Source organism: Escherichia sp. E1130, assembly GCF_005781065.1.
Classification (GTDB): domain Bacteria; phylum Pseudomonadota; class Gammaproteobacteria; order Enterobacterales; family Enterobacteriaceae; genus Escherichia.
This window is the reverse complement of the sequence record NZ_VATL01000015.1, coordinates 115,344-173,014: the sequence shown is the minus strand read 5'-3', so window position 1 is coordinate 173,014 and position 57,671 is coordinate 115,344. Positions and strand designations below refer to the sequence as shown.

Below are 57,671 nucleotides of genomic sequence, written 5' to 3'. Positions count from 1 at the left end.
GAAGACAGCATCAAACTGACATTCCGCAGTATAAAGGATTTTTCCCCGGAACAAGTCTCCCGACAAATACCGCAGCTGAAGGCCATGCTTTCCATGCGTAATTTACTTCGTGATTTAAAAGCAAATCTTCTGGATAACCAGGCTTTCCGCAAAGAACTGGAAAATATTCTGCTGGACCCGGCATTAAGCGCAGAACTCAGAGCCGAACTCTCAGCCCTGGCCCCAAAACAGCCATAACGATCATGACGATTTAACGGATTAATAAGGAATATGTTGATGTCTGTAAATAATGAGAATGCCACTGCTGGCGAGAGTGTGGTCCTTGAACGTCCTGTGGCAAGTGGAGTTTATGCGTCCCTGTTTGAAAAAATTAATCTGAGCCCAGTCTCAGAGTTGAGTGCACTGGATATTTGGCAGGATGCACAGGCGATGTCGGATGCGACCGCGGATGAACGTTTAACGGCCGGGATGCAAGTGTTCCTGGAATGTCTGACTAAATCCGGCTCTAAAGTTGAAAAGCTCGACAAAAATTTGATTGACCACCATATCGCTGAACTGGATTACCAGATAAGTCGCCAACTTGATGCAGTTATGCATCATGAGGCCTTTCAGGCGGTAGAAAGCCTGTGGCGGGGCGTGAAATCGTTGGTTGATAAAACCGATTTCCGCCAGAACGTGAAAGTTGAACTGCTGGATATCTCTAAAGAAGACCTGCGCCAGGATTTTGAAGATAGCCCGGAAATTATCCAGAGTGGTTTGTACAAACACACATACATCGATGAGTATGACACTCCGGGCGGCGAGCCGATTGCCGCGCTGATTTCCTCTTACGAGTTTGATGCTTCTGCGCAGGACGTGGCGCTGATGCGTAATTTGTCAAAAGTGTCTGCTGCGGCACATATGCCCTTTATCGGTTCTGCGGGGCCGAAATTTTTCCTGAAAGAGTCAATGGAAGAGGTCGCGGCCATCAAAGATATTGGTAACTACTTTGACCGCGCCGAGTACATTAAATGGAAAAGTTTCAGGGATACGGATGACTCCCGATACATGGGGCTGGTCATGCCTCGCGTGCTGGGCCGTTTGCCGTATGGCCCGGACACAGTACCGGTACGTAGTTTTAACTATGTTGAAGAAGTAAAAGGCCCGGATCACGATAAATACCTGTGGACCAATGCCTCCTTCGCTTTTGCGGCCAACATGGTGAAAAGCTTCATCAACAACGGCTGGTGCGTGCAAATCCGTGGCCCACAGGCCGGGGGGGCAGTGCAGGACTTGCCCATTCATCTGTATGATCTCGGTACGGGTAATCAGGTCAAAATTCCGTCAGAGGTGATGATCCCGGAAACCCGCGAATTTGAATTCGCAAATCTTGGATTTATTCCCCTGTCGTACTACAAAAACCGCGATTATGCCTGTTTCTTCTCGGCGAACTCCACGCAAAAACCTGCGCTCTACGACACTGCTGATGCCACTGCAAATAGCCGCATCAATGCGCGTTTGCCGTACATCTTCCTGCTGTCGCGAATCGCTCATTACCTGAAGCTGATTCAACGGGAAAACATTGGTACAACCAAGGATCGTCGTCTGCTGGAACTGGAGCTTAATACCTGGGTTCGTGGTCTTGTGACAGAAATGACCGATCCGGGCGATGACTTGCAGGCTTCTCACCCGCTGCGTGACGCGAAAGTGCTGGTGGAAGATATCGGGGATAACCCAGGCTTCTTCCGCGTGAAACTCTTTGCTATCCCCCACTTCCAGGTGGAAGGGATGGACATCAACCTATCACTGGTTTCCCAGATGCCAAAAGCCAAGTCGTAAGGCGAGGGGAAATCAAGGATGAAAATTTTTCGCCCACTTTGGGAGGACGGGGCTGCGCTGGCCCCGCAACAGTTCCAGCAGCAGGCCCGCTGGAATGCGCACGTTGCCGATACCGTTGCAAGGATGGGGATTTCCCATCCCTGGGGCGTGGTGAATGCTGAATTTGACACCGCCGCCCTGGCGCTGTCACGGCTAAATGCTACCCGTCTGGTGGTACGTTTCCAGGATGGCACGATCGTTGATACCGACCTGGCGGATAATCTTCCTCCGGTTTGTGATTTATCCGTCGCAATGTCGGCGACCACCTTGCCTTATACCACCATCTTACTGACACACCGGCAGAACCTAAACTCCGGGCCCAACAGCGTCTGCGCGCTGATGGTGCACTGCTGGATGACTGGCATCGTCGCGGTGAGCCTGTGCGTTATCGCCTTGGACTGTATCAGGGACTGCGTCTTGTACCTGTTATTGAAGCCGTCATGGATGACCTGGCACCACCGTCGTTCTCTTCACCTGTTATCCAAAAAATCGTCCCGGGGCAGAAGATTATCCGCCTCGACAGTATGTCGCTATTTGATTCCGGCAAATCGGTGCTGAAGGCCGGGTCCACCAAAATGTTGGTTAATTCACTGGTGGGAGTCAGAGCAAAACCGGGCTGGTTGATTGTGGTCGCTGGCCACACGGATAACACCGGGAACGCACAACTAAACCAGACGCTTTCTCAGAAACGTGCCGAAGCGGTGCGCGTCTGGATGCATGAAACCGGTGACGTACCGGAAAGCTGTTTTGCGGTACAGGGCTATGGCGAAAGCCGTCCGGTCGCAACCAATGACACCCCAGAGGGCCGTGCGCTCAACCGGCGTGTCGAAATCAGTCTGGTACCGCAGGCTAATGCCTGTCAGATACCTGGACACACCCTGGCGTCATCGCAGGATGATGGCGCATCACAACATAATGGAGAGTAATTCCATGGCAATACCTGTTTATCTTTGGCTGAAGGACGATGGCGGCGCGGACATCAAAGGGTCTGTTGACGTTCAGGATCGTGAAGGCAGCATCGAAGTCGTGGCTCAGGAACACAACCTGTACATCCCGACTGATAACAACACAGGCAAACTGACCGGCACCCGTATCCATACCCCGTTCCTGTTCACCAAGGAAATCGACTCCTCCAGCCCGTACTTGTACAAGGCAGTGACCACCGGTCAGACCCTCAAGTCTGCCGAATTCAAGTGGTACAAAATCAACGACGCAGGCCAGGAAGTGGAGTACTTCAACACCAAACTTGAGAACGTGAAAGTGGTGAAGGTGAATCCTGAAATGTATGACATCAAGGATCCTTCTAAAGAGAAGCACAACCACCTTGAGCGCATTGAACTGCGTTACGAAAAAATCACCTGGACCTACAAAGACGGCAACATTATTCATTCCGATTCCTGGAACGAACGCGCCACCGCCTAAGCCACGAGCGGACAGAGTTTCTCTGTCCGTTTTTTGTTTTTGCTGAACGTCTGAAGCCAACGGGCTTTCAGCAAAAACTCCACAATCTGTCAGCACGACCGTATGCGCTTTGGTCTTCCTCACGGAAAACAGCGAGGGGCGGTAGCGTGTTCAGAAACCGACAAAGAGAGATATTCATGGAAAATCCAGCCATTTTGCTGCGACGTCTGAACCCTTATTGCGCCCGTGCGATGGAAGGCGCGGCTTCACTCTGTCAGATTCGCGCGCATGCGGAAATTTTGCCAGAGCACTGGCTGCTGAAACTTCTTGAGCAGGGCGAGGGGGATCTCACCGTGCTGGCACGCCGCTACGAGTGGGACATGGACACTCTCTGGCAAGATTTGCTTGCCTGGCTCGACAAACAACCGCACTCGGTGCGCCATCGCCCGCAGCTTTCAGAAAATATCCAGGTATTGATGCAACAAGCCTGGCTGATTGCCTCACTGGCGGGAGAAGAACAGATTCGAAGTCACCACCTGCTGATGGCGCTGGTGGCTAAACAGAAGCTGGTGCGCTGCGATGGTCTGTGGCCATTGCTGACTCTGGGCCAGAGCCAGTTAGAGTGCCTGCGCCCGCTACTGGATGCTCAGTCAGACGAGCGTGCGCAGGTACAGCAGGAAGCCGAAATTACGGGGAGCCATGGTGGGGACGTGGAGTTTATCGGGCGTCCAGTAGGGAGTGAGATGAAAGATGGGGAACTGAGTCCGGCGCTGCAGAATGCGCTGGATAAATTCACCCATGACGTCACCGCCCAGGCGCGTGAAGGTAAAATTGATCCGGTATTTGGCCGCGATAGTGAAATCCGCCAGATGGTGGACATTCTTTCTCGTCGCCGAAAAAATAACCCAATCCTGGTCGGTGAGCCAGGTGTCGGGAAAACCGCACTGGTTGAAGGTCTGGCGCTCAGAATCTCTGACGGTAATGTCCCTGAATCCCTCAAACCGGTGGTGCTACGCACTCTTGACCTCGGGCTGCTGCAGGCGGGGGCGGGAGTGAAGGGGGAATTTGAGCAGCGCCTGAAAAACGTGATTAATGCTGTACAGCAGTCTCCGGTACCTATCTTGCTGTTTATCGATGAGGCCCATACCATCATCGGCGCAGGTAACCAGGCAGGTGGTGCTGATGCTGCCAATCTGCTGAAACCAGCCCTTGCGCGCGGTGAGTTACGTACCATCGCCGCGACGACCTGGTCTGAGTATAAACAATACTTTGAGCGCGATGCCGCACTCGAACGCCGCTTCCAGATGGTGAAAGTTGACGAGCCGGACGACGACACGGCTTGTCTGATGTTGCGTGGCCTGAAATCCCGTTATGCCGAACATCATAATGTGCACATCACTGATGATGCGGTGTGCGCTGCCGTTACGTTATCCCGACGTTATCTGACAGGCCGTCAACTCCCGGACAAAGCCGTTGACCTGCTCGACACTGCAAGCGCTCGCGTGCGTATGAGTCTCGACACCGTACCCGAACAGTTGACCCGTATCCGTTCCCGGATTACCTCTCTTAAAATGGAGAGACAAGCTCTACAGGAAGACATTACCGTCGGTAATCAAAACCACGGTGAACGCTTGACGGCAATTGAACAGGAAGAGAAAAACGTCATCGTTGAACTCCACGAACTTGAAACCCAGTACGGCCAGGAACTGAAACTTACTGAACAACTACGGGAATGCCGCCAGGACATTTCCCGTCAGTGCGAAACGCATGCCCTGCAACAGGAGCTGAACGGTTTACAGCAGGGCAATCCGTTGTTGTCGGTGGATGTGGATGTTCGCACTGTTGCAACAGTGATTGCCGACTGGACCGGCGTGCCGCTTTCTTCGCTGATGAAAGACGAACAGACTGAACTGCTTACCCTGGAAAATGAAATCGGCAAGTGTGTAGTCGGTCAGAATATTGCGCTTGAAGCCATCGCCCGGCGCCTGCGCGCCGCTAAAACTGGCCTCACCTCTGAGAACGGTCCACAGGGTGTATTCCTGCTGGTTGGTCCAAGCGGTGTAGGAAAAACTGAAACCGCGCTGGCGCTGGCGGATGTGCTGTACGGTGGCGAAAAATCGCTGATTACCATTAACCTGTCGGAATACCAGGAGCCACACACAGTTTCCCAGCTGAAAGGTTCTCCACCTGGTTACGTCGGCTACGGCCAGGGCGGCATCCTTACCGAAGCCGTACGTAAGCGTCCGTACAGTGTGGTGCTGCTCGATGAAGTCGAAAAAGCGCACCGTGACGTGATGAATCTGTTCTATCAGGTATTCGATCGTGGTTTTATGCGCGACGGCGAAGGGCGAGAAATTGACTTCCGCAATACCGTTATTTTGATGACCTCCAACCTTGGTAGCGACCACCTGATGCAGTTGCTGGACGAACAACCGGAAGCCACCGAGGCAGACCTGCACGAACTGCTGCGCCCGATACTGCGCGACCACTTCCAGCCTGCGCTGCTCGCCCGTTTCCAGACCGTGATTTACCGTCCGCTGGCAGAAGCAGCCATGCACACGATTGTGGAGATGAAACTCTCCCAGGTCAGCCAGCGCTTACAGCGCCACTACGGCCTGACCACGCTGATTGACGAAAGTCTGTACGACGCGCTGACCGCTGCCTGCCTGCTGCCGGATACCGGGGCGCGCAATGTCGACAGCTTACTCAACCAACAAATTCTGCCGGTGCTGAGCCAGCAATTGCTGATTCATATGGCGGCGAAACAAAAGCCAGCGTCGTTGACGCTGGGGTGGAATGATGAAGAAGGGGTTGTGCTGGAGTTTAAATATGACTGAAGGAACCTTATGAGTCTGACAGATACCATCTTCAGCACGGCGAAAGTGGCAGTGACAGACCCGGTCGCCAGCACGAACCGTGATGCGGTGGAGGTCAATTGATGAGCACGTTAAATGCCCTGGTTAGCGCCTGTCAGACAGAGCCGACGACACTCCTTGACGCTACCCGTGAGCGAGTGGTGCAGTGGAGCAATTGGCTGCAGCCGTTACCCGGAGAGTCATCAGTGGGGGATGACCCAGGTTATGACGATGGCTTCCAGCAAATGCGCGAGGAGGTCAACAAACTCTCCGGGGCGGATACTGAGCTTATCTGCCAGTTGGCGGAGAAAGTGCTCACCACCACTGCTAAAGACATTCGTGTGGCGACGTATTACTGCTGGGCCAGGTTGCATCGTGAAGGCGAGCAGGGGCTGGCAGAGGGACTCGAACTGCTGGCGGGTCTGATAGACCGTTTCGGTGTGCAACTGCATCCACAGCGCAACCGCAGCCGTAAGGCAGCACTGGAGTGGCTGGCAGGTTCACGCATGACGGATTCTCTTTCACTGTATCCGGAAGTGGTCAGGGAAGATGCGCTGCGCACCATCGGTGCGCTGCTGCTGATAGCGCAGCTCACCGAAAATGAGCCGGATGAAACCCGCCCAGAACTTAACGCGCTGTATGGTGCGCTGGAAAACCGCCTGCAGAAAGCGGGCGGTGTGGATGCAGTTGTACCGCAAAACGCCAGTACTACTGAGACACTTTCCACTGCGAGTCACAGCGATGCCCCAGCTATTGGGAGAATCACTTCCGGTCAGGATTTGCTGGCGCAGGCGCGCACACTCAGCGAATACCTGCGCGAACAGCCCGACGGTTGGTTGTCGGCGCACCATCTGATGAAAAGTCTGCGTCACGATACCCTGCAGGCTATTCCGGCTCCAGATGCACAGGGGCGAACTCGCATCGAACCCCCAAGAGCAGACCAGCGAGCGCTGCTCAAACGTCTGTACCTGCAGCAAAACTGGGCTGAAATTCTGGAAACGGCAGACAGTACCTTTTCCCGCGGTGCTAACCACCTGTGGCTGGATCTGCAATGGTATATCCACCAGGCGCTGACGAAGTCCGGTAAGGAGATAGTGGCTGACATTATTGCCGCTGATCTGAAGGGGCTACTGACTCGACTATCCGGGCTGGAGACGCTGGCATTCAGTGACGGTACGCCGTTTGCTGATGAAGTGACGCTTAACTGGATCCAGCAGAGCGTACTGGATACTACTGCTGGGTGGGGCAATGAAACGCCTTCCGCCCGTATGGCCGAAGTGAACGACGACATTCTGGCTCTGGAGTCGGAAGCCGTGGCGCTGGCGGACAGCGAAAGCCCGGATGCGGCACTGAGCTGGTTACAGCATCGACCAGGCATCGCCACTGCGCGGCAGCAGTGGCTGCTTCGCCTGCTAATGGGGCGTATTGCAGAACAGTACGGAAAAAATGAGCTCGCGGTGCACCTGTTTGCAGAGCTGGGTGAGCGTGCCACAGAAGTGGCCCTTAGCGACTGGGAACCCGAGCTGCTGTTTGAGGTACAGGCCCGTCATCTGAAACTCCTCAGACTGAAAGCCAGTCGCAGTGAGGCTGACAAGATTCGCCTCGGGCCTGCTATGGAAAAATTGCTAGGCGGGCTGATTCAGCTCGATCCGGCGCGGGCCGCGGTGTTATGTGGTTAGAGAAAGTTATTGGCTGGATAAAAGGAGGATGAATAAGTGTGGCTCATAATTTATAGCAAGGTACTTTCTCACATTTTTTCATCTGGTCAGTCATTCAGAAAAATAACTACTGAATTTGAGATTTTAAATGAGGAGATAAAACCTATGTCTCTGACTACTCGCGAAGTGGTGAGATAACTTCCACTTTTGGGGAAGAAAACATTGTTTCCTATATTTTGAGTAACTATTTTATGGAAAATTTAACCCCGCGTTATTACGACGCAGAAATGCGCTACCTGCGTGAAGCCGCGAAAGAGTTTGCACACAATCATCCGGACCGGGCAGCGATGTTAGACCTGGATAAGGTCGGCACTCCGGATCAGGTGAATAACACCTGGCGGATCGTGTTGAGTCGTGACGACCTTGACCCGGATTCAGCCAGAATCATTGAAGCAGGGAGTGAACGGTTGACTCTGAAGGCGTTGAAAGATGAATGACACTCCGCGTCCGTCGCTATATGAAACCCTGTTTGGGAATTTTACCGGAGGTCTGGATCTGAATCAGGTTAGCGAGCAGAACCAGATAATCCTCTCAGTACTGGACAATATGCAGCGCATTCTTAACAGTCGTGCCGGCACGCTGGCACATCTGCCGGACTATGGTCTACCGGATATGACAAAAATTCTCCAGGGAATGCCGGGGACGGCGCATGAAATGATGGGGACGTTATCTACCGTACTGCTCAAATATGAGCCGCGTCTGAAAAAAATAACCGTTGTTCTGCTGGAACAGGCAGTCCCTGGCGAGCTGTGCTATGCCATTGACGCTGAACTCAAAGATGTTGGTCTGGTGCGTTATGGCACTGAATTTATGCCTGAAGGGCGAGTCCTGTTGAGACACCTGAAACAGCAGTATCTCGACACGGCAGCTCGTATTTAAGGTCTGGTTTTAGCGTTTCTCCCTAACCCCGTCAGTATCTGCTACGCCCTGAATATGCAGAACACCAAGCTGCATAAACAATCATCTTCTATAACCGCAAGTACGTCAGATGGATAACTGGTCATGAATGACATTACCCCACGTAGAATTAAAACCGGCGGTGACCCGCGAAGGCTACCGGATTATGCCGCTTTGTGTGATGAACTCAATAAGCTAACGCATCCGGCACGTCCTGATGTGAACTGGCGTTATGCTGAAAAACTGTGTCTCTCACTGTTTGAGCAAAATGGTGTTGAGCTGCAGACTGCGGCCTGGTATACGCTGGCCCGTACGCAGCTGGCCGGATTGTTTGGTCTGAATGAAGGGTTGGCAATACTGGAGGCTCTGATAAGCCATCAGTGGGGTGTGCTTTGGCCACAGCCTGTCCATGTTCGGATTGAGATCCTCAGTAATCTGAGCCAGCGTTTGCAACAACGGATGCGCTCACTTCCGCTGAAATACAGCGACCTTAGCCAACTGTATCGGGCAGAGCAACTGCTTACCCGTTTGGGGGCAGTTTTACAGCGCCTGGAACTCAGACATCTCAGTCAGCTGGATACATTGCGTACCCTGATACATAACAACGCTGTCAGGCTGGAGAACAGCGATGACACAATCTGTACAGGGGCGACAATTCAGTCGGGTATCGTTTCGCATGCTCCGGTCATGAATGACGTGGGTATAACAACAGGTTCCCATACTGGTCGTTCGTTTGAAGATATCCGGGCGCCAGACAGTGCAGTGCAATGGGTGTACGTTACACAGCCGAACGTGGAGGTACTGCCGGCAATACCTGAGCCAGTAAAAAAATGGAAATCTTTTGTCGGGGGGATGTGTACCATGCTGGTGATAGGTGCAGCAACGCTATGGACGTGGCAGTTTTTGCATCGTCCGGACCCGTTACAAACCCAGTTTACTGCCTCTCTGGCACCGTTACCCGCAGTACTCACGCCTGAACAATTGGATTTATTGCGTCAGCAATCTCCGTTGCCACAAGCTTTAATTACGCTAACACAACAGCAGCTTACGCTTCTGGACAAGCTACCGCCGGACTGGCTCATAACTAGGGAAAGGCAGCTTGTCGAACAGGCCCAGGTGATATGGCCGGAGCGCGCAAAGCCCCTGATACAGCAGTGGCAGCAACAATTTAATGTCGCTGCGTTGCCGACAGAAAATTTGAATGGCTGGCATCAGGGAATGGTTACGCTACAGAAACTGAGTGAACGACTGAACGGACTGGATGAGCATAAGGGGAAATACATGACGGTCAGTGAGCTGAAGTCAGTGGTGTTTTCAACGATACAGTCTTTTAATCAATCCATACCGGCTGAAGAGCAACTGCGGATACTGGAACAGTCGTCGGCAGGACAACCACTTCCTCCTGCCGCAGGGGCTGAGGCAGAGATGCATCTGAAACAGCTCATCGCCAGATATGCCGACATTAGACAGAATGCTTTGAAATTAAAAGGCGTTAACGATTACGAATGACCTGTAGCAACGATCTGAAATTTACCGTAGCCAGAAAAAGAAAAAGCCCCGCTTTGCAGCGAGGCCTTATAAATTTGGTGCCCGGACTCGGAATCGAACCAAGGACACGGGGATTTTCAATCCCCTGCTCTACCGACTGAGCTATCCGGGCAACGGGGCGCATTAAACCTGATTCGCCTCGTCTCGTCAATCAAATTTCTTCAATTTACGGCAGACTGCACAATCTATCATCAGTTTGCCGTTATCGCTCGTAATGTCAGGCAAACCAGGTGGTCCAGGCGGCGGAAAGCGGCATTGCCAGAAGGAGGGCAGGAAGCATGTTGACCACCGGGAACATTTTTATGCCGCAGATGCGTAAGCCGGTTGCCAGCAGCAATAAACCACCTACGGCGCTGAAGTCCGCCATCATCGACGGTGTGGTCAGCGGTAATATCAGCGCAGCAGCCCACGCCAGCGTTAACTGGATGATGAGCAATGGAATACTAATCACCGATACCGCAATGCCAAGTGAACAGGCGAAGATCATCGCTGTAAAGAAATCAAGAAATGACTTGGCGATTAAAATACTCGGATCGCCTGTCATCCCTTCATTCATCGCGCCGAAGATCCCGGTGCCGCTGGCACAAAACAGGACAATAATCGCGACAAAATTCTGAATAAAAGATTCATGCGCAGATTTCTTGCTCGAGTGACGAAACAGATTCTGCGCTTTAGCGACCGCAGTGTTGACGCCTTTTTCCAGCAGACAAATTTCGCCGATTAATGCCCCGAGTAGCGTAGCTAAAACCATCGCCGGAAGGTTGGCACATTTCACGACCAGTAAAATACCAATTCCCAGCGACGCCAGGCCAAAAATGGACGTCATAGAGACGCGGATGTGTTCCGGTAAGCGTTGGCTAAGCAGTGCGCCGAGGGCGCCACCCAGTAATACTGCACTTGCGTTGATAAAAGGGCCGATGACCACAAGAGTTCCTGTTAATTGTGTTGTTTGATGTTTTTATTATGAACTTTTTGCCCCGTCGATTGCTTGTCTGGTCGCAAAGTCCTGGCTTGCACGCGTTAGCGAAAAGTGCCATGATTGCGCGAATTTTCTCCTTCCTGTACGGAGCTTGCTTGATGCACGCCGCCTCCTTACATTCTTTCGCTTATCGCCGTTTCGCGCGAAATGTCTCCTGTTCTGTGACGCTGCTTTTTATGCGGTGACGTTAACGTATGCTCACTGCAGGGCAACAGTAAAATTAGAGCGTTTCTGCTTTTACTGATGTCTGGCGGTCGGAGCTGGTGACCAGTTTGACCCACATCTCATGGGGCAGGGGGTTCCACCTTGCCCGGTATTTTTACTTCCCCGAAACGGGTTTTGCGCTTATGAAATCAATGAGTATTGCCGCCAGTGGTGAACTGGTTTCCCGACTTTCTACCCATCGCCGCGTGGTGGCGCTGGAAGATACTGATTTTACGGACGTCGCGGCAGTCGTCATTACCGCTGCGGATAGTCGTAGCGGCATCCTTGCGTTACTTAAGCGCACCGGTTTTCATCTGCCGGTGTTTTTGTATTCTGAAGATGCGGTTGAATTGCCCGCGGGCGTTACGGCTATCATCAACGGCAATGAGCAGCAGTGGCTGGAGCTGGAATCCGCAGCCTGTCAGTATGAAGAGAATTTGCTGCCGCCATTTTATGACACGCTGACCCAGTACGTTGAGATGGGCAATAGCACCTTTGCTTGTCCTGGGCATCAACATGGTGCGTTCTTTAAAAAGCATCCTGCCGGACGCCATTTTTACGATTTCTTTGGCGAGAACGTCTTTCGTGCCGATATGTGTAACGCTGATGTAAAACTGGGCGATTTGCTTATTCATGAAGGTTCCGCAAAGGATGCGCAGAAATTCGCTGCCAAAGTCTTTCATGCCGATAAAACCTATTTTGTGCTGAACGGCACATCGGCGGCGAATAAGGTTGTGACGAATGCACTGTTAACGCGTGGTGATCTGGTGCTCTTCGACCGTAACAACCATAAGTCGAATCATCACGGTGCGCTGATTCAGGCGGGGGCGACGCCGGTGTATCTGGAAGCCTCACGCAACCCATTCGGGTTTATCGGCGGGATTGATGCGCACTGTTTTAATGAAGAGTATCTGCGCCAGCAAATTCGCGACGTTGCGCCAGAAAAAGCCGAACTGCCGCGCCCGTTCCGCCTGGCGATTATTCAGCTGGGAACCTATGACGGCACTATCTACAACGCCCGTCAGGTGATCGATACCATTGGGCGTCTGTGTGATTACATTCTGTTTGATTCCGCGTGGGTCGGGTACGAACAGTTTATCCCGATGATGGCAGATAGCTCGCCGTTGCTGTTAGAGCTTAACGAAAGCGATCCTGGGATCTTTGTTACCCAGTCGGTGCACAAACAGCAGGCGGGATTCTCACAGACATCGCAGATTCATAAAAAAGATAACCATATTCGCGGGCAGGCGCGGTTTTGCCCGCATAAACGGCTGAATAATGCTTTTATGCTCCATGCTTCAACCAGCCCGTTTTACCCGCTGTTTGCTGCGCTGGACGTTAACGCCAAAATTCATGAAGGGGAGAGTGGGCGTCGGCTGTGGGCTGAGTGTGTTGAGATAGGGATTGAAGCCCGGAAAGCGATTCTTGCGCGCTGTAAGCTGTTCCGCCCGTTTATTCCACCTGTTATTGATGGCAAATTGTGGCAGGATTATCCGACGTCAGTGTTAGCCAGCGACCGCCGTTTTTTCAGTTTTGAGCCGGGGGCGAAGTGGCACGGCTTTGAAGGATATGCCGCGGATCAGTATTTTGTTGATCCCTGCAAGCTGTTACTCACTACGCCGGGTATCGATGCTGAAACCGGCGAATATAGCGATTTTGGCGTTCCAGCGACGATTCTGGCGCACTATCTGCGTGAGAACGGCATTGTGCCGGAGAAGTGCGATCTCAACTCCATTCTGTTCTTATTAACTCCGGCGGAAAGCCACGAGAAGCTGGCACAGCTGGTGGCGATGCTGGTGCAGTTTGAACAGCATATTGAAGATGACTCGCCGCTGTCTGAAGTCTTGCCGAGCGTTTATAACAAATACCCGGTGCGCTATCGCGACTATACCCTGCGCCAGTTGTGTCAGGAGATGCACGATCTGTATGTCAGTTTCGACGTCAAAGACCTGCAAAAAGCGATGTTCCGCCAGCAGAGCTTCCCGCCAGTGGTGATGAATCCCCAGGACGCGCATAGCGCTTATATTCGTGGTGAAGTGGAGTTGGTGCGCATTCGTGATGCCGAAGGGCGAATTGCGGCGGAAGGCGCGCTGCCGTATCCACCTGGCGTGCTTTGCGTGGTGCCAGGAGAAATGTGGGGCGGAGCGGTCCAGCGTTATTTCCTTGCACTGGAAGAAGGCGTGAATTTGCTGCCGGGATTTTCGCCGGAGCTACAAGGTGTCTATAGCGAAACCGATGCGGATGGAATGAAACGGTTATACGGTTATGTGTTGAAGTAAGAATAAAAAACGGGGCACCTTCTGGCGCCCCGTTTTTCTTTGCGTAATTAGTGGTTAACAGTTTGTGTACCGGCAGGGACACGAACGTGTTTGTATTTAAACATCGCCATGAATGCGAAGGCCAGAATCACGGAGTAACCTGCGAAAATCAGCCATACGGTCTGCCAGTCGGTAATGCCGTTTTGGGTGTACATCTCAACCACTTTACCGCTCACGATGCCACCGAGGATACAGCCGAAGCCGTTGGTCATCATCAGGAACATCCCTTGCGCACTGGCGCGAATCGCCGGGCTAACTTCTTTTTCGACAAACACCGAACCAGAGATGTTGAAGAAGTCGAACGCACAGCCGTAAACAATCATCGACAGAACCAGCAGTACAGTACCGAACGGAGTCGGGTCGCCGTAAGCAAACAGCGCAAAACGCAGGATCCACGCCACGATACTGATCATCATTACGTTCTTAATGCCGTAGCGGCTTAAGAAGAACGGGATGGTCAGAATGAACAGGGTTTCAGAGATTTGCGAAATCGACATGATGATTGACGCATGCTGCACGATGAAGCTGCTGGCAAACATCGGATCTTTGTCGAAGCTGTGCAGGAAGGTATTACCGAACATGTTGGTAATCTGCAGTTCCGCGCCCAGCAGCATCGAGAAGATGAAGAAAATCGCCATACGCTTGTTTTTAAACAGCGCGAATGCATCGAGGCCGAGCAGCGTCGTCCAGCTCTGATTAGCTTGCTGTTTAGCAACCGGAATATACGGCAGCGTAAAGGTGAACAGCACCAGAACGGCGGAGAGTGCTGCGCCAATATATAGCTGCATGTGGCTCAATTCAAAGCCAGACAGGCTCACAACCCACATCGCCATGATAAAGCCGATAGTACCCCAGATACGGATTGGCGGGAAATCAGTCACGATATCCATTCCTGCATTTTGCAGGCGATAGTAGGAGATGGTGTTGATTAACCCAAGCGTTGGCATATAAGCAAACGAGTTAATCAATATCACGAGGAACATCGCCTCCGGAGTGGTAACTTGTGCCGCCATGAAGAGGGTGATTGCGCCGATGGTGTGACAAATAGCATACACCCATTTCGCACTTAACCATTTGTCGGCCACAATCCCCAGCAAAGCAGGCATAAAGACCGCAGCGATACCCAGCGAGCTATAAACAGCGCCAATGGAAGCACCGTCGAACTTCAGGGTAACGAACATATATGAGCCGAGGGTCGTCAGCCAACTTCCCCACAGACAGAACTGCAGAAAAGAGAGGATTTTCAGCTGCAGCTTAAGATTCATGTTAATTTCCTCACATCGTGATGCGGATGAGTGTTTTAAAAAGCACATTTGACCGTGCAAGATGATGCGATTCTATCAACTTCACTGACTGTTTTTTTGTTATCCGTGGCAAATAATTGCAAATAAACTCAATTTGCAAGGCAAAATTGTGATGCGTATAACACTTTGTCTCGGAGTATTGTCAGAGGCAAAGATGAAATTATCGGCGGCGGTAAGATTTCTGCGCCATGTTCACTTTATAAAGATAGCGACGAGATTCCGCAGACGGATGGCGGGTTGTCAGCGTCTGATAAACATCGCCCGGCGTCATAGTATTTATAATAGCGGCAGCCTGAATTTTATCGTTCGAGAAGACGCGTAATACGCTGCCTGCACCACCGTTATAGGCGGTGATGACGGCATAACGCCGCGACGTTGGGTTATCAATTCCGCCGAGATAAACATTATTCAGCATCGCCAGATACGCGGTGCCGGTATCAATATTGCTGGCAGGATCAAACAAGAAACTGCGGCTTGGCGTGCCGGATTTCCCCTGTGAGCGGAACACATCTTTCCCGGCAGTATGTTGTACCACCTGCATTAATCCCAGCGCATCGGAACGGCTGACCGCATACGGGTTAAAGGAAGATTCGGTCTGCATAATCGCCAGAATCAGCGACTCATCAACGCCATATTTCCGTGATGCCTGGCGGACCATGCCGAGATATTTGTGCGCACGTTTATCAAGGTGGTTCGGCACCATATTAATGGTCACGCTGTAGATGATACGCAGCCCATTGCTGCGGCTCTTCAGACGGTTTTTCAGCAGATAATCCGCGAAGTTACTCGCGCGACCTTCCCAGCGAATCGGCTGCCCGGTGTTATCCACCACCTGACCGTAAAGGAAAGGTTCTTTCGAAATCGTAATATCATCAACGTCGGAATAGAGATCGACCGAACTCGGATCGTCGCCCATCAATAATGTTTTGATGATTGCCCGGCGCAAATGCGCAGTAGGTTCTGTCCCGGCGATGGTTTCGATAGTAATCGTGCCGTCATCGAAGTTGATGTGGCTGCGGGTCTGATATTGATCGGTGTATTTCACGTAGTCCTTAGGACCGGCGATCACCACCTCTTTGAATCCCCAAATGTTCTCAATATTGTGGGCAAATTGCCCCATCAGAATATCAAAACCGTTGGTATCTTTGACCCAGGCTTCATTATAGGTATCGCCTTTTTTGGTCGTCGAACAGGAGATGAGCAACGGCGCAATCAAAGCCAGCGCGAGATATTTTTTCATCATTCCGGGTGCGTGTTGTGTTTGTTTTTATGCAAGTTGCCGGAGGCGTGCTCCGGCACTGTTTTTATTTTTTATCTTCCGGCGTATAGCCCTCGATATGCACCTCTTTACCCTCGAACAGGAAGTTGACCATCTCCTGCTCCAGCAGCTTGCGGTGCTCGGCATTCATCATGTTGAGTTTCTTTTCATTAATCAGCATGGTTTGTTTATGCTGCCACTGCGCCCAGGCTTCTTTGGAGATCTCGTTATAGATGCGTTTTCCCAGTTCGCCGGGGTACAGCTGAAAATCCTGACCTTCTGCTTCACGCTGCAGGAAAGTACAAAAAATCGTTCTGCTCATAAATCATCCTCTTTATCGACTCACGCGCTAAACCGGCGCGCCAGTGCGTAACTGCTGTAACAAACGCTCCACGGGAGCCGCCAGGCCAACTGACGGCGGTTGCGCTAAGTTATACCAGAGCGCATTGCCTTCATCCATGCAGTCGGTGAATGACGACACGGGAAGCCACATAGGCACAATATCTAAGTGGAAATGGCTGAAGGTATGCCGAAACGCGGTCAGTTGCGTCAGGTTATCGGCAGCAATCTGCCGTTGTGCCAGCCATTGCCGCAAACTTTCTTCGTCGGCAAACTGTGGGAAACAGTATAAACCGCCCCACAATCCGCTCGGCGGACGCTGCGCCAGCAATACTTCATCTTCGTGCTGTAACAGCAGAAAGTAGCCGGTGCGCTCCGGCAGCGTCTGTTTCGGCTTTTTGCCCGGATAAAGCGACCAGCTATTATTGGCGGCGGCAATACAACCGTTTTGCAGCGGGCAGAGCGAGCATTTCGGCTTCGAACGCGTACAAATCATCGCACCTAAATCCATCATCGCCTGATTAAACCGCTCCACGCCAACCGCGGGCGTCACCTGCTCGCTCAAACTCCATAATTTATTCTCGACCTCTTTTTTCCCAGGCCAGCCGCTTACAGCATAGCAGCGCGCCAGCACGCGTTTGACGTTACCGTCGAGAATCGGAAAGTGCTTACCCAGAGAAAGTGAGAGAATCGCGCCCGCAGTGGAACGCCCGACGCCCGGTAACGCCGCAACTTCTTCAAAGGTTTCCGGGAATTTACCGCCGTGTAAGGTGGCAACTTGTTGTGCCGCTTTATGCAGATTGCGCGCGCGGGCGTAATAGCCAAGCCCGGTCCACAAGTGGAGAACTTCGTCGAGCGGCGCGTTGGCGAGATCGGTCACCGTCGGGAAGCGCGCCATAAAGCGTTCAAAATAGGGGATTACGGTCGCAACCTGAGTTTGTTGCAACATCACTTCTGAGAGCCATACTTTGTAGGGCGTCTTGTCAATTTGCCAGGGCAGCGTTTTCCGCCCGTATTTATCGTACCAGTCCAGCACCTGGGCTGAAAATTGCGACGCTTGCATGGTCACCGAATTCACTGTTGTTGGGGGCAAGATTGCAGCACAGCCGCGACGGGGTGTAAACCGGAACTTTCCGCAGCCACGGCCTTATCATGCTTGCATCCGGCAACTAACTTTGGATAATGCCCGTTTTCAGAACACTTTCACAAGCGACTAAATCTTTATGAAAAACGACGTCATCTCACCGGAATTTGATGAAAACGGCCGCCCACTGCGCCGTATCCGTAGTTTTGTGCGCCGCCAGGGGCGACTGACCAAAGGCCAGGAACATGCGCTGGAAAACTACTGGCCGGTGATGGGCGTTGAGTTCAGCGAAGATATGCTGGATTTCCCGACGCTGTTTGGCCGTGAAGCGCCGGTGACGCTTGAGATTGGTTTTGGCATGGGGGCGTCGCTGGTGGCAATGGCTAAAGATCGCCCTGAGCAGGACTTCCTCGGCATTGAAGTGCATTCACCGGGCGTTGGGGCTTGCCTGGCTTCCGCGCATGAAGAGGGCTTAAGCAACCTGCGCGTGATGTGTCACGACGCGGTCGAAGTGCTGCATAAAATGATTCCTGACAATTCATTGCGCATGGTGCAACTCTTTTTCCCTGACCCGTGGCACAAAGCGCGCCATAATAAACGCCGTATCGTTCAGGTGCCGTTTGCCGAACTGGTAAAAAGCAAACTGCAGCTGGGTGGCGTATTCCATATGGCGACCGACTGGGAACCTTATGCGGAACATATGCTCGAAGTGATGTCTTCTATTGACGGTTATAAAAACCTGTCAGAGAGCAATGATTACGTACCGCGTCCGGCATCACGTCCGGTGACGAAATTTGAACAACGTGGTCATCGTCTTGGTCACGGAGTATGGGACTTAATGTTCGAGAGGGTGAAATAATGGCAAAGAACCGTAGCCGTCGTCTGCGTAAAAAAATGCACATCGACGAATTCCAGGAATTAGGATTTTCGGTGGCATGGCGATTCCCGGAAGGTACATCGGAAGAGCAGATTGATAAAACCGTTGATGACTTTATTAACGAGGTTATCGAACCGAACAAACTGGCCTTTGACGGCAGCGGTTATCTGGCCTGGGAAGGTCTGATCTGCATGCAGGAAATCGGCAAATGCACCGAAGAACATCAGGCGATTGTGCGTAAGTGGCTGGAAGAGCGCAAACTGGATGAGGTACGCACCAGCGAACTTTTCGACGTTTGGTGGGACTAATAAAGCATACGGGCGATGACAAATGCAAAACTGCCTGATGCGCTACGCTTATCAGGCCTACAAAGATGCACGATCGAGTAGGCCGGATAAAGCATTTACGCCGCATCCGGCATGGACAACGTGTACTTTGTTATCAATCTGGGGCCAGCAAATGCTGGCCTGATTTGTTCTTGAGGGAAGACTATGATGCGCAAAATGCTGCTGGCGGCAGCACTTTCAGTGACGGCAATGACCGCTCACGCCGACTACCAGTGCAGCGTCACGCCGCGTGACGATGTGATTGTCAGCCCGCAAACCGTGCAGGTGAAGGGCGAAAACGGCAATCTGGTGATCACGCCAGACGGCAATGTGATGTACAACGGCAAGCAATATTCACTGAACGCCGCCCAGCGCGAGCAGGCGAAGGATTATCAGGCCGAACTGCGCAGCACGCTGCCGTGGATTGATGAAGGTGCGAAAAGCCGCGTAGAGAAAGCACGCGTTGCGCTGGATAAAATTATCGTTCAGGAGATGGGCGAAAGCAGCAAAATGCGCAGCCGTCTGACCAAACTTGATGCGCAGCTGAAAGAGCAGATGAATCGCATTATCGAAACGCGCAGCGATGGCCTGACGTTTCACTATAAAGCCATTGATCAGGTTCGCGCCGAAGGTCAGCAGTTAGTGAATCAGGCGATGGGCGGAATTTTGCAGGACAGCATTAACGAAATGGGCGCGAAAGCGGTGCTGAAAAGCGGCGGCAACCCGTTACAGAATGTGCTGGGAAGCCTGGGGGGACTGCAATCCTCAATCCAGACCGAGTGGAAAAAACAGGAAAAAGATTTCCAGCAATTTGGCAAAGATGTTTGTAGCCGTGTTGTGACTCTGGAAGACAGCCGTAAAGCCCTGGTCGGAAATTTGAAATAATCCTCTAGTTTAAGACGGCATAATGCTTTTTTATGCCGTTTAATTCTTCATTTTGTTACCTGCCTCTAACTTTATAGATCTCCAAAATCTATTCACAAAGTAAATTGTTTAACGTCAAATTTCCTATACAAAGCTAAGGGATAATACGTAGCGTTCACGTAACTGGAGGAATGAAATGGAGTTTTTCAAAAAGACGGCACTTGCCGCACTGGTTATGGGTTTTAGTGGTGCAGCATTGGCATTACCCAATATCACCATTTTAGCGACTGGCGGGACGATTGCCGGTGGTGGTGACTCCGCAACCAAATCTAACTACACAGCGGGTAAAGTTGGCGTAGAAAATCTGGTCAATGCGGTGCCGCAACTGAAGGACATTGCGAACGTTAAAGGCGAGCAGGTCGTTAATATCGGCTCCCAGGACATGAACGATAATGTCTGGCTGACACTGGCGAAAAAAATTAACACTGACTGCGATAAGACTGACGGCTTCGTTATTACCCACGGTACCGACACGATGGAAGAGACTGCTTACTTCCTCGATCTGACGGTGAAATGCGACAAACCGGTGGTGATGGTCGGCGCAATGCGCCCATCCACCTCCATGAGCGCAGACGGTCCATTCAACCTGTATAACGCGGTAGTGACCGCCGCTGATAAAGCCTCCGCCAATCGTGGCGTGCTGGTGGTGATGAACGACACCGTACTGGACGGTCGCGATGTCACCAAAACCAACACCACCGACGTAGCGACCTTCAAGTCTGTTAACTACGGTCCGCTGGGATACATTCATAACGGTAAGATTGACTATCAGCGTACCCCGGCACGTAAGCACACCAGCGACACGCCGTTCGATGTCTCTAAGCTGAATGAACTGCCGAAAGTCGGCATTGTTTATAACTACGCTAACGCATCCGATCTTCCGGCTAAAGCCCTGGTAGATGCGGGCTATGATGGTATCGTGAGCGCTGGTGTGGGTAACGGCAACCTGTATAAATCCGTGTTTGACACTCTGGCAACCGCCGCGAAAAACGGCACTGCGGTAGTGCGTTCTTCCCGCGTACCGACGGGCGCTACCACTCAGGATGCCGAAGTGGATGATGCGAAATATGGTTTCGTTGCCTCCGGCACGCTGAACCCGCAAAAAGCACGCGTTCTGCTACAACTGGCTCTGACGCAAACCAAAGATCCGCAGCAAATCCAGCAGATTTTCAATCAGTACTAATCACTTCGCCCCGGTATCGCGCCGGGGCTTATTCACTTCAGACTCACGTCCATTGCCAATCATTATTACCCTGATGATAATCACTGAAATAAATTATTCCGCGCGAGGGTGTTCCGGTGAAAAAGCAATGGATTGTAGGCACGGCATTGTTCGTGTTGACGTCAGGTTACAGCTGGGCCGATGGCGAACCGCCAACTGAAAATATCTTAAAAGATCAATTCAAAAAGCAGTATCACGGCATTCTCAAGCTTGATGCCATCACTTTAAAAAATCTTGATGCTAAGGGTAATCAGGCCACCTGGTCAGCGGAAGGCGATGTCTCTTCCAGTGACGATCTCTATACCTGGGTCGGTCAGTTGGCAGATTACGAACTGCTCGAACAGACCTGGACGAAAGATAAACCGGTAAAATTCTCGGCGATGTTAACCAGTAAAGGAACGCCCGCGTCTGGCTGGACGGTGAACTTTTACTCTTTTCAGGCGGCAGCCAGCGATAGTGGGCGGGCGGTCGACGATATTAAAACGAATAATAAGTACCTGATTGTGAATAGCGAAGATTTCAATTATCGCTTTAGTCAGCTTGAATCAGCGTTGAATACCCAGAAGAACTCGATTCCTGCGCTGGAAAAGGATGTAAAAGCGCTTGATAAGCAAATGGTGGCGGCGAAGAAAGCAGCAGATGCATATTGGGGAAAAGATGCAAATGGCAAGCAAATGACCCGCGAAGACGCTTTTAAAAAAATTCACCAACAGCGGGATGAGTTTAATAAACAGAATGATAGCGAGGCGTTCGCGGTTAAATATGACAAAGAGGTTTATCAACCGGCGATTGCGGCATGTCATAAACAGAGTGAAGAGTGTTATGAAGTGCCGATTCAGCAGAAACGAGATTTCGATATCAACGAACAACGGCGACAGACTTTTCTGCAATCACAAAAACTTAGCCGTAAATTGCAGGATGACTGGATAACGCTCGAAAAAGGGCAATATCCGTTAACGATGAAAATTTCAGAAATAAACAGTAAAAAAGTCGCGATTTTGATGAAAATTGACGATATCAACCAGGCTAATGAACGCTGGAAAAAAGATACCGAACAACTGCGGCGCAATGGGGTGATTAAGTAATTGTTGCGATGACGCATGAGTTGTAGCCGGATGTTGCGTACACGCCGCATCCGGCAATACAAATTTACTCAGCCAGAAAAAGCTCCAGCAGCGAATTTAAAAACAACTTCCCATGTTCCGTTATCTGCCAGTAATCCGCACATTCTGTGAGATAGCCCTGAGCGATAGCCTCGTCTAACTGAGGGCGAATAACCTCTTCTGAAAGGCCAGTATACTGGCTAAACTCCACGCGCGGCGCGGCCTCCAGCAGACGGAAGCGATTCATAAAGAACTCAAACGGCTTATCTGCGGCTTCGACATCACGCTGGCTTTCCAGATACCGCCCCTGCATAAAACCGCGCGGATGCCGCGTTTTGGTGGTACGCAGAATGCGCCCATCCGGGAAGGTCACTTTGCCGTGCGCGCCGCAGCCAATACCGATGTAGTCGCCAAATCGCCAGTAGTTGAGATTGTGCTGGCACTGATAACCGGGCTTGGCGTAAGCGGAAGTTTCATATTGCTGATAACCTGCAGCGGTTAACAACTGATGCCCCTGTTCGAAAATATCCCATAACGCATCCTCGTCCGGCAGTACGGGAGGGCGCGAGCCAAACAGCGTATTGGGTTCGATGGTCAGTTGATACCAGGAAAGATGCGGCGGATTCAGTTCAATGGCCTGGCGCAGATCGCCTAGCGCCTCTTCCAGTGATTGATCCGGCAGCCCGTGCATCAAATCGAGGTTAAAGCTACGCAGCCCCAGTCCGCTTGCCAGTTTTGCTGCACGTTTCGCTTCTTGCGGGCCATGAATGCGTCCAAGTCGTTTCAGCTTTTCTTCGCTAAAACTCTGCACACCAATAGAGATGCGGTTCACACCAGCACGCTGATAATCAACAAAGCGATCGGTTTCAACCGTACCAGGGTTCGCTTCCATAGTAATTTCTGCATCCGCTGCCAGCGGCAAACGCGCACGTACGCCGTCCAGCAGCGTTTGCATCGCCGGGCCGGAAAGCAGGCTCGGCGTACCGCCGCCAATAAAGATTGTCTGCACTTCACGGCCCTGAGCGTAAGCCACATCGTTGTCCAGATCGCAAAGCAGATGCTGAACGTAATCGTCGTGCGGCACTTCCCCTTTCAACGCGTGAGAGTTGAAATCGCAGTACGGGCATTTCTGCACGCACCACGGGATGTGAATGTAGAGACTCAGCGGCGGTAATTTAACCATTACGTAAAGCGTCCAGCAGCAGTTTCAACGCCCGACCACGGTGAGAAATGGCGCTCTTTTCTTCGCGGGTCAGTTCGGCAGCGGTTTTCCCTTCGGAAGGTACGAAGAAGATTGGATCATAACCAAAGCCGCCAGTACCCGCTGGTTCACGAGTAATCACGCCCGGCCAGCTGCCGTGGCACACCAGCGGAGTGGGATCTTCCGCGTGACGCAGATATACCAGCACGCAGTGGAAACGCGCCTGACGTTGGTCGTCCGGTACGTCTTTCAGTGTTTCCAGCAGTTTTTGCAGATTCTTTTGATCGGTCGCGTCTTCACCGGAATAACGCGCGGAGTAAATACCCGGCGCGCCACCCAGCGCATCTACCGCCAGACCGGAGTCGTCGGCAATTGCCGGTAAACCGGTCACTTTTGCCGCATGGCGCGCTTTCAGAATCGCGTTTTCGATAAAGGTCAGGCCGGTTTCTTCAGCGGAATCTACGCCGAGGTCTGTTTGGGCCACGATATCAAGACCGAAGTCGCTAAGCAGCGACGCCAGCTCACGCACTTTACCGGCATTGCCGGTTGCGAGGACAACTTTTTGCATAGGATACCTAATTAATTAACGCCGCGATTTCTGGCGGGATTTGTTGCGGATTAATGATTTTAATTTGTTTGTGGCGGCCAAGTTCGCCTTTCTCAATCACCACCTGACTTTTGGCAACCCGGAATTGCTTACCGAGAAACTTCACCAGATGGCTGTTGGCCTGACCGTCAACTGGCGGCGCGGTAATGGCGACTTTTACCTCGTCGCCATGTAAACCGACAATAGAATCACGGCTGGCTTTCGGCTGAATATAGAGCCGTAAAACCAGACCGTCATCATTAACTGTTACGGCACTCATAACGCCATCCACAGTCCCGGCAGCAGCATGTTTCCGGTCGCCTGCAGCACTTCTGCGACACCCATATTAATGACATACAGTAGCAGAACGAGGATCATCGGCGAGAAATCAATCCCACCCATTGCCGGTAGCAGGCGTCGAATCGGGCGCAGCAGCGGATCGGCAAGCTGAATCAGCACGTATTCAATTGGGCTACGACCCTGGCTTACCCAGCTCATAATCGCCATCACCAGCAGGACCCAGAAAATCAGCAGGCCGATGGTTTTCAGCAGAATCAATAAACCGGCAATCCAGATGATCGGCAGGAAGGTCACCACTTTAAACAGCACGATGGCTTTGATGAAACTGAGAATATAGGCAACCAGCAGCGAGGCGCTATCAATTGGCCCCATTGCCGGAATAACGCGGCGCAGTGGCCCGATAATCGGTTGTGTCACCTTCACCACAAACTGTGAGAAAGGGTTATAAAAATCACAATGAGCCCACTGCATCCAGATGCGTAATAACAGCACCATGGTATACAGCTCAATGACCGTTGAAAGCAGGAAAGTCAACGTATTCATGGCGTTCTTAAGATTCCTTATTTTTTAGAGTAATCACGTGCACCAAAGATGGCAGTGCCGATACGAACCATCGTGCTACCTGCCGCAATGGCGGCTTCCATATCGTCCGACATTCCCAGAGAGAGCGTGTCGATATGCGGGTAGCGCGTTTTCAGTCCGGCAAATGCTACAGCCATTTGGCGTGCAACTTCAAACTGCCTTACATATTCTGACTCAGGCGCCGGGATTGCCATCAGCCCGCGTAGACGTAAACGCGGTAGTTCAGCGACCGCAGCTGCCAGCTCGTCCAGTTCCGCCAGTTGAATCCCTGACTTGCTGTTTTCATCACTAATATTAATTTGAATCAGTACGTTAAGAGGGGGAAGTTCTGCCGGTCGCTGGTCGTTCAGGCGTGTGGCGATACGCAAACGGTCGATGGTATGACACCAGTCGAAATGCTCTGCCACCAGGCGGCTTTTATTAGACTGCAACGGGCCAATAAAATGCCATTCTAATCCTGTTACGCCCAGCTCCTGAAAGTGGCGAATTTTATCTACCCCTTCCTGAACGTAGTTTTCACCAAATTGACGCTGCCCGGCATCAATGGCTTCTGCGATGGCGCTCGCAGGTTTTGTTTTACTGACTGCAAGCAGCGTAATTTCTTCTGGAGAACGGCCGCAACGCGTTGCAGCCGCTGAGATTTTGTCCCGGACCTGTGCCAGGTTATGCGCAATATCGTTCATTTTCCGAGGATCTTAGTATGAATATGGAAGAAATTGTGGCCCTTAGTGTAAAGCATAACGTCTCTGATCTACACCTGTGCAGCGCCTGGCCCGCACGATGGCGCATTCGCGGCAGAATGGAAGCTGCGCCGTTTGATGCGCCGGACGTCGAAGAGCTACTGCGGGAGTGGCTGGATGACGATCAGCGGGCAATATTGCTGGAGAATGGTCAGCTGGATTTTGCCGTGTCGCTGGCGGAAAACCAGCGATTGCGCGGCAGTGCGTTCGCGCAGCGGCAAGGCATATCTCTGGCGTTACGGCTGTTACCTTCGCACTGCCCGCAGCTCGAACAGCTTGGCGCACCACCGGTATTGCCGGAATTACTCAAGAGCGAGAATGGACTGATTCTGGTGACGGGGGCGACGGGGAGTGGTAAATCCACCACGCTGGCGGCAATGGTTGGCTATCTCAATCAACATGCCGATGCGCATATTCTGACGCTGGAAGATCCTGTGGAATATCTCTATGCCAGCCAGCGATGTTTGATCCAGCAGCGGGAAATTGGTTTGCACTGTATGACGTTCGCATCGGGATTGCGGGCCGCATTGCGGGAGGATCCTGATGTGATTTTGCTCGGAGAGCTGCGTGACAGCGAGACAATCCGTCTGGCGCTAACGGCGGCAGAAACCGGGCACCTGGTGCTGGCGACATTACACACGCGCGGCGCAGCGCAGGCAGTTGAGCGACTGGTGGATTCGTTTCCGGCGCAGGAAAAAGATCCCGTGCGTAATCAACTGGCAGGTAGTTTACGGGCGGTGTTGTCACAAAAGCTGGAAGTGGATAAACAGGAAGGACGCGTGGCGCTGTTTGAATTACTGATTAACACACCTGCGGTGGGGAATTTGATTCGCGAAGGGAAAACCCACCAGTTACCGCATGTTATTCAAACCGGGCAGCAGGTGGGGATGATAACGTTTCAGCAGAGTTATCAACAGCGGGTGGGGGAAGGGCGTTTATGACGTTGCTGTGCCTGATACGAATTGTAAACATGCCCGATGCGCAAGCTTATCGGGCCTACAAACGTAGTCATTCACGCCGCGTCCGGCAATGAACGTCTGATGCGACGCTGATGCGTCTTATCAGACCTACGACCGCTGCCACATGTGGGCTGGATAAGGCGTTCACGCCGCATCCGGCAAGATGGCGGGATGACGGTAACGACTATCCGCCAGGCTTTTAAATCGCCTTAATATCCTTGCTCGAAATAACTTTCGAGAATAATAACCGCAGAGGCAGAGTCGACTTTGCCTTTGTTGAGCGCCCGATAGCCGCCCTGTTCAAACAGACCGGAACGCGCTTCCACGGTGCTAAGACGCTCGTCATGGAGCTTTACTTCAACACCGAAACGGCCATGAATACGGTTGGCAAATTTACGCGCTCTGGCAGTCAATGGTTGCTCGGTGCCGTCCATATTCAGCGGCAAACCGACGATGATTTCGTCTGGCTGCCACTCTTTCAGTAAACGCTCGATAAGGTTCCAGTCCGGCGTACCGTCCTGTGCTTTAATTGCGGGCAGCGGGCGAGCGGTGCCAGTAATGCGTTGGCCGACCGCTACGCCAATGCTTTTGGTGCCGAAGTCGAAGGCGAGTAATGTTCCGCTCATCAGGCATGCCCTGCCACACCAGGCATGGTGAGAATATCAACACCAATCAGCCTTGCCGCATCGCGCCAGCGGTCGGCTATCGGTGTTTTGAACAGAATATTCAGATCTGCCGGGGCGGTTAACCACGCGTTATCGAGAATTTCTTGTTCCAGTTGGCCTTTATCCCAGGAGGAGTAACCAAGGGCTACCATCACGTCAGCAGGTTGTTTATCGGTGCCGAGTGTTTCCAGCACATCGCGGGAAGTGGTCATCACCGTGTTATCTGAAATGCGAATGCTGGACGCAAAATTGGATGGAGGAGTATGCAAAATAAACCCGCGATCTTCAGCCAGCGGGCCGCCAAGCATAACCGGTTTGTCCAGACGGACAGATTCATCACGCGGCTCCGGCGTGATCTTCAGCTTTTCCAGAATCCCTTCAATTTTGAGATTTTCCAGTGGCTTGTTAATGATGATCCCCATTGCTCCATTGGTATTATGTTCGCAAATGTAGACCACGGAACGACGGAAAATCGGATCCTGGAGAGCAGGCATGGCAATAAGAAAGTGATGCTGTAAATTCATTGTCAGAGGTTCTGTTTCCTGGTTCAAAAAAGCAACAGCGCCCAGTATGCGTGGAAAGTATGGCGCTGTCACTCATAGTCTCAACGAGATCCCTCTCGCTAAACAGGGTTACTGCTGCTGTAATCGTGCTTCAATAGCATCCATTAACATTCCGGTGATAGACACCGGAAACTCTGCTTCAATCTCACGAATACAGGTTGGACTGGTGACATTAATTTCAGTCAGGCGGTCACCGATAATATCCAGACCAACAAAAATCAGCCCTTTTTCTTTCAGCGTCGGTCCTACCTGACGGGCGATTTTCCAGTCGCTTTCCGTTAGCGGACGAGGTTCGCCACGGCCACCGGCAGCCAAATTGCCACGGGTTTCGCCGCCCTGTGGAATACGCGCCAGACAGTACGGTACTGGTTCGCCATCCACCACCAGCACGCGCTTGTCACCATCTTTAATCGCTGGCAGATAATTTTGTGCCATGCAGTAGCGAGTGCCGTGCTCAGTCAAGGTTTCGGCAATCACACCAAGGTTCGGATCGCCTTCTTTCACGCGGAAAATCGACGCGCCACCCATACCGTCCAGCGGCTTAAGAATGATGTCGCTGTGTTTTTCCCAGAACGCTTTCAACTGCGCTTTATTGCGCGTGACCAGCGTTTCTGGCGTTAAGTCAGAGAACCATGCGGTAAACAGTTTCTCGTTACAGTCGCGCAGGCTCTGCGGCTTGTTAACAATCAGCGTTCCTTTCTCTTCGGCGCGTTCCAGAATATAGGTCGCGTAGATAAACTCGGTATCAAACGGCGGATCTTTACGCATCAGAATCACGTCGAGATCGGCCAGTTGCAGATCCTGCTCACCCGTGAACTCGTACCATTTATCGTAGTTCTGTTCGACGCTCAAAGTACGGGTACGAGCGCGAGCCTCACCATTGATCAAATAGAGATCGGCCATCTCCATATAGTGAAGTTCGTAACCACGACGCTGTGCTTCCAGCAACATAGCGAAACTGGAATCTTTCTTGATGTTGATGCTTGCGATGGGGTCCATCACGATGCCGAGCTTGATCATTATTCTTCTCCGTTAGCCCAGATCGCCAAAACGCACTTGTAGCGCGGTAATGGCGGTGAGCGCAGTTGTCTCAGTACGCAGAACGCGAGGTCCCAACAGGATATCAGTAAATTGATAGCGGGCAGTCATGGCAATTTCATCTGCCGACAAACCGCCTTCCGGGCCAATCAGCAAGCGGACGCGTTCGACTGGTAACGGCAGCGTGTTGATGCTGTTACTGGCGCGCGGGTGAAGATTGAGTTTCAAGCCTTCATCTTGCTCTGCACACCAGGCTTCCAGATCCATCGCCGGACGGATTTCTGGTACCCGATTACGACCACACTGCTCGCAGGCGGCAATTGCAATTTTCTGCCACTGCTGGAGCTTCTTGTTCAAACGTTCACTATCCAGTTTAACGCCGCAGCGTTCAGAAAAAAGTGGCGTAATGAGGCTTACGCCAAGTTCTATCGATTTCTGGATAGTGAATTCCATTTTTTCTCCGCGCGACATCACCTGACCGAGGTGAATATGCAAGGGAGATTCACGATCGTCTACCTGGCCTTCCAGCACTTTAACTTCCACGCTTTTTTTGCTGGCGCTGGTGATTTCTGCGTCAAAGACCTGGTTGCTGCCGTCAAATAACTGTAATGCCTGACCTGGCCCCATACGCAGGACGCGCCCGATATGGTTAGCGGCATCTTCACAAAGCGCGATCTGCGAATTGCTGGTGAGTGGTTCAGGATGATAAATGCGGGGGATACGCATGGTTAAATATCCGCGTCGTCTCCCCACGCGGTTGCGCGCGTGGGGCAGGGTTAACAAAAAGAATTTCGCTAGTGTAGGTTAGCTCTTTCGCGCCTGGCAAGCGCGTTGCACATACGGGTTGTGATTGCCTTGCACCTTCGCGATGCGTTCGTCACGCTCACACTCCCAGTCGGTGACCGGATACATTTTGTTCCAGGCGTTAAACAGCTGCGTTTGCTGGCGTGAGAGTGTCAGGTTGTACTGGTCACGCATGTAGAAGTAAATCCGCGCAATGGAACCACGGGCATGAGCTGGCGGTTCAGCAACTTTTTCTTTGAAATCAATCTTCATGGCGCACTGCCCATACTGGCCCTCGCCGCCATTCCACTGGCTGTACATAAAGTTGCCGCGATCGCCGTTCACTTCACCTATCGCGGGCTGCAGGTTATGCATATCGCTTTCCATTTGGCGATAAACCGGATCTTTAGCGCAGTTTTTACGACCGCCTTCCTGCCAGCACTGACGCTGGTGGCCGAACTGCCAGGCGGGAACAACATGTTCCCACTCTACGCGGCTGGCGCGGTTTTCATTTTTGCGCACCTGATACCCGCACGACTCCAGATCCACGATGCCTTTTTTACCCTGCCAGTTGATTTTACATCCGCAGTAAAATGTTCCCGGCACATCAGCGTAGACTTTTACCGCTGCTGTTTTCGCCTGGGAAAAACTATTGATGCCTTCGGCTAACGCCGTGCCGGATAATGCTGCGCTCAGTACCACCGCAGCCACAGACAAATTACGGTACATCACTTACTCCGTGTTAAAACGAGCGAGCAACGTAGCGAAAGTTGTTTTGGTATGCAATCAGCCAGATCAGTAAAATTCCTGATAGTTCTGCTGGTTATTGAGCAACCAGTTGTTCTCCGCAGTGAACGCAGCGATAGACGGCTTCGCCTCGTACCACGCGGTTATGACGACGTACGGTAAGCTGATGCTCCTGGCATTTGCAACGGTAGGGGAAAGTGTTACGGCGCACGGATTGCAGTTCAAACTGATGCGTACGGCGGGCGGGAACGCCCAGCACGCTTTCCATCATCCACTTCCACTCTTTGCCATGTGGCGCTACGCGACCGAAGTGCTTCCACACCAGCAGATGCGCCAGTTCGTGTGGCACCACTTCTTCAATAAAGGCTTCACTGTTTTCCAACAGCAAAACGGGATTGAGGCGAATTTCATAGCTTTCCAGCCAGGCCGTTCCGGCGGATGTGCCACGCTGGGTATAAGAGAGTTTTGGCTCCGGATAGTTACGCCCCAGCTTCAGGTTGGCCTGGGCGAGTTTTTCCCGCAGGCGACGCATAACAGCCTGTTGAATGGCGATAGGGAGACGGGATGTTTTCATAGCGGCAGAGGATAGAGCGAAGAAAAGATGACTGCAAGAGGTGGCTTCCTCCGCGACGGGAGGAAGCCTGAGGAGATTAATCGTGAGCGCCGATTTCGCGCAGTTTACGACCTTTCATCAGATTACGTTCAATGTGTTCCAGCGAAACGTGTTTGGTTTCCGGCACCAGCCACAGTGTCAGCAGGATAAACAGCACATTCAGACCTGCGTAAACCCAGAAGGTATTGGCGTTGCCCAGCGTGTTGAGCATGGTCAGGAAGGTTGCGCCGACAATCATGTTGGCAATCCAGTTGGTGGCGGTGGAGCAGGTGATACCGAAGTCGCGGCCTTTCAGCGGCTGGATTTCAGAACACAGTACCCAAATCAACGGACCCGCGCTCATGGCAAAACCGACAATAAACATCAGCAGCATGGCGATGGCGAAATACTGCGCCGACGGTGAGTGAATACCGATGTGCATCATTGTACCCAGTACGCCCATGCCCACAGCCATCACCATGAAGCCCAGCGTCAACGTTGGTTTACGTCCCCAACGGTCAACAAGACCGATTGCGATAAAGGTGGCAAGTACGTTGGTCAGGCCGACAATCACGGTCCCCCACATTTGTTCCGTCGTGTTGGTATATCCCGCCAGTTCGAAGATTTTTGGCGCGTAATACATGATGACGTTCATCCCGGTGAATTGCTGCATCACCTGCAACAGTACACCCAGGAACACCGCGCGACGGAAGTTACTGTTCTCTTTAAACAGCGCCCAACCGCTCTGTTTAACCTGCAAACTTTCACGGATTTCATCCAGTTCACGTTTCGCTTCCGCGCTGGTGTCGCGCAGGCGCAGTAGCACGCGTTCGGCATCAACAAAGCGGCGTTTAGCGGCAAACCAACGTGGGCTGTCTGGCAGGAAGAAGACGCCAATCAGTAGCAGAATTGCCGGGATGATAATCACACCCAGCATCCAGCGCCATGCGCCGGTGTAGCTGAAGGCGGTATCAGAAAGATAAGCACCGAGGATCCCGATAGTGATCATCAACTGATACATCGAGATCATACTGCCGCGGATTTTCTCTGGCGCAATTTCGGAGAGGTACAGCGGCGCGGTATAGGAGGCCACACCTACCGCCAGTCCCAGCAGCACGCGGGAAAGAATCAGCACTTCAACGTTCGGTGCAGCAGCAGAGAACAGCGAACCGGCAACAAACAGGATTGCGCCGATCATCAGGCTTTTTTTGCGCCCGAGTTTAAAGGAGAGCCAGCCGCTACCCACCGCACCGACTGCCGCACCGAACATCATGGAGCTTACGACCCATTCTTGCGTGTGCGAAGTAATCTGGAATTCATCTGCAATAAACGGCAGTGCGCCAGCAATTACACCGATATCCAGGCCAAAGAGTAATCCCGCCAGAGCGGCAAGGAAGCAGACGAAAAACGTCATTGCCTTGTTTGACCGCCCCTGTTTTTTAGCGTCAGGCATGATGCCCTCCAATATGGTTATTTTTTATTGTGAATTAAGATAGGTGAGTACGACGTAAAAAGATGTGAAGCAAATCACATCAGTGTAATCGCTTATACTAACATTCATTATGATTATAATTTAAGTGTATGAAAATAATTGAGTTATATAATCATAGGTTAAACACAGTTATCTGCATTTAAGACTTAACTGAAAAGAAATGTAACGATTATAAAAAATGAATCATACGATGAAAATATTGTGAATATTTGCTCTGTGTTGCTGGTGTAATCGGTTTCAATCGTGATGATGATTTGCGGGTAAAACGTGTTCAGGAAGAATGATGTCATTGCGCGGGCGGCTTTTTGCCGGATGCGGCGTGAACGCCTATCCACCGCGGTGAGGTAAAAGAAAAGGCCAGCTCGAGGCTGGCCTTTGAAAGCAGGTGAAGAAAGATTACTTCAGACCGGCAGCTTCACGCAGCAGTTGCGCTTTGTCGGTTTTTTCCCACGGGAAATGTTCGCGACCAAAGTGACCGTATGCTGCGGTTTCTTTGTAGATCGGGTGCAGCAGATCCAGCATCTGAATCAGACCGTATGGACGCAGGTCGAAGAACTCACGTACCAGCAGGGTCAGCTGTTCAGAAGGCACTTTCTCGGTACCGAAAGTTTCCACCATGATGGAGGTCGGTTCAGCCACGCCAATTGCGTAGGAAACCTGAATTTCGCAACGGTCAGCCAGGCCAGCAGCAACGATGTTTTTCGCGACATAACGAGCTGCGTACGCTGCGGAACGGTCCACTTTTGATGGATCTTTACCGGAGAACGCGCCGCCACCGTGACGTGCCATGCCGCCGTAGGTATCTACGATAATTTTACGACCAGTCAGACCGCAGTCACCCATCGGGCCGCCGATAACAAAACGTCCGGTCGGGTTGATGAAGAATTTGGTTGCGGAAGTCAGCCATTCAGCCGGCAGAATCGGCTTGATGATCTCTTCCATTACCGCTTCTTGCAGCGATTTCTGGTCGATATCTTCAGAGTGCTGAGTGGAAAGCACAACAGCATCGATGCCAACGATTTTGCCGTCGTCATACTGGAAAGTCACCTGGCTTTTCGCGTCCGGGCGCAGCCACGGCAGAGTGCCGTTTTTACGCACTTCAGCCTGACGCTGTACCAGACGGTGTGCATAGGTGATAGGTGCTGGCATCAGCACGTCGGTTTCGTTGGTTGCGTAGCCAAACATCAGACCCTGGTCGCCCGCGCCCTGTTCCAGCGGATCGGCACGGTCAACGCCCTGGTTGATGTCAGGAGATTGTTTGCCGATGGCGCTCAGGACCGCACAGGAGTTAGCGTCAAAGCCCATGTCGGAATGTACATAGCCAATTTCGCGAACGGTGTTACGGGTGATCTCTTCGATGTCTACCCAGGCGCTGGTGGTGATTTCACCGCCAACTAAAACCATGCCGGTTTTTACGTAGGTTTCGCAAGCAACGCGTGCTTTCGGATCCTGTTCGAGGATCGCGTCTAAAACGGCATCAGAGATTTGGTCAGCAATTTTGTCAGGATGCCCTTCAGAGACGGACTCGGACGTAAAAAGGTGTTTTGCCATATTTAATATCACCTAAAGAGAATTTGGTTAGCTCAAACTGTTGTGTGGATTTTCTGTGGTAGCGGATCCTACCACGACTCGACAGGTTAAAAACACTGGCAGTCTGAGTGTTAATCAGTATGGATGGATTAACATCTGGATGGCTATTTTAGGTCAATCCTTCACCCGATTTCCACTTTTTTTTGAATCGTGTCTCATTCTGTTAAAAACGTGGCTGGAAATTTTTCCTGACAATGCTGGCATTCTTTGTATTTATCTTTTGCAATTTTCTGCCATTGTGGGGTATAAAACGCGACGCGCGGCTTAAATAAAAAGCACACGACGTTTCTTTCGTGTTGCCACTTCCAGCCGGGTTGAAATCAGAGTTTTGGCTTGTGGGTTCGTCTTAACGGGCGACCGTGGAGGTGATACGAAATAATGAACCGTTGTCTGCTGCTTAACCTGTCTCACCGTTCTGGTGAAGATTCGTTCCCCGCACTCTGCATCTCTGCTTTGCATACCTGCCGATGTTATACCCATCTCGGCGCTTCTCAGGATTCAAGAGCTGGTTACAGTTACTGAGGACTGAACAAGGGCGCTCTTGTAAAAACAAGAGTTTTCTCGTGGTTTCGCCGAACTGTCACACTTACGTTCGGTTATGTGCTTAATAATGTTATGAAAAAGAAACCGGTTGCGCAGTCGGAGCGTCAGCATACACTGCTGGAAAATCCATGTGCTTATGGGTTGTTATCGCAGTTTCAGGCTGCGATAGTGGTTAACTGTTTTACACTTAATAAAATAATTTGAGGTTCGCTATGTCTGACGACATGTCTATGAGTTTGCCTTCGTCAGCGGGCGAACACGGTGTACTACGCTCCATGCAGGAGGTTGCAATGAGCTCCCAGGAAGCCAGCAAGATGCTGCGTACTTACAATATTGCCTGGTGGGGCAATAACTACTATGACGTTAACGAGCTGGGCCACATCAGCGTGTGCCCGGACCCGGACGTACCGGAAGCTCGCGTCGATCTCGCGCAGTTGGTGAAAACCCGCGAAGCACAGGGCCAGCGTCTGCCTGCACTGTTCTGTTTCCCGCAGATCCTGCAGCACCGTTTGCGTTCCATAAACGCCGCGTTTAAACGTGCGCGTGAATCCTACGGTTATAACGGTGACTACTTCCTCGTTTATCCGATCAAAGTTAACCAGCATCGCCGCGTGATTGAGTCCCTGATTCATTCTGGCGAACCGTTGGGGCTGGAAGCAGGCTCGAAAGCAGAGTTGATGGCGGTGCTGGCGCATGCTGGCATGACCCGCAGCGTGATTGTCTGTAATGGTTATAAAGACCGCGAATATATCCGCCTGGCATTAATTGGCGAGAAGATGGGCCACAAGGTTTATCTGGTCATTGAGAAGATGTCAGAAATCGCCATTGTGCTGGATGAAGCAGAGCGTCTGAATGTCGTTCCTCGTCTGGGCGTGCGTGCACGTCTGGCCTCACAAGGCTCGGGTAAATGGCAATCTTCCGGCGGGGAAAAATCGAAGTTCGGCCTGGCAGCGACTCAGGTACTGCAATTGGTTGAAACGCTGCGTGAAGCCGGGCGTCTCGACAGCCTGCAATTGCTGCACTTCCACCTTGGTTCGCAGATGGCGAATATTCGCGATATCGCCACGGGCGTTCGTGAATCCGCACGTTTCTATGTGGAACTGCACAAGCTGGGCGTCAATATTCAGTGCTTCGACGTCGGCGGCGGTCTGGGCGTGGACTATGAAGGTACCCGTTCGCAGTCCGACTGCTCCGTAAACTATGGCCTCAATGAATATGCCAACAATATCATCTGGGCGATTGGTGATGCGTGTGAAGAAAATGGTCTGCCGCATCCGACGGTAATCACCGAATCGGGTCGTGCGGTGACTGCGCATCACACCGTGCTGGTGTCTAATATCATCGGCGTGGAACGTAACGAATACACGGTGCCGACCGCGCCCGCAGAAGATGCGCCGCGCGCACTGCAAAGCATGTGGGAAACCTGGCAGGAAATGCACGAACCGGGAACTCGCCGTTCTCTGCGTGAATGGTTGCACGACAGCCAGATGGATCTGCACGATATTCATATCGGCTACTCTTCTGGCACCTTTAGCCTGCAAGAACGCGCATGGGCTGAGCAGCTTTATTTGAGCATGTGCCATGAAGTGCAGAAGCAACTGGACCCGCAAAACCGCGCTCATCGCCCGATTATCGACGAGCTGCAGGAACGTATGGCGGACAAAATGTACGTCAACTTCTCGCTGTTCCAGTCGATGCCGGATGCGTGGGGGATCGACCAGTTGTTCCCGGTACTGCCGCTGGAAGGGCTGGATCAAGTGCCGGAACGCCGCGCTGTGCTGCTGGATATTACCTGTGACTCTGACGGTGCTATCGACCACTATATCGATGGTGACGGTATTGCCACGACAATGCCAATGCCGGAGTACGATCCGGAGAATCCGCCGATGCTCGGTTTCTTTATGGTCGGCGCATATCAGGAGATCCTCGGCAACATGCACAACCTGTTCGGTGATACCGAAGCGGTTGACGTGTTCGTCTTCCCTGACGGCAGCGTAGAAGTGGAACTGTCTGACGAAGGCGATACCGTGGCGGACATGCTGCAATATGTACAGCTCGATCCGAAAACGCTGTTAACTCAGTTCCGTGATCAAGTGAAGAAAACCGATCTTGATGCTGAACTGCAACAACAGTTCCTGGAAGAGTTCGAGGCAGGTTTGTACGGTTATACCTATCTTGAAGATGAATAATTAAGATTATTCCGCTGGCGGGTCGATTTATTTACGTAAATTGGCCCGCTTTCTTTTTATATATTCTTAAAAATAATTTAGCTGCTTTTCTTATTAAATAATCTCCCTACAATCGCTGCATTAATTAAATGCAGAGGGAACGGTTATGAAAAAATGGAAAGTACGTAGCGCGTTGGTGGCATTAATCGTGCTGCTGGCAGGTTGCGCAAGTAATGCGCAGTATAATAGCAGTGCATCGGGCAATGTCGGCACCGCCTGGGGTGGAGATGTGCACTCAACGGTTCAGGGCGTATCTGCTGAGCGAGCCTGGCGCGATCCGGCGGAGATGATCGTTATTAGTTATTCGACTAATGTTCCTTCCGGCTACGACCGCGTTTATAGCATTCGTATTAACGAACTGGAATATGCTATTCGCGATGGTAATTTTAATTCTCTACCTATTACGCGGGTTTATGATTCATCAAATAATGAACCACGCTATATTGTCCATGCCAGAGTAGGAATGAATTATCAATTATATGTCCGCAATTACAGTCGTAACACCAACTACGAGATCGTTGCTACGGTTGATGGCCTGGATGTTCTGAACGGTAAGCAAGGTTCGCTGAATAACAACGGTTATATTGTGAATGCCGGAGATTCGTTAGCGATTAAAGGATTCCGCAAAGATAAACATACCGAAGCGGCTTTTCAGTTCGCCAACGTTGCTGATTCCTACGCAGCCAATTCGGCGCAAGGCGATGTGCGTAATATCGGTGTAATCGGCTTTGCCGCCTTTGAATTACAAGGCCCGGCGCAAAACGCGCTGCCGCCGTGCTCTGGGCAAGCGTTTCCGGCGGACAACAATGGCTATGCGCCGCCGCCGTGCCGTAAATAGTAACCTTGCTTGATGCCTCGCCCATTTAGGGCGATAATTAGCACAAACTTGTGTTTCGCAAATCCAACCCTTCCTCGTCGGGCCTAACGACGCGGAAGGGTTTTTTTATATCGACTTTGTAATAGGAGTCCATCCATGAGCACCTTAGGTCATCAATACGATAACTCACTGGTTTCCAACGCCTTTGGTTTTTTACGCCTGCCGATGAACTTCCAGCCGTATGACAGCGATGCTGACTGGGTAATTACTGGCGTGCCGTTCGATATGGCCACTTCTGGTCGTGCGGGTGGTCGTCACGGTCCGGCAGCTATCCGTCAGGTTTCGACGAATCTGGCCTGGGAACACAACCGCTTCCCGTGGAATTTCGACATGCGTGAGCGTCTGAACGTGGTGGACTGCGGTGATCTGGTATATGCCTTCGGCGATGCCCGTGAGATGAGCGAGAAGCTGCAGGCGCACGCCGAGAAGCTGCTGGCTGCTGGTAAGCGTATGCTCTCCTTCGGTGGTGACCATTTTGTTACGCTGCCGCTGCTGCGTGCACATGCGAAGCATTTCGGCAAAATGGCGCTGGTACACTTTGATGCCCACACCGATACCTACGCGAACGGTTGTGAATTTGACCACGGCACCATGTTCTATACCGCGCCGAAAGAAGGTCTGATCGACCCGAATCATTCCGTGCAGATTGGTATTCGTACCGAGTTTGATAAAGACAACGGCTTTACCGTGCTGGACGCCTGCCAGGTGAACGATCGCAGCGTGGATGACGTTATCGCCCAGGTGAAACAGATTGTGGGTGATATGCCGGTTTACCTGACCTTTGATATCGACTGCCTGGATCCTGCTTTCGCGCCGGGAACCGGTACGCCGGTAATTGGCGGCCTGACCTCCGATCGCGCCATTAAACTGGTACGCGGCCTGAAAGATCTCAACATCGTTGGGATGGACGTAGTGGAAGTGGCTCCGGCATACGATCAGTCGGAAATCACCGCTCTGGCAGCGGCGACGCTGGCGCTGGAGATGCTGTATATTCAGGCGGCGAAAAAGGGCGAGTAAGTAATCTGCCAGGTTGAATTTTTTGCACAGTCCCTTGTCTGGCACAAGGGACTTATCATTTAAAACCTATCCTGTTAATTAAGTCATCTTTACCCTGACTGCTGTTTTTTAATGGATTGTTATTATCGCGTTTTTAATGGAATAAATAGATGAAACGCACTCTTCCCTGGAAGCCTCTTCTTTGTTTGTTATTTCTTTTATCAACTGGCTGCGATAGAGCAGAAAAACAGAAAATTGCCGCACAGCTGCAACAAGACAAAGAGGCCATTTCCTCTGTCGTCAAAAAGAGTTATCACGCATTATGTGGCCCTGAGTTTGTCACCAGCACAGATTCGCACGATCGCCTTGCGGAAATGCAGCAAGTATTTACGCCTGCTTTAATGGAGCCTGTACTGAAATACTGGCAAGAGTCACCCAAAACGTGTAAACGACGTTTCCCCAGTTATAGCGATCCTTTAGCGACCTTCGTCGAAGGCGACAAGGCGCAGATTGGTGCTTTTTTTGGTCACCAATCTGATATTGATATTCCAATGGAATTAATCCGGGAAGGGGATGGTAAATGGAAGATTGCTGCGATTGATATTGCATCGTTACACGAGTTTGAAAAAAACGGTCGGGTTACTGATGAGGTGCAGAAAAAAATAGATTTGCTTAAAAAACGCTCATTCAAGCAACATATGGATTCCCCTGTGTTGACGAGGACCGCGCCAGACCGGGTCAGTGAGTCCCCTTTGACATCGGTGGAGCAAACAGTTACGGAGCAAGACTCTTCCTGGCTGGATGTCTTACTGACAATAGGAAAATATGCCCTTTATCTGGTAGCGATAATACTTATTCTCGCATTTGTGGCTGTTTTGTGGATTGGTTATGGCCTGGTGTTCGCCGGACATCGCCTTTTCAAAGCATCCTGTAAAGATCCCTCAATTCAAAAAATTCCTGCGGCTGAACGTTGGGCGATGGCAGTCGGCGCGCCTTATGCCATTGCGGGTAACAATCACTGGGCGCGACGAGTCGTTAATGATGATTCCGTGGAAGCAGAGAATGATTGCAAAAGTGAAGTTGAGTCACTTGCTGACATGTGGGGCGTCTTTGATCGGGATTCGTTACTTGAGCAACTCTTAGCTTTGTTTGTAGCAGGGCATCGTTCAGTTTATGAAGAACAGATCAAAAACGATAGCGAAATGCCGGATGCTGAGTATCGCGCGTTCGCTCAGCAATTAGCTCAGAACGCGAAATCAAGTAGCGAAGCGAAAGAGCGTTTGTGGCAGCTACAGATGGTCAGAAAAAATCGACGTAAAATATGCGACATAGATTTTTGTGCCTGGGATATGGTGCGTTTTGTCATGCTATGTAATAGCGGGGCGCAAGTGGGATACATTACCCAGCGTGAAATGGTCGATTTTTCGATGCTGGCAGCCAGACGCGTGCAGCAACATTATAGAAGCTGGCGCGAATTGGCCGGACATTTTTTGCTGGCCCGTTGGTACTGGAAAGCAACGGATAAACGGCACCTGATTACCCATATTCTTTTTAAGAAAGCCATTACATCTTTATTAAAAGAGCAGGGGAGTCCGTGGCGTACTTTACCCTGGGATACTCCATTACCTGAAGGAACAGAGACGGCTTTTGCCTGGGCTTGTGGCGTAAGCACTGCCGATGTAGTAGAGGTGCGATTGGATACACCAGAGAAAGCAATCTACGAAGCGAATTGATGCCCCAAATGATTGAGCTTGTTTAATGACTGTGGCCGGCCCTGAATGAAAATTTCTCCGACATTCCTGTCGGAGAAATATGAAATCACTTTATCCCATCCGCGCTCATACGATCGCGAATATGCTGGGCGCGTTCGGCGGATGCCGGATGGTCGTCAAACATTGAGCTTTGGCGGCCTTCTTCCAGTTTCGCCAGTTTTTCAAAGCTGGTGGCAAGGCCTGCCGGGCTGATGCCGCGTTGACGCAGCAAATCGTAGGAATAATCATCCGCCTCTGCTTCCTGGCGCTGGGAGAATTGCGAGTTGACTAATTTTTCGCCCAAGTCACCGAGTTGTGATTGCGATAAACTGCCGACAATCCCGCCCGCAGAGGCCGCAGCTACTCGTACGGCATTTGTACCAAGCGCTACCTGCATCCCTTTCTTCACATGGCCTAACGCCACATGGCCCATTTCATGGCCGATCACCGCTTCAACTTCGTTATCGGTCATCATATCCATCAGGCCGCTATAGACGCGGATACAGCCGTTTGCCATCGCAAAGGCATTCACATCCTTCGCCATATACACTTTGTAATTTACCGGCTGGCCGTTGATGTTATTTCCCAGCGCATTAGCAATAGTGGTCAGACGTTTAGCGTATTCGCTACCGTCTGGCGCAATCGTCGCCTTGCTGTCCATCTCCTGGCACGCCTGATCGCCCAGGGCTTTTACCTGCGCATCGCTCAAACTGTAAGCCTGAAAAGCTTCCGCTCCTGATGAGAGCAGTCCACTGGAGTCCATATTCTGGCAACCGGTCAGTACCGTTGCCATGCTCATTGCTACCAATAAGGCGCGAATTTTCATGTTTTCTCTTCCGCACAAGGTCAGGATTATTCTAAAAATGCGCCGTTTGCAGGTGAATCGACGCTCGTCCTAAGTATAAGAAAAAGCGCAGCGGACGGGCGAGCAGATTGCGCAACATGCGAGCATGATCCAGAGATTTCTGAAACGGCAAAAGGATGTTCCATGTACATGACGCGCGGCTTGCGGTAAATTGTTGGCAAATTTTCCGGCGTAGCCCAAAACGCGCTGTCGTCAAGTCGTTAAGGGCGTGCCCTTCATCATCCGATCTGGAGTCAAAATGTCCTCACGTAAAGAGCTTGCCAATGCTATTCGTGCGCTGAGCATGGACGCAGTACAGAAAGCCAAATCCGGTCACCCGGGCGCCCCGATGGGTATGGCTGACATTGCCGAAGTCCTGTGGCGTGATTTCCTGAAACACAACCCGCAGAATCCGTCCTGGGCTGACCGTGACCGCTTCGTGCTGTCCAACGGCCACGGCTCCATGCTGATCTACAGCTTGCTGCACCTCACCGGTTACGATCTGCCGATGGAAGAACTGAAAAACTTCCGTCAACTGCATTCCAAAACTCCGGGCCACCCGGAAGTGGGTTACACCGCTGGTGTGGAAACCACCACTGGTCCGCTGGGTCAGGGTATTGCCAACGCAGTCGGTATGGCGATTGCAGAAAAAACGCTGGCGGCGCAGTTTAACCGTCCGGGTCACGACATTGTCGACCACTACACCTACGCCTTCATGGGTGACGGCTGCATGATGGAAGGCATCTCCCACGAAGTTTGCTCTCTGGCGGGTACGCTGAAGCTGGGTAAACTGATTGCGTTCTACGATGACAACGGTATTTCTATCGATGGTCACGTTGAAGGCTGGTTTACCGACGACACCGCAATGCGTTTCGAAGCCTACGGCTGGCACGTTATTCGCGACATCGACGGTCATGACGCAGCATCCATCAAACGCGCAGTAGAAGAAGCGCGCGCAGTGACCGACAAACCGTCCCTGCTGATGTGCAAAACCATCATCGGTTTCGGTTCCCCGAACAAAGCCGGTACGCACGACTCCCACGGTGCGCCGCTGGGCGACGCTGAAATTGCCCTGACCCGCGAACAGCTGGGCTGGAAATATGCGCCGTTCGAAATCCCGTCTGAAATCTATGCTCAGTGGGATGCGAAAGAAGCAGGCCAGGCGAAAGAATCCGCATGGAACGAGAAATTCGCTGCTTACGCCAAAGCTTATCCGCAGGAAGCCGCTGAATTTACCCGTCGTATGAAAGGCGAGATGCCGTCTGACTTCGACGCGAAAGCGAAAGAATTCATCGCTAAACTGCAGGCTAATCCGGCGAAAATCGCCAGCCGTAAAGCGTCTCAGAATGCTATCGAAGCGTTCGGTCCGCTGTTGCCGGAATTCCTCGGCGGCTCCGCTGACCTGGCACCGTCTAACCTGACCCTGTGGTCTGGTTCTAAAGCAATCAACGAAGATGCTGCGGGTAACTACATCCACTACGGTGTTCGCGAGTTCGGTATGACCGCGATTGCTAACGGTATCTCCCTGCACGGTGGTTTCCTGCCGTACACCTCCACCTTCCTGATGTTCGTGGAATACGCACGTAATGCCGTACGTATGGCTGCGCTGATGAAACAGCGCCAGGTGATGGTTTACACCCACGACTCCATCGGTCTGGGCGAAGATGGCCCGACTCACCAGCCGGTAGAGCAGGTCGCTTCTCTGCGCGTGACCCCGAACATGTCTACATGGCGTCCGTGTGACCAGGTTGAATCCGCGGTCGCGTGGAAATACGGCGTTGAGCGTCAGGACGGCCCGACCGCGCTGATCCTCTCCCGTCAGAACCTGGCGCAGCAGGAACGTACTGAAGAGCAGCTGGCAAACATCGCGCGCGGTGGTTATGTGCTGAAAGACTGTGCCGGTCAGCCGGAACTGATCTTCATCGCCACCGGTTCTGAAGTTGAACTGGCGGTTGCTGCCTACGAAAAACTGACTGCCGAAGGCGTGAAAGCGCGCGTGGTTTCCATGCCGTCTACTGATGCATTCGACAAACAGGATGCGGCTTACCGTGAATCTGTACTGCCGAAAGCGGTTACTGCTCGTGTTGCAGTAGAAGCAGGCATTGCTGACTACTGGTACAAGTATGTTGGCCTGAATGGCGCTATCGTCGGTATGACCACCTTCGGTGAATCTGCTCCGGCTGAACTGCTGTTTGAAGAGTTCGGCTTCACCGTTGACAACGTTGTTGCGAAAGCAAAAGCGTTGCTGTAATCGGTAAGATGCTTTGTGAGAAGGGCCGCGAAAGCGGCCCTTCAGATTATTGGCAAAGTGCGCGTTGTTCATGTCGGATGCGGCGTGAACGCCTTATCCGACCTACAAGATCGTGCAAATTCAATATATTGCAGGAAGTATGTAGGCCTGATAAGCGTAGCGCATCAGGCAGTTTTGCCTTTGCCATCATTCTCAAGGGCCGCGAAAGCGGCCCTTTTTTTACTTAGTAGAGATAAACGGAACTGTGCTGCCGGGGATCATGGTATCGGGCAGCTTACCGTCCCAACGCTCAGCAGTGGTGAGGGCAACAAGTCCGGGATTATCTCGCAGGGCTTCCCCGCGCAGGCGGATAGCTTCTGCTTCAGCCGCACTTTTTAAACGAATAGTTTCAGCTTCGGCCGCGCCTCTTACGCGAATAGTCTCCGCTTCTGCTTTGGCTGCCGCCAGTTTACTGTCTGCTTCTGCCTGGGCCTGAGTTACCGCAATTTGCGCCTGGATTTTCTCTGTTTCCAGATTTTGCTTACGTGTGGCAATGGCGACTTCCGCTTTCATTCGATCTTCAATCGACTTTTCATAAGCGTCAGAAAAATCGATGTTTTCAATCTGGACCCCGTCAATTACCACTGGCCCAACAACGGCTTTGCGCATGGCATTTTGCAGATCCTGAACCAGTTTTGTACGATCCTGTACGGCGCTGATGGCGGTATATTGACCGAAAACGTTCTCCAGTTGAGTTGGCAACTGACGGACAATCAGACGATCTTTTAATGCTTCAATGGTGTTGTAGGTGGTATAAACCGCGCCTGCTTCTGAAGGTTTTATGTGGAAGCTGACTGATACTGTCATTTGTGCCGGTTGCTGGTCGCGGCTGTAGGCCTGTAATCCCTGATAGACCACAGCCTGATTACGCGTGGAAATTTTCTCCACGCTTTCCATAAAAGGGATCTTAAAACCCAGACCCGGCTCGGCAACTTTTACGATTTTTCCGTAGCGCAGCAAAATGCCGCGTTCACCTTCATTAACGGTGTAATACGAGAGAAATGGCAGCACAACCACGGCAAGCACGCCAATGGCGATAGCAATAGATTTTTGTGGGCGGAATGAGGTTATTGAAACAGGTGCTTTCATGACAATCTTCCTTGAGTAAAGTGTGGGAATATGTCACATGAGGGGAGGAGAAAACAGCCGACAGGTGAGAATTCAGAATCTATAAAGGGGTATAGCGAAAAAACATTGCATTAGAAAAGTATGTTTTCGAACATTCAATAAATAAAAAGAGAGATGCATCACAAATACAATAACAAACAAAATGTTGATTTTGTGATAAACATACCAAATACAAAGTTGACTTTAATAATATCAATCTCATCTTGTTGTTATTTAATGTTTTATTATTTTGCCTTATGAGGCTTGTCCTCTCAGACGCTCAATTGCTTTCATTAAACCGCACGAGTATTTTATTTTTACCGCCGGACGGTACCCTAAAAATAAAATAAGGATAATTTATGCGGCTTATTGATTATTTTCCAGAATCATCAATCTCAGTTATACATTCAGCAAAAGGCTGGCAGGAAGCTATCGATTTTTCGATGGCATCATTGCTGGATAAAAACTATATCAGCGAGAATTACATTCAGGCTATTAAAGATTCCACCATTAGCAATGGTCCTTATTATATTCTCGCACCAGGCGTGGCGATGCCTCATGCGCGACCGGAATGTGGGGCGCTTAAAACCGGGATGTCACTGACATTACTCGAACGACCAGTGTATTTCCCGGGGAATGACGAACCGATTAAATTACTCATCGGGCTTTCGGCTGCCGATGCTGATTCGCACATTGGCGCTATTCAGGCGTTAAGTGAATTACTGTGCGAAGAAGAAATACGCGAACAACTCTTAACAGCATCATCAGAAAAACAATTAGCGGACATAATCAACCGCGGATAATTACTCTCTCCTCTACAGGATTATATTATGGAAAACAAGTCTGCTCGTGCAAAGGTCCAGGCTTTTGGGGGCTTTTTGACTGCAATGGTCATCCCCAATATTGGTGCTTTTATTGCCTGGGGTTTTATTACTGCATTATTTATTCCTACTGGTTGGCTGCCTAACGAACATTTCGCCAAAATTGTCGGCCCGATGATTACCTATTTATTGCCCGTGATGATTGGTTCTACAGGTGGTCATCTGGTCGGTGGTAAACGCGGTGCGGTCATGGGCGGAATAGGGACGATTGGCGTTATTGTCGGTGCTGAAATTCCGATGTTCCTTGGCTCAATGATCATGGGACCGTTAGGTGGGCTGGTCATAAAATATATCGATAAAGCACTGGAAAAACGCATACCTGCTGGTTTTGAGATGGTTATCAATAACTTCTCATTAGGTATTGCGGGGATGCTCCTTTGTCTGCTGGGTTTTGAAGTCATCGGCCCGGCGGTGTTAATTGCCAATACTTTCGTCAAAGAGTGTATTGAAGCACTGGTACATGCAGGCTATCTGCCTTTGCTGTCAGTCATCAATGAACCGGCGAAAGTGCTTTTCCTCAATAACGCGATAGATCAGGGTGTCTATTACCCGTTGGGGATGCAACAGGCATCAGTTAATGGCAAATCCATCTTCTTTATGGTGGCGTCCAACCCTGGGCCTGGCTTAGGACTGCTGCTGGCATTCACTCTGTTTGGTAAAGGGATGAGTAAGCGCTCTGCACCTGGTGCGATGATTATTCACTTCCTCGGTGGGATCCACGAACTGTATTTCCCGTATGTGCTGATGAAGCCGTTGACCATTATCGCCATGATTGCGGGCGGTATGTCTGGCACCTGGATGTTTAATTTGCTGGACGGTGGTCTGGTGGCAGGCCCAAGCCCAGGTTCTATCTTTGCTTACCTGGCGCTGACGCCGAAAGGCTCGTTCCTGGCGACAATTGCCGGAGTTACGGTAGGCACGCTGGTGTCCTTTGTCATCACTTCCCTGATACTGAAGATGGAAAAAACAGTGGACGAAGATGAATTTACCGAGTCAGCCAATGCGGTTAAAGCAATGAAGCAGGAAGGCGCATTCTCGTTAAGCCGTGTTAAGCGTATTGCCTTTGTTTGCGATGCAGGGATGGGCTCCAGCGCGATGGGCGCAACCACCTTCCGTAAACGTCTGGAAAAAGCAGGGCTGGCAATAGAAGTAAAACATTACGCCATAGAAAACGTGCCTGCGGATGCGGATATCGTCGTCACTCACGCCAGCCTTGAAGGGCGAGTGAAGCGCGTGACGGATAAGCCGCTGATATTAATTAATAACTATATCGGTGACCCGAAACTCGACACTTTATTTAATCAATTAACCGCCGAACATAAAAACTGATTGCAGAGGTAAAAATGAAAACCAAAGTTGCTGCTATTTATGGCAAGCGGGATGTCCGTCTGCGCGAATTTGAATTGCCAGAAATTACCGATAATGAACTTTTGGTGAGTGTAATTTCTGACAGCGTCTGTTTATCGACCTGGAAAGCGGCGTTACTCGGTAGTGAACATAAACGCGTACCCGACGATTTAGAAAATCATCCGGTCATTACCGGGCATGAATGTGCCGGGGTTATTGTCGAAGTGGGTAAAAATCTCACCGACAAATATAAAAAAGGTCAGCGTTTTGTATTGCAACCGGCGATGGGGTTACCAAGCGGATATTCAGCGGGCTACAGCTACGAATATTTTGGCGGTAACGCCACCTATATGATTATTCCAGAGGTAGCCATTAATTTGGGCTGCGTATTACCGTATCACGGCTCTTATTTTGCTGCGGCGTCGCTGGCAGAGCCTATGTGCTGCATTATTGGCGCTTATCATGCCAATTATCACACCACGCAATATGTTTATGAGCATCGCATGGGCGTCAAACCTGGCGGCAATATTGCACTGCTGGCGTGTGCAGGTCCGATGGGAATTGGCGCTATCGATTATGCCATTAACGGCGGCATACAACCGTCGCGGGTGGTGGTGGTCGATATCGACGACAAACGTCTGGCGCAGGTGCAGAAGTTGCTGCCAGTGGAGCTGGCGGCCAGTAAAGGCATTGAGCTGGTGTATGTGAATACCAAAGGGATGAGCGATCCTGTCCAGATGCTACGGGCGCTGACGGATGATGTCGGGTTCGATGACATTTTTGTTTATGCGGCGGTGCCTGCTGTTGTTGAAATGGCGGATGAATTACTGGCGGAAGATGGCTGCCTGAACTTCTTTGCCGGTCCGACGGATAAAAACTTCAAAGTGCCGTTTAATTTCTACAACGTCCATTACAACAGCACGCACGTCGTCGGTACATCCGGTGGTTCAACGGATGACATGAAAGAGGCTATTGCCCTTAGCGCCACGGGGCAGTTGCAGCCGTCGTTTATGGTAACCCATATCGGTGGCCTGGATGCGGTGCCAGAAACCGTGCTCAATCTGCCGGATATCCCAGGCGGTAAAAAACTCATTTATAACGGCGTCACCATGCCGCTCACTGCCATTGCCGATTTTGCCGAAAAAGGCAAAACCGATCCGCTGTTTAAAGAGCTGGCGCGGCTGGTTGAGGAAACGCACGGCATCTGGAATGAACAGGCCGAGAAATATCTGCTGGCGCAATTTGGCGTTGATATTGGGGAGGCCGCGCAATGATGTTCCTGGCGTGGCCATTATTTCGCGTTACGGAACAGGCAGCGCTGGCTGCCTGGCCGCAAACCGGCTGTGGCGACAAAAATAAAATTGATGGCCTGGCGGTCACCGCGATGCGCCAGGCGTTGAACGACGTCGCTTTTCGTGGGCGAGTGGTTATCGGCGAGGGAGAAATTGACCATGCGCCGATGCTGTGGATTGGCGAAGAGGTGGGCAAAGGCGATGGGCCAGAAGTCGATATCGCGGTTGATCCCATTGAAGGCACGCGGATGGTGGCGATGGGGCAGAGCAATGCGCTGGCGGTCATGGCTTTCGCCCCTCGAGATAGCCTGTTACATGCGCCCGATATGTATATGAAAAAGCTGGTTGTTAATCGACTGGCTGCCGGGGTGATTGATCTGTCTTTGCCCCTGGCGGACAACCTGCGCAACGTGGCGAAAGCGTTAGGCAAACCGCTGGACAAGCTGCGCATGGTTACGCTGGATAAACCGCGCCTGAGAGCCGCAATTGAGGAAGCAACACAGCTGGGCGTGAAGGTTTTTGCCCTGCCGGATGGCGATGTCGCCGCCAGCGTGCTGACCTGCTGGCAGGATAATCCTTACGATGTGATGTACACCATCGGTGGCGCACCGGAAGGCGTTATTTCTGCCTGTGCTGTTAAAGCGTTGGGTGGGGATATGCAGGCGGAATTAATCGATTTTTGCCAGGCCAAAGGTGACTACACCGAAAATCGGCAAATCGCAGAACAGGAGCGTAAGCGTTGTAAGGATATGGGTGTTGAAGTCAACCGTGTGTACTCACTCGACGAACTGGTGAGGGGGAACGATATCCTCTTTAGCGCTACGGGCGTGACGAGCGGCGAGCTGGTGAACGGTATCCAACAGACGGCGAATGGGGTGCGGACGCAGACATTACTGATCGGCGGCGCGGACCAAACGTGTAATATAATAGACTCCCTGCATTGATGGTGATCTATCGGAAGACGAATGGCGACGCTGACAGAAGATGATGTGCTTGAGCAACTGGACGCACAGGACAATTTATTGTCATTTATGAAAACTGCGCATTCTATTTTGCTCCTGGGGATACGCCAGTTTCTGCCGTCGCTGTTTGTCGATAACGATGAAGAGATCGTCGAATATGCAGTGAAGCCGTTACTCGCCCAAAGCGGCCCGCTTGACGATATTGATGTTGCGCTGCGTTTGATTTATGCGTTGGGGAAAATGGATAAATGGCTGTATGCCGATATCACGCACTTTTCCCAGTTCTGGCATTACCTGAACGAACAGGATGAAACGCCCGGATTTACCGATGATATAACCTGGGATTTTATCAGCAACGTCAATAGCATAACCCGCAATGCGACGCTCTATGATGCGTTAAAAGCGATGAAGTTCGCCGATTTCGCCGTCTGGTCAGAGGCGCGTTTTAGCGGGATGGTCAAAACGGCGCTGACGCTGGCAGTAACGACAACTTTAAAGGAATTAACGCCGTGAAAATCGAACTGACGGTAAATGGACTAAAGGTACAGGCGCAGTACTCTGATGATGAAATTGAGAATGTACATAAACCGCTACTGCGTATGCTGGCGGCCTTACAGGCGGTAAATCCGCAGCGACGTACGGTGGTTTTTCTTTGCGCTCCGCCGGGGACGGGTAAATCTACATTAACTACCTTCTGGGAATATCTCGCGCAACAAGACCCTGAATTACCCACTATCCAGACGCTGCCGATGGATGGTTTTCACCATTACAATAGCTGGCTGGATGCGCATCAATTACGCCCCTTCAAAGGTGCACCAGAGACATTCGACGTTGCGAAACTGGCGGAAAATCTGTGCCAGGTCGTGGAAGGGGATTGTACGTGGCCGCAGTACGATCGACAAAAACATGATCCGGTAGAAGATGCGTTGCACGTTACCGCACCAATAATCATCGTCGAAGGAAACTGGTTGTTGCTGGATGATGAGAAGTGGCGCCAGCTTGCGCAATTTTGTGATTTTTCGATCTTTATCAACGCGCCCGCAGCTGCATTGCGTGAACGGCTGGTGGGGCGCAAGCTGGCGGGGGGGTTATCGCTGGCAGACGCAGAAGCCTTTTATGAACGTACCGACGGTCCGAATGTTCGCCGGGTGCTTGAAGAGAGTCTGCCTGCAAATTTGACCTTAATGATGACAGCTACGGGTGAATATCGACGCTGCATCAGTCATATTCTGATATAAGTCAGGGTTTATGACGGCACAACGAAAAGATTTTGCTACGCTTATTCGTGATTCTGCAAAGTGGAATAAATTCCAACGCATCAGGCCGGAAAACGTGACGCAAGTCAGATAATTGTCTTCTTTGACTGGACAATCATTCCTTTTATTCCATGTTTCGCTTATCCTAGCTGAAGCGTTTCAGTCGATTAAATGTTCGACAATTAACCAATCAGTCGCAGTTTGCGACAGGTAAGGTTTCCCCGAACGATTTGCTGGATTACTCTGTCTGGCAAATTTGCTCAGGGAAAGCCTTGCAGGAGATCTATGACCGTACGCGTAGCGATAAATGGCTTCGGTCGCATCGGGCGTAATGTGGTTCGTGCTTTGTATGAATCAGGACGCCGGGCGGAAATTACCGTGGTGGCAATCAACGAACTGGCGGATGCTGCGGGCATGGCGCATTTGTTGAAATATGACACCAGTCATGGCCGTTTTGCATGGGAAGTCCGTGAGGAACGTGATCAACTTTTTGTTGGGGATGATGCCATCCGCGTATTGCATGAACGTTCACTGCAATCGCTTCCCTGGCGTGAACTAGGCGTTGATGTGGTTCTCGACTGCACCGGCGTATATGGCACCCGCGAGCATGGCGAAGCGCACATTGCCGCCGGGGCCAAAAAAGTGCTCTTTTCACATCCTGGCAGTAACGATCTCGACGCGACCGTTGTTTACGGCGTCAATCAGGATCAACTTCGTGCGGAACACCGCATCGTTTCTAACGCTTCCTGTACCACGAATTGCATAATTCCTGTCATCAAATTGTTGGATGATGCGTACGGTATTGAGTCCGGCACTGTGACTACAATTCACTCCGCCATGCACGATCAACAGGTTATTGATGCATACCATCCTGACCTGCGCCGCACCCGGGCAGCCAGCCAGTCGATCATTCCGGTCGATACCAAACTGGCCGCCGGTATCACACGATTTTTTCCGCAATTTAACGATCGCTTTGAAGCGATTGCGGTGCGTGTGCCAACCATAAATGTGACGGCAATCGATTTAAGCGTGACGGTGAAGAAACCTGTAAAAGCCAATGAAGTCAACCTGTTGCTGCAAAAAGCAGCACAAGATGCATTTCATGGTATAGTTGACTATACGGAATTACCGTTGGTCTCTGTAGATTTTAACCACGATCCGCACAGTGCCATTGTCGATGGCACCCAAACCCGGGTCAGTGGCGCACACCTGATCAAAACGTTGGTCTGGTGCGATAACGAATGGGGCTTTGCTAACCGAATGCTCGACACGACGTTAGCTATGGCTACTGTTGCTTTCAGGTAAGACGCAAGCAGCGTCTGCAAAACTTTTAGAATCAACGAGAGGATTCACCATGTCTGTAATTAAGATGACCGATCTGGATCTTGCTGGGAAACGTGTATTTATCCGTGCGGATCTGAACGTACCAGTAAAAGACGGGAAAGTAACCAGCGACGCGCGTATCCGTGCTTCTCTGCCGACCATCGAACTGGCCCTGAAACAAGGCGCGAAAGTGATGGTAACTTCCCACCTGGGTCGTCCTACCGAAGGCGAGTACAACGAAGAATTCTCTCTGCTGCCGGTTGTTAACTACCTGAAAGACAAACTGTCTAACCCGGTTCGTCTGGTTAAAGATTACCTCGACGGCGTTGACGTTGCTGAAGGTGAACTGGTTGTTCTGGAAAACGTTCGCTTCAACAAAGGCGAGAAGAAAGACGACGAAGCCCTGTCCAAAAAATACGCTGCACTGTGTGACGTGTTCGTAATGGACGCATTCGGTACTGCTCACCGCGCGCAAGCTTCTACTCACGGTATCGGTAAATTCGCTGATGTTGCGTGCGCAGGCCCGCTGCTGGCAGCTGAACTGGACGCGCTGGGTAAAGCACTGAAAGAACCTGCTCGCCCGATGGTGGCTATCGTTGGTGGTTCTAAAGTATCTACCAAACTGACCGTTCTGGACTCCCTGTCTAAAATCGCTGACCAGTTGATCGTAGGTGGTGGTATCGCTAACACCTTTATCGCGGCACAAGGCCACGATGTGGGTAAATCCCTGTACGAAGCTGACCTGGTTGACGAAGCAAAACGTCTGCTGACCACCTGCAACATCCCGGTTCCGTCAGATGTTCGCGTAGCGACTGAGTTCTCTGAAACCGCTCCGGCTACCCTGAAATCTGTTAACGATGTGAAAGCTGACGAGCAGATCCTGGATATCGGTGATGCTTCCGCTCAGGAACTGGCTGAAATCCTGAAGAATGCGAAAACCATTCTGTGGAACGGTCCGGTTGGCGTGTTCGAATTCCCGAACTTCCGCAAAGGTACTGAAATCGTGGCTAACGCTATCGCAGACAGCGAAGCGTTCTCCATCGCTGGCGGCGGCGACACTCTGGCAGCAATCGACCTGTTCGGCATTGCTGACAAAATCTCCTACATCTCCACTGGCGGCGGCGCATTCCTCGAATTCGTGGAAGGTAAAGTACTGCCTGCAGTAGCGATGCTCGAAGAGCGCGCTAAGAAGTAAAAAATCACAGGGCAGGGAAACCTGCCCTTGTTGCAGCGCGCTTTTAAAGCACGCACTTTTTCATACTCTAAATAATTCGAGTTGCAGCACAGCAACTTGAGGTATGGCGAGTATAAGGCCCGACGATACAGGACAAGAGACATGTCTAAGATTTTTGATTTCGTAAAACCTGGCGTAATTACTGGTGATGACGTACAGAAAGTTTTCCAGGTAGCAAAAGAAAACAACTTCGCACTGCCAGCAGTAAACTGCGTCGGTACTGACTCCATCAACGCCGTACTGGAAACCGCTGCTAAAGTTAAAGCGCCGGTTATCGTTCAGTTCTCCAACGGTGGTGCTTCCTTTATCGCTGGTAAAGGCGTGAAATCTGACGTTCCGCAGGGCGCTGCTATCCTGGGTGCGATCTCTGGTGCGCATCACGTTCACCAGATGGCTGAACACTATGGTGTTCCGGTTATCCTGCATACCGACCACTGCGCGAAGAAACTGCTGCCGTGGATCGACGGTCTGCTGGACGCGGGTGAAAAACACTTCGCTGCTACCGGTAAGCCGCTGTTCTCTTCTCACATGATCGACCTGTCTGAAGAATCTCTGCAAGAGAACATCGAAATCTGCTCTAAATACCTGGAGCGCATGTCCAAAATCGGCATGACTCTGGAAATCGAACTGGGTTGCACCGGTGGTGAAGAAGACGGCGTGGACAACAGCCACATGGACGCTTCTGCACTGTACACCCAGCCGGAAGACGTTGATTACGCATACACCGAGCTGAGCAAAATCAGCCCGCGTTTCACCATCGCAGCGTCCTTTGGTAACGTACACGGTGTTTACAAGCCGGGTAACGTTGTTCTGACCCCGACCATCCTGCGCGACTCTCAGGAATATGTTTCTAAGAAACACAACCTGCCGCACAACAGCCTGAACTTCGTATTCCACGGCGGTTCCGGTTCTACTGCTCAGGAAATCAAAGACTCCGTAAGCTACGGTGTAGTTAAAATGAACATCGATACCGACACCCAATGGGCGACCTGGGAAGGTGTACTGAACTACTACAAAGCGAACGAAGCTTACCTGCAGGGCCAGCTGGGCAACCCGAAAGGCGAAGATCAGCCGAACAAGAAATACTACGATCCGCGCGTATGGCTGCGTGCCGGTCAGACTTCGATGATCGCTCGTCTGGAAAAAGCATTCCAGGAACTGAACGCGATCGACGTTCTGTAAGATATTCCTTTCTGCTTATCTCAAGGCCCGCTCTGCGGGTCTTTTTTTCGCCAAAAGCAAAATTGCCTGATGCGCTACGCTTATCAGGCCTACACGTATCCTGCAATATATTGAATTTGCAGGTTTTTGTAGGTCGGATAAGGCGTTCACGCCGCATCCGGCATGACAAAGCGCTCTTTGTCATCTGTCTGAGGCCCGCTCTGCGGGTCTTTTTTTCGCCAAAAGCAAAATTGCCTGATGCGCTACGCTTATCAGGCCTACACGTATCCTGCAATATATTGAATTTCCAGGTTTTTGTAGGTCGGATAAGGCGTTCACGCCGCATCCGGCATGACAAAGCGCTCATTGTCATCTGTCTGAGGCTCGCTCTGCGGACCTTTTTTTCGCCAAAAGCAAGGTGATGTACTTAAGAAAACTGTGATCTATTTGGCAAAATTATGCTTTATTGTTTACCCTTGTCAGACTGCCCGTCGTGAGGCGGCGGAGTATGTTTCTCCAATTTAAGTCAGTTGAAAAGGAATATTGAATGGAAGATTTGAAAGTTGTCGATAGCATAAATGGCGCAGGATCCTGGTTGGTAAATAACCAGGCGCTGTTGCTGAGTTATGCTGTAAACATCGTGGCGGCACTCGCGATCATCATCGTTGGTTTGATTATCGCGCGGATGATTTCCAACGCGGTGAATCGCCTGATGATCTCCCGTAACATAGATGCCACCGTTGCTGATTTTCTTTCTGCATTAATCCGTTACGCAATTATCGCCTTTACGTTAATTGCAGCACTGGGCCGCGTGGGCGTACAAACCGCATCGGTCATTGCCGTACTCGGTGCCGCAGGTTTAGCTGTAGGTCTGGCCTTGCAGGGGTCACTATCTAACCTGGCTGCTGGCGTTTTGCTGGTTATGTTCCGCCCGTTCCGTGCAGGAGAATATGTTGACCTCGGCGGCGTTGCCGGTACTGTGCAGAGTGTGCAGATTTTCTCCACCACCATGCGTACCGCAGACGGTAAAATAATTGTTATTCCGAACGGTAAAATTATTGCCGGTAATATTATTAACTTCTCTCGTGAGCCGGCGCGCCGTAACGAATTTATTATTGGCGTAGCGTATGATTCTGATATCGATCAGGTTAAGCAGATCCTTACCGATATTATTCAGTCCGAAGATCGTATTTTAAAAGATCGTGAAATTACAGTACGCCTGAACGAACTTGGCGCATCGTCGATTAATTTCGTCGTGCGTGCCTGGAGCAACAGTGGCGATCTGCAAAACGTGTACTGGGATGTGCTGGAACGTATTAAACGTGAATTTGATGCTGCTGGTATCAGCTTCCCGTATCCGCAAATGGATGTGAACTTCAAGCGGGTGAAAGAGAGCAATAGTTAATTATGTAATGAGGGCTTATCAAGGTGATAAGCCCTCATTTTTAACAACTAAAATCAAACTTCATATTTTTAAAGTCCAGCCAGGCATTACCTGCACCGAAATTATACCCACCGAAATACTCTTCAAACTCAATATAATAAGGCGACATTCCGTTTGGTATAGACTGCACGGGCGCCATTGAACCACCGAGATGATTGGGTAGATGTGCACTATGCCACTGGTGAGTTTCACATTTACTTTTTCCCTCTGCATCTTTAGAAAAATAACGAATGGACTGATATTCCGTATTATTTCTTTCTGTGGGGCTAATTCCCACATTAGGATCAAAAGCGCGCGGCTCGCATGAAATCGCCAGATTGAAAGCCAGCGACTGCTCAGGAATGGTGCCCATTTTACGGTATACAAAATTGCTTTCAGGCGTATCTTTTGGCCTGACGTTAGCCTGAAAATAACTAAACGCACTGCCAATAGTCAGCCATTCTGGCGTATCTTGCTGGTCGCGATAGTGGTTAGGTATAAGTTCAGGCGGCTCACAAAATGGGCCGTTGAACTCGTGCTGGGTGAGTAAAATCACCGCATAAGAACAGCCTAATATATCTTCCATCCGAAATAGCCGTGGATGTCGTTGCTTTTCTGCCTGCCAGAAAACATAAAGGTCTGGATCTTCAGGTGGGGGGCAGGATTCAAAATTCTCAAACACATCCAATATTTCTTCTGTACATGGTGTTCCGCCATCGTTGTGCTCGGGCGCAACAGCAAAGAAAGATAACGCGACAATCTCTGGCCCATAAATCCGATAATCTTCCGGCAACAGCAGGGTAAATCCATGATTCAATGGGAAACCATTATTTGGATCCAGCGGCCACTGTTCGGGCGTTATGCCTGGCGGTAGACCAAAGCACCAACCTTGTTGGCGCGGCATATTTTCGTGGATAGGGTAGGGGAGAAGAGTGAGATCATAGGCTTGCATAGTGTTAGTCCTTTACAACGCTAGCAGGAAAGTGAGCCATAACGCCGTTTATGTTATGGGGAATGATGAGATCTTTATCCTAAAATCAGTTACCGAATAGAATTATTTATTTTTTTATTAAAATTATTTATATGCTATTAGCATTATAAATTTTATCTAATAACAATCCCGCGCTATAGTCTCTTTATCAGATAATTAGTTCGGAATGTTAAACGTGTTTTCTTATTATTTTCAAGGCCTTGCACTTGGTGCTGCTATGATTCTGCCGCTTGGTCCGCAAAATGCTTTTGTGATGAATCAGGGCATTCGTCGTCAGTACCACATTATGATTGCTTTGCTCTGCGCGATAAGCGATTTGGTCCTGATTTGCGCCGGGATTTTTGGTGGTAGCGCGTTATTGATGCAGTCACCGTGGTTGCTGGCGCTGGTGACCTGGGGCGGTGTGGCCTTCTTGCTGTGGTATGGCTCTGGTGCTTTTAAAACGGCGATGAGCAGCAATATTGAGCTGGTTAGTGCTGAAGTGATGAAGCAGGGACGTTGGAAAATTATTGCCACTATGCTGGCAGTAACCTGGCTGAATCCACATGTTTACCTGGATACCTTTGTGGTATTAGGCAGCCTGGGCGGACAGCTTGATGTCGAACCAAAACGCTGGTTTGCGCTCGGGACGATCAGTGCCTCTTTCCTGTGGTTTTTTGGCCTGGCGTTATTAGCCGCCTGGCTGGCGCCGCGTTTGCGTACCGCCAAAGCGCAGCGCATTATCAATCTCGTGGTGGGCTGCGTTATGTGGATTATCGCCCTACAACTGGCGAAAGAGGGTGTTGCTCATGCACAAGCCTTGTTCAGTTAGGCGCTATCTGATGGAAAAATAAAACAGAGACGCTAAGCTTGCCTCCAGAGGTCCTGAGTTTTGGGCAAGTCAATTAACACGGAGAGACTAACGTGAAGTTCAAAGTTATCGCCCTGGCGGCATTGATGGGTTTCAGCGGGATGGCTGTGCAGGCCAATGAACTACCGGATGGTCCGCACATTGTCACTTCAGGAACGGCAAGCGTTGATGCGGTGCCAGATATCGCTATTCTTGCTATTGAAGTTAACGTGACGGCGAAGGATGCCGCTTCTGCCAAGAAGCAGGCGGATGAGCGTGTCGCG

General features: G+C 51.1%; 56 protein-coding genes, 1 tRNA gene and 2 pseudogenes (2 of these 59 cut by a window edge). 37 read left to right on the top strand and 22 right to left on the bottom strand.

Annotated features, from left to right (window positions below):
- From tssB to FEK66_RS14445, 10 genes and pseudogenes are all read left to right on the top strand, one after another.
- Positions 1–237, top strand: partial view of a type VI secretion system contractile sheath small subunit gene (gene tssB / locus FEK66_RS14490; RefSeq protein ID WP_130207941.1) — the 3' end only. 261 nt of this gene lie to the left of the window's left edge; 237 of the gene's 498 nt are visible here — the last part of the coding sequence; the start codon falls outside the window, past its left edge; the stop codon is at positions 235–237.
- A gap of 33 nt (positions 238–270) precedes the next feature.
- Entirely contained in the window at positions 271–1,818 is a 1,548-nt protein-coding gene (gene tssC, locus FEK66_RS14485) for a type VI secretion system contractile sheath large subunit (protein ID WP_130207939.1), read from the top strand.
- 18 nt (positions 1,819–1,836) lie between these two features.
- A pseudogene (tssK, locus tag FEK66_RS14480) lies at positions 1,837–2,103 on the top strand (type VI secretion system baseplate subunit TssK); the annotation flags it as partial.
- A 2-nt stretch (positions 2,104–2,105) separates the two neighbouring features.
- A pseudogene (locus FEK66_RS14475) lies at positions 2,106–2,783 on the top strand (OmpA family protein); the annotation flags it as partial.
- Positions 2,784–2,787: 4 nt separating this feature from the next.
- Positions 2,788–3,279 (top strand): type VI secretion system effector Hcp, encoded by a 492-nt coding sequence (gene hcp / locus FEK66_RS14470; protein ID WP_024558534.1) that lies wholly within the window; start codon positions 2,788–2,790, stop codon positions 3,277–3,279.
- Positions 3,280–3,455: 176 nt separating this feature from the next.
- Positions 3,456–6,095 (top strand): type VI secretion system ATPase TssH, encoded by a 2,640-nt coding sequence (gene tssH / locus FEK66_RS14465; protein ID WP_135495041.1) that lies wholly within the window; start codon positions 3,456–3,458, stop codon positions 6,093–6,095.
- 101 nt (positions 6,096–6,196) lie between these two features.
- Positions 6,197–7,792: a type VI secretion system protein TssA gene (tssA, locus tag FEK66_RS14460; RefSeq protein ID WP_135495040.1), complete on the top strand. Its 1,596-nt coding sequence runs from the start codon at positions 6,197–6,199 to the stop codon at positions 7,790–7,792.
- Between the two features lie 230 nt (positions 7,793–8,022).
- On the top strand, positions 8,023–8,268 hold the full coding sequence (locus FEK66_RS26235) for a type VI secretion system baseplate subunit TssF (RefSeq protein WP_135407807.1): 246 nt from the start codon (positions 8,023–8,025) through the stop codon (positions 8,266–8,268).
- Positions 8,261–8,710 carry a type VI secretion system baseplate subunit TssE gene (tssE, locus tag FEK66_RS14450; protein ID WP_130207931.1) on the top strand — a complete coding sequence of 150 codons (450 nt, stop codon included), beginning with the start codon at positions 8,261–8,263 and terminating at the stop codon, positions 8,708–8,710. Before FEK66_RS26235 ends, tssE begins: the two co-directional genes overlap by 8 nt.
- A gap of 123 nt (positions 8,711–8,833) precedes the next feature.
- Positions 8,834–10,237 carry a VasL domain-containing protein gene (locus tag FEK66_RS14445; protein WP_135407803.1) on the top strand — a complete coding sequence of 468 codons (1,404 nt, stop codon included), beginning with the start codon at positions 8,834–8,836 and terminating at the stop codon, positions 10,235–10,237.
- A 75-nt stretch (positions 10,238–10,312) separates the two neighbouring features.
- On the opposite strand, the gene FEK66_RS14440 is transcribed toward FEK66_RS14445, so the two are convergent.
- Both FEK66_RS14440 and FEK66_RS14435 read right to left on the bottom strand, forming a co-directional pair.
- Positions 10,313–10,388: transfer RNA gene (locus tag FEK66_RS14440), tRNA-Phe, on the bottom strand.
- A gap of 105 nt (positions 10,389–10,493) precedes the next feature.
- Positions 10,494–11,201 carry a DUF554 domain-containing protein gene (locus FEK66_RS14435; protein WP_130207927.1) on the bottom strand — a complete coding sequence of 236 codons (708 nt, stop codon included), beginning with the start codon at positions 11,199–11,201 and terminating at the stop codon, positions 10,494–10,496.
- Positions 11,202–11,602: 401 nt separating this feature from the next.
- Between FEK66_RS14435 and speC the strand changes: the two genes are divergently transcribed.
- Positions 11,603–13,738 carry an ornithine decarboxylase gene (speC, locus tag FEK66_RS14430; protein WP_135407801.1) on the top strand — a complete coding sequence of 712 codons (2,136 nt, stop codon included), beginning with the start codon at positions 11,603–11,605 and terminating at the stop codon, positions 13,736–13,738.
- A 47-nt stretch (positions 13,739–13,785) separates the two neighbouring features.
- On the opposite strand, the gene nupG is transcribed toward speC, so the two are convergent.
- The 4 genes from nupG to mutY all read right to left on the bottom strand — a co-directional run bounded on the left by nupG (position 13,786) and on the right by mutY (position 17,741).
- Positions 13,786–15,042, bottom strand: coding sequence for a nucleoside permease NupG (gene nupG, locus FEK66_RS14425; protein ID WP_130207923.1), 1,257 nt, complete (start codon positions 15,040–15,042; stop codon positions 13,786–13,788).
- A 199-nt stretch (positions 15,043–15,241) separates the two neighbouring features.
- Positions 15,242–16,321 (bottom strand): membrane-bound lytic murein transglycosylase MltC, encoded by a 1,080-nt coding sequence (mltC, locus tag FEK66_RS14420; protein WP_135495061.1) that lies wholly within the window; start codon positions 16,319–16,321, stop codon positions 15,242–15,244.
- Positions 16,322–16,385: 64 nt separating this feature from the next.
- Complete coding sequence (locus tag FEK66_RS14415; RefSeq protein WP_000091700.1) at positions 16,386–16,661, bottom strand: oxidative damage protection protein; 276 nt, start codon at positions 16,659–16,661, stop codon at positions 16,386–16,388.
- Between the two features lie 27 nt (positions 16,662–16,688).
- The gene (gene mutY, locus FEK66_RS14410) at positions 16,689–17,741 is read right to left on the bottom strand and encodes an A/G-specific adenine glycosylase (RefSeq protein ID WP_135487289.1); all 1,053 of its coding nucleotides are present in this window, start codon (positions 17,739–17,741) and stop codon (positions 16,689–16,691) included.
- 160 nt (positions 17,742–17,901) lie between these two features.
- Here mutY and trmB point away from each other — a divergent pair, with 160 nt between their 5' ends.
- From trmB to FEK66_RS14385, 5 genes are all read left to right on the top strand, one after another.
- A complete protein-coding gene (gene trmB, locus FEK66_RS14405) occupies positions 17,902–18,621 on the top strand; it encodes a tRNA (guanosine(46)-N7)-methyltransferase TrmB (protein WP_021542238.1) in 720 nt (239 codons plus the stop codon).
- Positions 18,621–18,947 (top strand): YggL family protein, encoded by a 327-nt coding sequence (locus FEK66_RS14400; RefSeq protein ID WP_001107564.1) that lies wholly within the window; start codon positions 18,621–18,623, stop codon positions 18,945–18,947. The genes trmB and FEK66_RS14400 overlap by 1 nt, the downstream gene beginning before the upstream one ends.
- A 183-nt stretch (positions 18,948–19,130) precedes the next feature.
- On the top strand, positions 19,131–19,850 hold the full coding sequence (locus tag FEK66_RS14395) for a DUF2884 family protein (RefSeq protein WP_000984799.1): 720 nt from the start codon (positions 19,131–19,133) through the stop codon (positions 19,848–19,850).
- Between the two features lie 175 nt (positions 19,851–20,025).
- The gene (gene ansB / locus FEK66_RS14390; protein WP_000394125.1) at positions 20,026–21,072 is read left to right on the top strand and encodes an L-asparaginase 2; all 1,047 of its coding nucleotides are present in this window, start codon (positions 20,026–20,028) and stop codon (positions 21,070–21,072) included.
- Between the two features lie 116 nt (positions 21,073–21,188).
- On the top strand, positions 21,189–22,196 hold the full coding sequence (locus FEK66_RS14385; RefSeq protein ID WP_138211485.1) for a DUF1202 family protein: 1,008 nt from the start codon (positions 21,189–21,191) through the stop codon (positions 22,194–22,196).
- Between the two features lie 64 nt (positions 22,197–22,260).
- On the opposite strand, the gene hemW is transcribed toward FEK66_RS14385, so the two are convergent.
- From hemW to yggS, 5 genes are read right to left on the bottom strand one after another with little or no spacing between them, the layout of a single operon-like run.
- Positions 22,261–23,397 (bottom strand): radical SAM family heme chaperone HemW, encoded by a 1,137-nt coding sequence (gene hemW, locus FEK66_RS14380; protein ID WP_135495039.1) that lies wholly within the window; start codon positions 23,395–23,397, stop codon positions 22,261–22,263.
- Positions 23,390–23,983, bottom strand: a complete 594-nt coding sequence (locus FEK66_RS14375; RefSeq protein ID WP_130207915.1) for an XTP/dITP diphosphatase — start codon at positions 23,981–23,983, stop codon at positions 23,390–23,392. Before FEK66_RS14375 ends, hemW begins: the two co-directional genes overlap by 8 nt.
- Before the next feature lie 7 nt (positions 23,984–23,990).
- Positions 23,991–24,281, bottom strand: coding sequence for a DUF167 family protein YggU (gene yggU / locus FEK66_RS14370; RefSeq protein WP_001277222.1), 291 nt, complete (start codon positions 24,279–24,281; stop codon positions 23,991–23,993).
- Positions 24,278–24,844, bottom strand: a complete 567-nt coding sequence (gene yggT / locus FEK66_RS14365; protein WP_001094831.1) for an osmotic shock tolerance protein YggT — start codon at positions 24,842–24,844, stop codon at positions 24,278–24,280. The genes yggU and yggT overlap by 4 nt, the downstream gene beginning before the upstream one ends.
- 17 nt (positions 24,845–24,861) lie before the next feature.
- Positions 24,862–25,566 carry a pyridoxal phosphate homeostasis protein gene (gene yggS / locus FEK66_RS14360; RefSeq protein ID WP_000997795.1) on the bottom strand — a complete coding sequence of 235 codons (705 nt, stop codon included), beginning with the start codon at positions 25,564–25,566 and terminating at the stop codon, positions 24,862–24,864.
- Positions 25,567–25,583: 17 nt separating this feature from the next.
- On the opposite strand from yggS, the gene FEK66_RS14355 reads away from it, so the two are divergent.
- Positions 25,584–26,564, top strand: a complete 981-nt coding sequence (locus tag FEK66_RS14355) for a type IV pilus twitching motility protein PilT (protein ID WP_001349546.1) — start codon at positions 25,584–25,586, stop codon at positions 26,562–26,564.
- Between the two features lie 227 nt (positions 26,565–26,791).
- Here the strand turns inward: FEK66_RS14355 and ruvX are convergent, their stop codons facing one another.
- The 8 genes from ruvX to metK all read right to left on the bottom strand — a co-directional run bounded on the left by ruvX (position 26,792) and on the right by metK (position 34,013).
- Positions 26,792–27,208, bottom strand: a complete 417-nt coding sequence (gene ruvX / locus FEK66_RS14350) for a Holliday junction resolvase RuvX (RefSeq protein WP_000017111.1) — start codon at positions 27,206–27,208, stop codon at positions 26,792–26,794.
- On the bottom strand, positions 27,208–27,771 hold the full coding sequence (locus FEK66_RS14345) for a YqgE/AlgH family protein (RefSeq protein WP_130207909.1): 564 nt from the start codon (positions 27,769–27,771) through the stop codon (positions 27,208–27,210). Before FEK66_RS14345 ends, ruvX begins: the two co-directional genes overlap by 1 nt.
- 108 nt (positions 27,772–27,879) lie before the next feature.
- The gene (gene gshB / locus FEK66_RS14340) at positions 27,880–28,830 is read right to left on the bottom strand and encodes a glutathione synthase (protein ID WP_130207907.1); all 951 of its coding nucleotides are present in this window, start codon (positions 28,828–28,830) and stop codon (positions 27,880–27,882) included.
- A gap of 12 nt (positions 28,831–28,842) precedes the next feature.
- Positions 28,843–29,574: a 16S rRNA (uracil(1498)-N(3))-methyltransferase gene (gene rsmE, locus FEK66_RS14335; protein WP_130207905.1), complete on the bottom strand. Its 732-nt coding sequence runs from the start codon at positions 29,572–29,574 to the stop codon at positions 28,843–28,845.
- Positions 29,575–29,652: 78 nt separating this feature from the next.
- Positions 29,653–30,360, bottom strand: coding sequence for a deoxyribonuclease I (endA, locus tag FEK66_RS14330; RefSeq protein WP_130207903.1), 708 nt, complete (start codon positions 30,358–30,360; stop codon positions 29,653–29,655).
- A 94-nt stretch (positions 30,361–30,454) separates the two neighbouring features.
- The gene (locus FEK66_RS14325; protein ID WP_130259425.1) at positions 30,455–30,952 is read right to left on the bottom strand and encodes a SprT family zinc-dependent metalloprotease; all 498 of its coding nucleotides are present in this window, start codon (positions 30,950–30,952) and stop codon (positions 30,455–30,457) included.
- Between the two features lie 76 nt (positions 30,953–31,028).
- Positions 31,029–32,423 (bottom strand): galactose/proton symporter, encoded by a 1,395-nt coding sequence (galP, locus tag FEK66_RS14320; RefSeq protein ID WP_130207899.1) that lies wholly within the window; start codon positions 32,421–32,423, stop codon positions 31,029–31,031.
- A 435-nt stretch (positions 32,424–32,858) separates the two neighbouring features.
- Positions 32,859–34,013: a methionine adenosyltransferase gene (gene metK / locus FEK66_RS14315; protein ID WP_130207895.1), complete on the bottom strand. Its 1,155-nt coding sequence runs from the start codon at positions 34,011–34,013 to the stop codon at positions 32,859–32,861.
- Positions 34,014–34,068: 55 nt separating this feature from the next.
- Here metK and FEK66_RS26230 point away from each other — a divergent pair, with 55 nt between their 5' ends.
- The 7 genes from FEK66_RS26230 to FEK66_RS14290 all read left to right on the top strand — a co-directional run bounded on the left by FEK66_RS26230 (position 34,069) and on the right by FEK66_RS14290 (position 40,429).
- Entirely contained in the window at positions 34,069–34,320 is a 252-nt protein-coding gene (locus FEK66_RS26230) for a hypothetical protein (protein ID WP_130207893.1), read from the top strand.
- A gap of 110 nt (positions 34,321–34,430) precedes the next feature.
- On the top strand, positions 34,431–34,574 hold the full coding sequence (gene yqgG, locus FEK66_RS26225; protein WP_001297404.1) for a protein YqgG: 144 nt from the start codon (positions 34,431–34,433) through the stop codon (positions 34,572–34,574).
- Positions 34,575–34,667: 93 nt separating this feature from the next.
- Positions 34,668–34,799, top strand: coding sequence for an acid stress response protein YqgB (gene yqgB, locus FEK66_RS14310; protein ID WP_001338822.1), 132 nt, complete (start codon positions 34,668–34,670; stop codon positions 34,797–34,799).
- An 8-nt stretch (positions 34,800–34,807) separates the two neighbouring features.
- Positions 34,808–36,784, top strand: a complete 1,977-nt coding sequence (speA, locus tag FEK66_RS14305; protein WP_010347927.1) for a biosynthetic arginine decarboxylase — start codon at positions 34,808–34,810, stop codon at positions 36,782–36,784.
- Positions 36,785–36,929: 145 nt separating this feature from the next.
- Entirely contained in the window at positions 36,930–37,661 is a 732-nt protein-coding gene (locus FEK66_RS14300) for a hypothetical protein (RefSeq protein WP_130207889.1), read from the top strand.
- A gap of 135 nt (positions 37,662–37,796) precedes the next feature.
- A complete protein-coding gene (gene speB / locus FEK66_RS14295; protein WP_000105566.1) occupies positions 37,797–38,717 on the top strand; it encodes an agmatinase in 921 nt (306 codons plus the stop codon).
- A 149-nt stretch (positions 38,718–38,866) separates the two neighbouring features.
- Positions 38,867–40,429, top strand: a complete 1,563-nt coding sequence (locus FEK66_RS14290) for a DUF1266 domain-containing protein (RefSeq protein WP_130207887.1) — start codon at positions 38,867–38,869, stop codon at positions 40,427–40,429.
- An 85-nt stretch (positions 40,430–40,514) separates the two neighbouring features.
- On the opposite strand, the gene loiP is transcribed toward FEK66_RS14290, so the two are convergent.
- Positions 40,515–41,273 carry a metalloprotease LoiP gene (gene loiP / locus FEK66_RS14285; RefSeq protein WP_135495038.1) on the bottom strand — a complete coding sequence of 253 codons (759 nt, stop codon included), beginning with the start codon at positions 41,271–41,273 and terminating at the stop codon, positions 40,515–40,517.
- A gap of 277 nt (positions 41,274–41,550) precedes the next feature.
- Between loiP and tkt the strand changes: the two genes are divergently transcribed.
- Positions 41,551–43,542 carry a transketolase gene (gene tkt, locus FEK66_RS14275; RefSeq protein ID WP_000098613.1) on the top strand — a complete coding sequence of 664 codons (1,992 nt, stop codon included), beginning with the start codon at positions 41,551–41,553 and terminating at the stop codon, positions 43,540–43,542.
- A gap of 219 nt (positions 43,543–43,761) precedes the next feature.
- Here tkt and FEK66_RS14270 read toward each other — a convergent pair whose 3' ends face one another.
- Complete coding sequence (locus tag FEK66_RS14270) at positions 43,762–44,670, bottom strand: prohibitin family protein (protein ID WP_000646923.1); 909 nt, start codon at positions 44,668–44,670, stop codon at positions 43,762–43,764.
- Positions 44,671–45,047: 377 nt separating this feature from the next.
- On the opposite strand from FEK66_RS14270, the gene cmtB reads away from it, so the two are divergent.
- The 10 genes from cmtB to mscS all read left to right on the top strand — a co-directional run bounded on the left by cmtB (position 45,048) and on the right by mscS (position 55,549).
- Positions 45,048–45,491: a PTS mannitol transporter subunit IIA gene (cmtB, locus tag FEK66_RS14260; RefSeq protein WP_135495037.1), complete on the top strand. Its 444-nt coding sequence runs from the start codon at positions 45,048–45,050 to the stop codon at positions 45,489–45,491.
- A 27-nt stretch (positions 45,492–45,518) separates the two neighbouring features.
- On the top strand, positions 45,519–46,898 hold the full coding sequence (gene cmtA / locus FEK66_RS14255) for a PTS mannitol transporter subunit IICB (RefSeq protein WP_135495036.1): 1,380 nt from the start codon (positions 45,519–45,521) through the stop codon (positions 46,896–46,898).
- Positions 46,899–46,912: 14 nt separating this feature from the next.
- The gene (locus FEK66_RS14250) at positions 46,913–48,190 is read left to right on the top strand and encodes a zinc-binding dehydrogenase (protein WP_131161972.1); all 1,278 of its coding nucleotides are present in this window, start codon (positions 46,913–46,915) and stop codon (positions 48,188–48,190) included.
- Positions 48,187–49,152, top strand: coding sequence for a class II fructose-bisphosphatase (gene glpX / locus FEK66_RS14245; protein ID WP_131161973.1), 966 nt, complete (start codon positions 48,187–48,189; stop codon positions 49,150–49,152). The genes FEK66_RS14250 and glpX overlap by 4 nt, the downstream gene beginning before the upstream one ends.
- 21 nt (positions 49,153–49,173) lie before the next feature.
- On the top strand, positions 49,174–49,683 hold the full coding sequence (gene fumE, locus FEK66_RS14240; protein WP_130207875.1) for a fumarase E: 510 nt from the start codon (positions 49,174–49,176) through the stop codon (positions 49,681–49,683).
- A complete protein-coding gene (locus tag FEK66_RS14235; RefSeq protein ID WP_130259412.1) occupies positions 49,680–50,408 on the top strand; it encodes a nucleoside/nucleotide kinase family protein in 729 nt (242 codons plus the stop codon). Before fumE ends, FEK66_RS14235 begins: the two co-directional genes overlap by 4 nt.
- A 303-nt stretch (positions 50,409–50,711) precedes the next feature.
- A complete protein-coding gene (epd, locus tag FEK66_RS14230; protein WP_135490317.1) occupies positions 50,712–51,731 on the top strand; it encodes an erythrose-4-phosphate dehydrogenase in 1,020 nt (339 codons plus the stop codon).
- A 49-nt stretch (positions 51,732–51,780) separates the two neighbouring features.
- On the top strand, positions 51,781–52,944 hold the full coding sequence (gene pgk, locus FEK66_RS14225) for a phosphoglycerate kinase (RefSeq protein WP_135495035.1): 1,164 nt from the start codon (positions 51,781–51,783) through the stop codon (positions 52,942–52,944).
- Positions 52,945–53,085: 141 nt separating this feature from the next.
- The gene (fbaA, locus tag FEK66_RS14220) at positions 53,086–54,165 is read left to right on the top strand and encodes a class II fructose-bisphosphate aldolase (protein WP_000034372.1); all 1,080 of its coding nucleotides are present in this window, start codon (positions 53,086–53,088) and stop codon (positions 54,163–54,165) included.
- 526 nt (positions 54,166–54,691) lie between these two features.
- Positions 54,692–55,549, top strand: a complete 858-nt coding sequence (gene mscS / locus FEK66_RS14215; RefSeq protein ID WP_130259410.1) for a small-conductance mechanosensitive channel MscS — start codon at positions 54,692–54,694, stop codon at positions 55,547–55,549.
- A 40-nt stretch (positions 55,550–55,589) separates the two neighbouring features.
- Here the strand turns inward: mscS and FEK66_RS14210 are convergent, their stop codons facing one another.
- Positions 55,590–56,519, bottom strand: a complete 930-nt coding sequence (locus tag FEK66_RS14210; protein ID WP_135495034.1) for a hypothetical protein — start codon at positions 56,517–56,519, stop codon at positions 55,590–55,592.
- 214 nt (positions 56,520–56,733) lie between these two features.
- On the opposite strand from FEK66_RS14210, the gene argO reads away from it, so the two are divergent.
- Together argO and FEK66_RS14200 are read left to right on the top strand one after the other, a co-directional pair.
- On the top strand, positions 56,734–57,369 hold the full coding sequence (gene argO, locus FEK66_RS14205; protein ID WP_135495033.1) for an arginine exporter ArgO: 636 nt from the start codon (positions 56,734–56,736) through the stop codon (positions 57,367–57,369).
- Positions 57,370–57,461: 92 nt separating this feature from the next.
- A protein-coding gene (locus FEK66_RS14200) for an oxidative stress defense protein (RefSeq protein ID WP_064529765.1) crosses the window boundary here: on the top strand, positions 57,462–57,671 show its 5' portion. The gene runs 531 nt beyond the window's last position; the window shows 210 of its 741 coding nt (coding positions 1–210); it begins with the start codon at positions 57,462–57,464; its stop codon lies beyond the right edge, outside the window.

Bases quoted from the DNA above. Each gene is read 5' to 3' on its own strand.
- tssC (WP_130207939.1), top strand. From the start codon at position 271: ATGTTGATGTCTGTAAATAATGAGAATGCCACTGCTGGCGAGAGTGTG.
- hcp (WP_024558534.1), top strand. From the start codon at position 2,788: ATGGCAATACCTGTTTATCTTTGGCTGAAGGACGATGGCGGCGCGGAC.
- tssH (WP_135495041.1), top strand. From the start codon at position 3,456: ATGGAAAATCCAGCCATTTTGCTGCGACGTCTGAACCCTTATTGCGCC.
- tssA (WP_135495040.1), top strand. From the start codon at position 6,197: ATGAGCACGTTAAATGCCCTGGTTAGCGCCTGTCAGACAGAGCCGACG.
- FEK66_RS26235 (WP_135407807.1), top strand. From the start codon at position 8,023: ATGGAAAATTTAACCCCGCGTTATTACGACGCAGAAATGCGCTACCTG.
- tssE (WP_130207931.1), top strand. From the start codon at position 8,261: ATGAATGACACTCCGCGTCCGTCGCTATATGAAACCCTGTTTGGGAAT.
- FEK66_RS14445 (WP_135407803.1), top strand. From the start codon at position 8,834: ATGAATGACATTACCCCACGTAGAATTAAAACCGGCGGTGACCCGCGA.
- speC (WP_135407801.1), top strand. From the start codon at position 11,603: ATGAAATCAATGAGTATTGCCGCCAGTGGTGAACTGGTTTCCCGACTT.
- nupG (WP_130207923.1), bottom strand. From the start codon at position 15,042: ATGAATCTTAAGCTGCAGCTGAAAATCCTCTCTTTTCTGCAGTTCTGT.
- mltC (WP_135495061.1), bottom strand. From the start codon at position 16,321: ATGAAAAAATATCTCGCGCTGGCTTTGATTGCGCCGTTGCTCATCTCC.
- FEK66_RS14415 (WP_000091700.1), bottom strand. From the start codon at position 16,661: ATGAGCAGAACGATTTTTTGTACTTTCCTGCAGCGTGAAGCAGAAGGT.
- mutY (WP_135487289.1), bottom strand. From the start codon at position 17,741: ATGCAAGCGTCGCAATTTTCAGCCCAGGTGCTGGACTGGTACGATAAA.
- trmB (WP_021542238.1), top strand. From the start codon at position 17,902: ATGAAAAACGACGTCATCTCACCGGAATTTGATGAAAACGGCCGCCCA.
- FEK66_RS14400 (WP_001107564.1), top strand. From the start codon at position 18,621: ATGGCAAAGAACCGTAGCCGTCGTCTGCGTAAAAAAATGCACATCGAC.
- FEK66_RS14395 (WP_000984799.1), top strand. From the start codon at position 19,131: ATGATGCGCAAAATGCTGCTGGCGGCAGCACTTTCAGTGACGGCAATG.
- ansB (WP_000394125.1), top strand. From the start codon at position 20,026: ATGGAGTTTTTCAAAAAGACGGCACTTGCCGCACTGGTTATGGGTTTT.
- hemW (WP_135495039.1), bottom strand. From the start codon at position 23,397: ATGGTTAAATTACCGCCGCTGAGTCTCTACATTCACATCCCGTGGTGC.
- FEK66_RS14375 (WP_130207915.1), bottom strand. From the start codon at position 23,983: ATGCAAAAAGTTGTCCTCGCAACCGGCAATGCCGGTAAAGTGCGTGAG.
- yggU (WP_001277222.1), bottom strand. From the start codon at position 24,281: ATGAGTGCCGTAACAGTTAATGATGACGGTCTGGTTTTACGGCTCTAT.
- yggT (WP_001094831.1), bottom strand. From the start codon at position 24,844: ATGAATACGTTGACTTTCCTGCTTTCAACGGTCATTGAGCTGTATACC.
- yggS (WP_000997795.1), bottom strand. From the start codon at position 25,566: ATGAACGATATTGCGCATAACCTGGCACAGGTCCGGGACAAAATCTCA.
- FEK66_RS14355 (WP_001349546.1), top strand. From the start codon at position 25,584: ATGAATATGGAAGAAATTGTGGCCCTTAGTGTAAAGCATAACGTCTCT.
- ruvX (WP_000017111.1), bottom strand. From the start codon at position 27,208: ATGAGCGGAACATTACTCGCCTTCGACTTCGGCACCAAAAGCATTGGC.
- FEK66_RS14345 (WP_130207909.1), bottom strand. From the start codon at position 27,771: ATGAATTTACAGCATCACTTTCTTATTGCCATGCCTGCTCTCCAGGAT.
- gshB (WP_130207907.1), bottom strand. From the start codon at position 28,830: ATGATCAAGCTCGGCATCGTGATGGACCCCATCGCAAGCATCAACATC.
- rsmE (WP_130207905.1), bottom strand. From the start codon at position 29,574: ATGCGTATCCCCCGCATTTATCATCCTGAACCACTCACCAGCAATTCG.
- endA (WP_130207903.1), bottom strand. From the start codon at position 30,360: ATGTACCGTAATTTGTCTGTGGCTGCGGTGGTACTGAGCGCAGCATTA.
- FEK66_RS14325 (WP_130259425.1), bottom strand. From the start codon at position 30,952: ATGAAAACATCCCGTCTCCCTATCGCCATTCAACAGGCTGTTATGCGT.
- galP (WP_130207899.1), bottom strand. From the start codon at position 32,423: ATGCCTGACGCTAAAAAACAGGGGCGGTCAAACAAGGCAATGACGTTT.
- metK (WP_130207895.1), bottom strand. From the start codon at position 34,013: ATGGCAAAACACCTTTTTACGTCCGAGTCCGTCTCTGAAGGGCATCCT.
- yqgG (WP_001297404.1), top strand. From the start codon at position 34,431: ATGAACCGTTGTCTGCTGCTTAACCTGTCTCACCGTTCTGGTGAAGAT.
- yqgB (WP_001338822.1), top strand. From the start codon at position 34,668: ATGAAAAAGAAACCGGTTGCGCAGTCGGAGCGTCAGCATACACTGCTG.
- speA (WP_010347927.1), top strand. From the start codon at position 34,808: ATGTCTGACGACATGTCTATGAGTTTGCCTTCGTCAGCGGGCGAACAC.
- FEK66_RS14300 (WP_130207889.1), top strand. From the start codon at position 36,930: ATGAAAAAATGGAAAGTACGTAGCGCGTTGGTGGCATTAATCGTGCTG.
- speB (WP_000105566.1), top strand. From the start codon at position 37,797: ATGAGCACCTTAGGTCATCAATACGATAACTCACTGGTTTCCAACGCC.
- FEK66_RS14290 (WP_130207887.1), top strand. From the start codon at position 38,867: ATGAAACGCACTCTTCCCTGGAAGCCTCTTCTTTGTTTGTTATTTCTT.
- loiP (WP_135495038.1), bottom strand. From the start codon at position 41,273: ATGAAAATTCGCGCCTTATTGGTAGCAATGAGCATGGCAACGGTACTG.
- tkt (WP_000098613.1), top strand. From the start codon at position 41,551: ATGTCCTCACGTAAAGAGCTTGCCAATGCTATTCGTGCGCTGAGCATG.
- FEK66_RS14270 (WP_000646923.1), bottom strand. From the start codon at position 44,670: ATGAAAGCACCTGTTTCAATAACCTCATTCCGCCCACAAAAATCTATT.
- cmtB (WP_135495037.1), top strand. From the start codon at position 45,048: ATGCGGCTTATTGATTATTTTCCAGAATCATCAATCTCAGTTATACAT.
- cmtA (WP_135495036.1), top strand. From the start codon at position 45,519: ATGGAAAACAAGTCTGCTCGTGCAAAGGTCCAGGCTTTTGGGGGCTTT.
- FEK66_RS14250 (WP_131161972.1), top strand. From the start codon at position 46,913: ATGAAAACCAAAGTTGCTGCTATTTATGGCAAGCGGGATGTCCGTCTG.
- glpX (WP_131161973.1), top strand. From the start codon at position 48,187: ATGATGTTCCTGGCGTGGCCATTATTTCGCGTTACGGAACAGGCAGCG.
- fumE (WP_130207875.1), top strand. From the start codon at position 49,174: ATGGCGACGCTGACAGAAGATGATGTGCTTGAGCAACTGGACGCACAG.
- epd (WP_135490317.1), top strand. From the start codon at position 50,712: ATGACCGTACGCGTAGCGATAAATGGCTTCGGTCGCATCGGGCGTAAT.
- pgk (WP_135495035.1), top strand. From the start codon at position 51,781: ATGTCTGTAATTAAGATGACCGATCTGGATCTTGCTGGGAAACGTGTA.
- fbaA (WP_000034372.1), top strand. From the start codon at position 53,086: ATGTCTAAGATTTTTGATTTCGTAAAACCTGGCGTAATTACTGGTGAT.
- mscS (WP_130259410.1), top strand. From the start codon at position 54,692: ATGGAAGATTTGAAAGTTGTCGATAGCATAAATGGCGCAGGATCCTGG.
- FEK66_RS14210 (WP_135495034.1), bottom strand. From the start codon at position 56,519: ATGCAAGCCTATGATCTCACTCTTCTCCCCTACCCTATCCACGAAAAT.